At 51.7% G+C, this 57,287-nt stretch carries 62 protein-coding genes and 1 tRNA gene (2 of these 63 cut by a window edge); 4 read left to right on the top strand and 59 right to left on the bottom strand.

Going from position 1 to position 57,287, the window contains the following annotated elements:
- Window positions 1-462, bottom strand: partial view of an FkbM family methyltransferase gene (locus AC0YOA_RS10890; RefSeq protein WP_475786551.1) — the 5' portion only. It extends 795 nt beyond the left edge of the window; 462 of the gene's 1,257 nt are visible here — the first part of the coding sequence; it begins with the start codon at window positions 460-462; its stop codon lies beyond the left edge, outside the window.
- 291 nt (window positions 463-753) lie between these two features.
- Here AC0YOA_RS10890 and AC0YOA_RS10885 point away from each other — a divergent pair, with 291 nt between their 5' ends.
- The 3 genes from AC0YOA_RS10885 to AC0YOA_RS10875 are packed head-to-tail and all read left to right on the top strand — an operon-like array spanning window position 754 to window position 4,166.
- A complete protein-coding gene (locus AC0YOA_RS10885; protein ID WP_475786550.1) occupies window positions 754-2,424 on the top strand; it encodes a glycosyltransferase in 1,671 nt (556 codons plus the stop codon).
- On the top strand, window positions 2,417-3,580 hold the full coding sequence (locus AC0YOA_RS10880; RefSeq protein WP_475786549.1) for a DegT/DnrJ/EryC1/StrS family aminotransferase: 1,164 nt from the start codon (window positions 2,417-2,419) through the stop codon (window positions 3,578-3,580). The genes AC0YOA_RS10885 and AC0YOA_RS10880 overlap by 8 nt, the downstream gene beginning before the upstream one ends.
- Window positions 3,525-4,166 (top strand): acetyltransferase, encoded by a 642-nt coding sequence (locus AC0YOA_RS10875; RefSeq protein WP_475786548.1) that lies wholly within the window; start codon window positions 3,525-3,527, stop codon window positions 4,164-4,166. The genes AC0YOA_RS10880 and AC0YOA_RS10875 overlap by 56 nt, the downstream gene beginning before the upstream one ends.
- A gap of 78 nt (window positions 4,167-4,244) precedes the next feature.
- On the opposite strand, the gene AC0YOA_RS10870 is transcribed toward AC0YOA_RS10875, so the two are convergent.
- From AC0YOA_RS10870 to AC0YOA_RS10765, 22 genes are all read right to left on the bottom strand, one after another.
- Entirely contained in the window at window positions 4,245-4,931 is a 687-nt protein-coding gene (locus AC0YOA_RS10870) for a DnaD domain protein (RefSeq protein WP_210041327.1), read from the bottom strand.
- Between the two features lie 63 nt (window positions 4,932-4,994).
- Window positions 4,995-6,290, bottom strand: a complete 1,296-nt coding sequence (gene asnS, locus AC0YOA_RS10865; RefSeq protein WP_475786547.1) for an asparagine--tRNA ligase — start codon at window positions 6,288-6,290, stop codon at window positions 4,995-4,997.
- Window positions 6,291-6,327: 37 nt separating this feature from the next.
- The gene (locus AC0YOA_RS10860; protein WP_475786546.1) at window positions 6,328-7,533 is read right to left on the bottom strand and encodes an acetate kinase; all 1,206 of its coding nucleotides are present in this window, start codon (window positions 7,531-7,533) and stop codon (window positions 6,328-6,330) included.
- Complete coding sequence (locus tag AC0YOA_RS10855) at window positions 7,530-8,396, bottom strand: 3-hydroxyacyl-CoA dehydrogenase family protein (RefSeq protein ID WP_379114595.1); 867 nt, start codon at window positions 8,394-8,396, stop codon at window positions 7,530-7,532. The genes AC0YOA_RS10860 and AC0YOA_RS10855 overlap by 4 nt, the downstream gene beginning before the upstream one ends.
- Before the next feature lie 137 nt (window positions 8,397-8,533).
- Window positions 8,534-10,060, bottom strand: a complete 1,527-nt coding sequence (locus tag AC0YOA_RS10850) for an AAA family ATPase (protein WP_475786545.1) — start codon at window positions 10,058-10,060, stop codon at window positions 8,534-8,536.
- Complete coding sequence (locus AC0YOA_RS10845) at window positions 10,053-10,589, bottom strand: hypothetical protein (RefSeq protein ID WP_475786544.1); 537 nt, start codon at window positions 10,587-10,589, stop codon at window positions 10,053-10,055. The genes AC0YOA_RS10850 and AC0YOA_RS10845 overlap by 8 nt, the downstream gene beginning before the upstream one ends.
- Window positions 10,590-10,739: 150 nt before the next feature.
- The gene (locus AC0YOA_RS10840; RefSeq protein WP_475786543.1) at window positions 10,740-11,225 is read right to left on the bottom strand and encodes a cell wall elongation regulator TseB-like domain-containing protein; all 486 of its coding nucleotides are present in this window, start codon (window positions 11,223-11,225) and stop codon (window positions 10,740-10,742) included.
- Between the two features lie 32 nt (window positions 11,226-11,257).
- Window positions 11,258-12,559, bottom strand: a complete 1,302-nt coding sequence (locus AC0YOA_RS10835; RefSeq protein WP_475786542.1) for an amidohydrolase — start codon at window positions 12,557-12,559, stop codon at window positions 11,258-11,260.
- Window positions 12,540-13,190 (bottom strand): redox-sensing transcriptional repressor Rex, encoded by a 651-nt coding sequence (locus AC0YOA_RS10830; protein WP_379114585.1) that lies wholly within the window; start codon window positions 13,188-13,190, stop codon window positions 12,540-12,542. Before AC0YOA_RS10830 ends, AC0YOA_RS10835 begins: the two co-directional genes overlap by 20 nt.
- The gene (dinG, locus tag AC0YOA_RS10825) at window positions 13,187-16,090 is read right to left on the bottom strand and encodes an ATP-dependent DNA helicase DinG (protein WP_475786541.1); all 2,904 of its coding nucleotides are present in this window, start codon (window positions 16,088-16,090) and stop codon (window positions 13,187-13,189) included. Before dinG ends, AC0YOA_RS10830 begins: the two co-directional genes overlap by 4 nt.
- 26 nt (window positions 16,091-16,116) lie before the next feature.
- Window positions 16,117-16,878: a tetratricopeptide repeat protein gene (locus AC0YOA_RS10820; protein ID WP_475786540.1), complete on the bottom strand. Its 762-nt coding sequence runs from the start codon at window positions 16,876-16,878 to the stop codon at window positions 16,117-16,119.
- Between the two features lie 128 nt (window positions 16,879-17,006).
- Window positions 17,007-17,390, bottom strand: coding sequence for an aspartate 1-decarboxylase (panD, locus tag AC0YOA_RS10815; RefSeq protein WP_475786539.1), 384 nt, complete (start codon window positions 17,388-17,390; stop codon window positions 17,007-17,009).
- 4 nt (window positions 17,391-17,394) lie between these two features.
- On the bottom strand, window positions 17,395-18,276 hold the full coding sequence (gene panC, locus AC0YOA_RS10810) for a pantoate--beta-alanine ligase (RefSeq protein ID WP_475786538.1): 882 nt from the start codon (window positions 18,274-18,276) through the stop codon (window positions 17,395-17,397).
- Window positions 18,273-19,172 (bottom strand): 3-methyl-2-oxobutanoate hydroxymethyltransferase, encoded by a 900-nt coding sequence (gene panB, locus AC0YOA_RS10805; RefSeq protein ID WP_475786537.1) that lies wholly within the window; start codon window positions 19,170-19,172, stop codon window positions 18,273-18,275. The genes panC and panB overlap by 4 nt, the downstream gene beginning before the upstream one ends.
- A 295-nt stretch (window positions 19,173-19,467) precedes the next feature.
- On the bottom strand, window positions 19,468-20,448 hold the full coding sequence (locus AC0YOA_RS10800; RefSeq protein WP_475786536.1) for a biotin--[acetyl-CoA-carboxylase] ligase: 981 nt from the start codon (window positions 20,446-20,448) through the stop codon (window positions 19,468-19,470).
- Between the two features lie 23 nt (window positions 20,449-20,471).
- Window positions 20,472-21,842, bottom strand: coding sequence for a CCA tRNA nucleotidyltransferase (locus AC0YOA_RS10795; protein ID WP_475786535.1), 1,371 nt, complete (start codon window positions 21,840-21,842; stop codon window positions 20,472-20,474).
- Between the two features lie 2 nt (window positions 21,843-21,844).
- Window positions 21,845-23,005, bottom strand: coding sequence for an N-acetyl-alpha-D-glucosaminyl L-malate synthase BshA (bshA, locus tag AC0YOA_RS10790; protein WP_475786534.1), 1,161 nt, complete (start codon window positions 23,003-23,005; stop codon window positions 21,845-21,847).
- A gap of 85 nt (window positions 23,006-23,090) precedes the next feature.
- Window positions 23,091-23,786, bottom strand: coding sequence for a bacillithiol biosynthesis deacetylase BshB1 (gene bshB1, locus AC0YOA_RS10785; protein WP_475786533.1), 696 nt, complete (start codon window positions 23,784-23,786; stop codon window positions 23,091-23,093).
- Complete coding sequence (locus AC0YOA_RS10780) at window positions 23,786-24,205, bottom strand: methylglyoxal synthase (RefSeq protein ID WP_210041363.1); 420 nt, start codon at window positions 24,203-24,205, stop codon at window positions 23,786-23,788. The genes bshB1 and AC0YOA_RS10780 overlap by 1 nt, the downstream gene beginning before the upstream one ends.
- A gap of 196 nt (window positions 24,206-24,401) precedes the next feature.
- Complete coding sequence (dapB, locus tag AC0YOA_RS10775) at window positions 24,402-25,205, bottom strand: 4-hydroxy-tetrahydrodipicolinate reductase (RefSeq protein ID WP_475786532.1); 804 nt, start codon at window positions 25,203-25,205, stop codon at window positions 24,402-24,404.
- Window positions 25,206-25,212: 7 nt separating this feature from the next.
- The gene (locus AC0YOA_RS10770) at window positions 25,213-25,755 is read right to left on the bottom strand and encodes a tetratricopeptide repeat protein (RefSeq protein ID WP_475786531.1); all 543 of its coding nucleotides are present in this window, start codon (window positions 25,753-25,755) and stop codon (window positions 25,213-25,215) included.
- A gap of 53 nt (window positions 25,756-25,808) precedes the next feature.
- On the bottom strand, window positions 25,809-26,144 hold the full coding sequence (locus AC0YOA_RS10765; RefSeq protein ID WP_475768406.1) for a nucleotide pyrophosphohydrolase: 336 nt from the start codon (window positions 26,142-26,144) through the stop codon (window positions 25,809-25,811).
- 230 nt (window positions 26,145-26,374) lie between these two features.
- Here AC0YOA_RS10765 and AC0YOA_RS10760 point away from each other — a divergent pair, with 230 nt between their 5' ends.
- A complete protein-coding gene (locus AC0YOA_RS10760; RefSeq protein WP_210041370.1) occupies window positions 26,375-27,241 on the top strand; it encodes a YitT family protein in 867 nt (288 codons plus the stop codon).
- Between the two features lie 71 nt (window positions 27,242-27,312).
- Here AC0YOA_RS10760 and AC0YOA_RS10755 read toward each other — a convergent pair whose 3' ends face one another.
- The 36 genes from AC0YOA_RS10755 to AC0YOA_RS10580 all read right to left on the bottom strand — a co-directional run.
- On the bottom strand, window positions 27,313-28,221 hold the full coding sequence (locus tag AC0YOA_RS10755; protein ID WP_475786530.1) for a sporulation protein YpjB: 909 nt from the start codon (window positions 28,219-28,221) through the stop codon (window positions 27,313-27,315).
- Between the two features lie 42 nt (window positions 28,222-28,263).
- Complete coding sequence (locus AC0YOA_RS10750; protein ID WP_475786651.1) at window positions 28,264-28,848, bottom strand: DUF1405 domain-containing protein; 585 nt, start codon at window positions 28,846-28,848, stop codon at window positions 28,264-28,266.
- 139 nt (window positions 28,849-28,987) lie between these two features.
- Window positions 28,988-29,869: a c-type cytochrome gene (locus tag AC0YOA_RS10745; RefSeq protein ID WP_475786529.1), complete on the bottom strand. Its 882-nt coding sequence runs from the start codon at window positions 29,867-29,869 to the stop codon at window positions 28,988-28,990.
- 22 nt (window positions 29,870-29,891) lie between these two features.
- Complete coding sequence (gene qcrB / locus AC0YOA_RS10740; protein ID WP_090976689.1) at window positions 29,892-30,563, bottom strand: menaquinol-cytochrome c reductase cytochrome b subunit; 672 nt, start codon at window positions 30,561-30,563, stop codon at window positions 29,892-29,894.
- Between the two features lie 16 nt (window positions 30,564-30,579).
- The gene (locus AC0YOA_RS10735; RefSeq protein ID WP_210041377.1) at window positions 30,580-31,113 is read right to left on the bottom strand and encodes a Rieske (2Fe-2S) protein; all 534 of its coding nucleotides are present in this window, start codon (window positions 31,111-31,113) and stop codon (window positions 30,580-30,582) included.
- Window positions 31,114-31,353: 240 nt separating this feature from the next.
- Complete coding sequence (locus tag AC0YOA_RS10730; protein ID WP_475786528.1) at window positions 31,354-31,785, bottom strand: DUF2487 family protein; 432 nt, start codon at window positions 31,783-31,785, stop codon at window positions 31,354-31,356.
- Between the two features lie 170 nt (window positions 31,786-31,955).
- Window positions 31,956-32,138 (bottom strand): IDEAL domain-containing protein, encoded by a 183-nt coding sequence (locus tag AC0YOA_RS10725; RefSeq protein WP_210041380.1) that lies wholly within the window; start codon window positions 32,136-32,138, stop codon window positions 31,956-31,958.
- 283 nt (window positions 32,139-32,421) lie between these two features.
- Window positions 32,422-33,630, bottom strand: coding sequence for a hypothetical protein (locus tag AC0YOA_RS10720; protein WP_210042257.1), 1,209 nt, complete (start codon window positions 33,628-33,630; stop codon window positions 32,422-32,424).
- Between the two features lie 142 nt (window positions 33,631-33,772).
- Window positions 33,773-34,369: a histidine phosphatase family protein gene (locus AC0YOA_RS10715; RefSeq protein ID WP_475786527.1), complete on the bottom strand. Its 597-nt coding sequence runs from the start codon at window positions 34,367-34,369 to the stop codon at window positions 33,773-33,775.
- A 31-nt stretch (window positions 34,370-34,400) separates the two neighbouring features.
- The gene (locus tag AC0YOA_RS10710) at window positions 34,401-35,003 is read right to left on the bottom strand and encodes an anti-sigma factor family protein (protein ID WP_210041384.1); all 603 of its coding nucleotides are present in this window, start codon (window positions 35,001-35,003) and stop codon (window positions 34,401-34,403) included.
- A complete protein-coding gene (locus AC0YOA_RS10705) occupies window positions 35,003-35,596 on the bottom strand; it encodes an RNA polymerase sigma factor (protein WP_210041386.1) in 594 nt (197 codons plus the stop codon). Before AC0YOA_RS10705 ends, AC0YOA_RS10710 begins: the two co-directional genes overlap by 1 nt.
- A gap of 643 nt (window positions 35,597-36,239) precedes the next feature.
- Entirely contained in the window at window positions 36,240-37,331 is a 1,092-nt protein-coding gene (locus AC0YOA_RS10700) for a prephenate dehydrogenase (protein ID WP_475786526.1), read from the bottom strand.
- 4 nt (window positions 37,332-37,335) lie between these two features.
- The gene (gene hisC, locus AC0YOA_RS10695; RefSeq protein ID WP_475786525.1) at window positions 37,336-38,433 is read right to left on the bottom strand and encodes a histidinol-phosphate transaminase; all 1,098 of its coding nucleotides are present in this window, start codon (window positions 38,431-38,433) and stop codon (window positions 37,336-37,338) included.
- A 307-nt stretch (window positions 38,434-38,740) separates the two neighbouring features.
- Window positions 38,741-39,550, bottom strand: a complete 810-nt coding sequence (gene trpA / locus AC0YOA_RS10690; protein WP_475786650.1) for a tryptophan synthase subunit alpha — start codon at window positions 39,548-39,550, stop codon at window positions 38,741-38,743.
- Window positions 39,551-39,555: 5 nt separating this feature from the next.
- Window positions 39,556-40,752 (bottom strand): tryptophan synthase subunit beta, encoded by a 1,197-nt coding sequence (gene trpB / locus AC0YOA_RS10685; protein ID WP_475786524.1) that lies wholly within the window; start codon window positions 40,750-40,752, stop codon window positions 39,556-39,558.
- Complete coding sequence (locus AC0YOA_RS10680; RefSeq protein WP_475786523.1) at window positions 40,749-41,486, bottom strand: phosphoribosylanthranilate isomerase; 738 nt, start codon at window positions 41,484-41,486, stop codon at window positions 40,749-40,751. Before AC0YOA_RS10680 ends, trpB begins: the two co-directional genes overlap by 4 nt.
- Window positions 41,486-42,280 (bottom strand): indole-3-glycerol phosphate synthase TrpC, encoded by a 795-nt coding sequence (gene trpC / locus AC0YOA_RS10675; protein ID WP_475786522.1) that lies wholly within the window; start codon window positions 42,278-42,280, stop codon window positions 41,486-41,488. The genes AC0YOA_RS10680 and trpC overlap by 1 nt, the downstream gene beginning before the upstream one ends.
- Window positions 42,267-43,316 carry an anthranilate phosphoribosyltransferase gene (gene trpD, locus AC0YOA_RS10670; protein WP_475786521.1) on the bottom strand — a complete coding sequence of 350 codons (1,050 nt, stop codon included), beginning with the start codon at window positions 43,314-43,316 and terminating at the stop codon, window positions 42,267-42,269. The genes trpC and trpD overlap by 14 nt, the downstream gene beginning before the upstream one ends.
- A 7-nt stretch (window positions 43,317-43,323) precedes the next feature.
- On the bottom strand, window positions 43,324-44,874 hold the full coding sequence (gene trpE, locus AC0YOA_RS10665) for an anthranilate synthase component I (RefSeq protein WP_210041401.1): 1,551 nt from the start codon (window positions 44,872-44,874) through the stop codon (window positions 43,324-43,326).
- Window positions 44,875-45,232: 358 nt separating this feature from the next.
- Window positions 45,233-45,601, bottom strand: coding sequence for a chorismate mutase (gene aroH / locus AC0YOA_RS10660; protein WP_210041403.1), 369 nt, complete (start codon window positions 45,599-45,601; stop codon window positions 45,233-45,235).
- Window positions 45,598-46,701 carry a 3-dehydroquinate synthase gene (gene aroB / locus AC0YOA_RS10655; RefSeq protein ID WP_475786649.1) on the bottom strand — a complete coding sequence of 368 codons (1,104 nt, stop codon included), beginning with the start codon at window positions 46,699-46,701 and terminating at the stop codon, window positions 45,598-45,600. Before aroB ends, aroH begins: the two co-directional genes overlap by 4 nt.
- A gap of 8 nt (window positions 46,702-46,709) precedes the next feature.
- Complete coding sequence (aroC, locus tag AC0YOA_RS10650) at window positions 46,710-47,879, bottom strand: chorismate synthase (RefSeq protein WP_475786520.1); 1,170 nt, start codon at window positions 47,877-47,879, stop codon at window positions 46,710-46,712.
- A 194-nt stretch (window positions 47,880-48,073) separates the two neighbouring features.
- Complete coding sequence (locus AC0YOA_RS10645) at window positions 48,074-48,241, bottom strand: hypothetical protein (RefSeq protein ID WP_210041407.1); 168 nt, start codon at window positions 48,239-48,241, stop codon at window positions 48,074-48,076.
- A 69-nt stretch (window positions 48,242-48,310) separates the two neighbouring features.
- On the bottom strand, window positions 48,311-49,093 hold the full coding sequence (locus AC0YOA_RS10640) for a CheR family methyltransferase (protein ID WP_475786519.1): 783 nt from the start codon (window positions 49,091-49,093) through the stop codon (window positions 48,311-48,313).
- Between the two features lie 31 nt (window positions 49,094-49,124).
- Window positions 49,125-49,568 carry a nucleoside-diphosphate kinase gene (gene ndk / locus AC0YOA_RS10635; RefSeq protein ID WP_210042265.1) on the bottom strand — a complete coding sequence of 148 codons (444 nt, stop codon included), beginning with the start codon at window positions 49,566-49,568 and terminating at the stop codon, window positions 49,125-49,127.
- 22 nt (window positions 49,569-49,590) lie between these two features.
- Entirely contained in the window at window positions 49,591-50,562 is a 972-nt protein-coding gene (locus AC0YOA_RS10630; RefSeq protein ID WP_475786518.1) for a polyprenyl synthetase family protein, read from the bottom strand.
- Window positions 50,559-51,419, bottom strand: a complete 861-nt coding sequence (locus AC0YOA_RS10625) for a menaquinone biosynthesis protein (RefSeq protein ID WP_475786517.1) — start codon at window positions 51,417-51,419, stop codon at window positions 50,559-50,561. Before AC0YOA_RS10625 ends, AC0YOA_RS10630 begins: the two co-directional genes overlap by 4 nt.
- A gap of 1 nt (window position 51,420) precedes the next feature.
- On the bottom strand, window positions 51,421-52,044 hold the full coding sequence (locus AC0YOA_RS10620; protein WP_475786516.1) for a UbiX family flavin prenyltransferase: 624 nt from the start codon (window positions 52,042-52,044) through the stop codon (window positions 51,421-51,423).
- Complete coding sequence (locus AC0YOA_RS10615; RefSeq protein ID WP_210041434.1) at window positions 52,038-52,913, bottom strand: UbiA-like polyprenyltransferase; 876 nt, start codon at window positions 52,911-52,913, stop codon at window positions 52,038-52,040. The genes AC0YOA_RS10620 and AC0YOA_RS10615 overlap by 7 nt, the downstream gene beginning before the upstream one ends.
- The gene (locus AC0YOA_RS10610; RefSeq protein WP_210041436.1) at window positions 52,910-53,629 is read right to left on the bottom strand and encodes a demethylmenaquinone methyltransferase; all 720 of its coding nucleotides are present in this window, start codon (window positions 53,627-53,629) and stop codon (window positions 52,910-52,912) included. Before AC0YOA_RS10610 ends, AC0YOA_RS10615 begins: the two co-directional genes overlap by 4 nt.
- 9 nt (window positions 53,630-53,638) lie before the next feature.
- A complete protein-coding gene (locus AC0YOA_RS10605; protein WP_475786515.1) occupies window positions 53,639-54,508 on the bottom strand; it encodes a heptaprenyl diphosphate synthase component 1 in 870 nt (289 codons plus the stop codon).
- A gap of 135 nt (window positions 54,509-54,643) precedes the next feature.
- Complete coding sequence (locus tag AC0YOA_RS10600; RefSeq protein WP_475786514.1) at window positions 54,644-55,201, bottom strand: hypothetical protein; 558 nt, start codon at window positions 55,199-55,201, stop codon at window positions 54,644-54,646.
- A gap of 81 nt (window positions 55,202-55,282) precedes the next feature.
- The gene (gene mtrB / locus AC0YOA_RS10595) at window positions 55,283-55,504 is read right to left on the bottom strand and encodes a trp RNA-binding attenuation protein MtrB (RefSeq protein WP_210041449.1); all 222 of its coding nucleotides are present in this window, start codon (window positions 55,502-55,504) and stop codon (window positions 55,283-55,285) included.
- Between the two features lie 82 nt (window positions 55,505-55,586).
- Window positions 55,587-55,663, bottom strand: a tRNA-Pro gene (locus AC0YOA_RS10590).
- 168 nt (window positions 55,664-55,831) lie between these two features.
- Entirely contained in the window at window positions 55,832-56,107 is a 276-nt protein-coding gene (locus AC0YOA_RS10585; protein ID WP_210041451.1) for an HU family DNA-binding protein, read from the bottom strand.
- A 267-nt stretch (window positions 56,108-56,374) separates the two neighbouring features.
- Window positions 56,375-57,287, bottom strand: the 3' portion of a protein-coding gene (locus AC0YOA_RS10580) for an ABC transporter permease (protein ID WP_475786513.1). The gene runs 74 nt beyond the window's last position; 913 of the gene's 987 nt are visible here — the last part of the coding sequence; its start codon lies off the right edge, out of view; it ends in the stop codon at window positions 56,375-56,377.

Raw genomic sequence — 57,287 nt, 5'->3', positions numbered from 1 at the left:
CGAGTTTAAAGGCAGCTTTACTTTTTTATTGCCCAATATGCGGAATGCCATCAGCTTGACGAGCAGATCACGCGAGGGCTGGTCGGCCAGAAGAGCATAGAGTCTGGAAATCCCGGTCAAATGCTTCAAGATGCCTGTCTGTTCCTGAACCGTATTGACAACGATCGCATCCGACGGAGGAACGTGCATCAATTCAAACAGTTCGATATCGATATTATAGAAATGCTCGTTGGCCGAATTTTCCAGCAGCTCTATGACCAGCGAGTCCAAAAAATCTGCGGGTTTGCAGGCTCCCTTCCCTGCATCGTACTGAACCGAACGCTCTGCCTCGAGCAGCTCCTGAGTCCACTTTCTCCTGAGGTCCGGATCGGGAGATACTTCAACCGCTTTTGCATAATAGTACACAGCCTCCTGGAAACGTCCAAGATAATAGCAGAGAACGCCGAGTTTATACAAATGCATTCCGTTTCTGCTGTCTGCAATAAGCCCTTCTTTTAAAACTCTTTCCACTGACTCGGCATTATCCGTCATCGCTTCAAGCTCACAACCTTTCAAATGATAGGCTTACCCGTACGCGTTAGTCCCCCTGAATCAGAGTATGACAGGCAATGTTCCGCGGAAACGGTATGCACCTATCGGCAATCCCCTGCTATCGCCAATTTTTACATAAATGAGTTTCCATTCAAGCCGCTCACGCATACACTTTTTTAACAGAAGAATGTCCAAAAAATTATGCAAAGGAGCTTCAAATGGATGATCCATAAGGAGAAAGAGATGCCTGCTACAGGTTTGCCGCTTGTCAGTATCTTGATTCCTGCTTATAACAGGCCGCATCTCCTGGAGCTTGCGCTGCGGAGCGCGCTGAATCAAACCTATCCATATACGGAAATCATCATTTGCGACGACAGCTCTCATAACGGAGTTCAGGATATGATCAAGCCGTATTTATCCAAGCACCCCAAAATCCGATACTTCCGCAACGAAAAAAATTTAAGAGAAGACAATTTCCTGCGGTGTCTGGAGCTGGCATCCGGAGAATACATCAATTTTCTGAACGATGACGATTTGTTTCATCCTGAAAAAATAGAGAAAATGGCTCGTTGGCTTATCAGCAAACCGGATGTGACGCTCGTTACTTCTTACAGAAAAAGAATAGACGAACACGGAGAAACGCTGCCGGACATCGTCAGTACGGCTCGAATCTCGCAAGCGGACATTCTTATGAGCGGCAAGGAGCTTGGCAATTATTGCTTGCTGAACGGCCTGAACATTATCGGCGAGCCGACAACAGTACTATTCCGAAAACATGATTTAACTGAAAAGTTCGGACACTATCAGGGCTATAAATATGTATGCATTAACGACCTGGCTTCCTGGCTGCATCTTCTGGGCAAAGGAAACGCCGTATACCTCGCCGAGCCTTTAAGCTGCTTTCGTCAGCATTCCTCGCAAAATCAGAACGATCTTGGGATGATCCTTCCCTCTGTGGAGCAGTGGTTTCAGCTTATTCAAGATACCCGGACAAATGGTTTTATACCTTCCGAGCGGGATTACAAGAGCGCGCTGCTATCCTATTTGCGGAATTCCACCTATATTTTGCAATCAGTAATCGATGCCGGCCGTGAGGAGATGCTGCAGAGCCATCCCATTGAATCCACGATCGCGTCTTGTATGGGGGCAATCGTCCGGCCTCTTGGCTCAAAGCATGCCTGTGCATTCTGCCGGCAGAAGTTCGATGCTTTTCTTCCATGGCCGGATCACTTTGATTCTCCCGGCATCGCGTATGAAATGTGGAATAAAGAAACAGCTCTCTGTCCGGTATGCCATGCTTTGGACCGTGAGCGGCTGTTTCGGGAGTATATCGAGAGGGAAACCGAACTCCTGCTTCGTCCCCATAAATTGCTGCACATCGCTCCGGAGCCCAATTTACGCCGCTGGCTCAAGCAGTACCCGCATATCGAAAGCACATACGGCCAATTGGAGCCAACCGACGAGGAAATAGAGGATATGGACATTACGTCCATACCCTACCCTGATAACTGCTTCGACGCCATTATATGCAGCCACGTTCTTGAGCATATTCCCAGCGATACACTCGCGATGCAGGAGCTTCACCGGGTGCTTAAGCCTGGAGGCTGGGGACTTGTTCAGGTACCGATAGCTTTGAGTCAGGAGCAGACTTTGGAGGATGAAACCGTTACGACACCCGAAGGCAGACGTGCTTTATTCGGACAGGACGATCACGTTCGGCTTTATGCAAAGGAAGATTATATGGAACGGCTGATGGGAGCCGGGTTTGACGTTAGCCTCTTCAACTTGTCTGCCGCCTATGGGATCGAGGAAGCGAAAAAGGTTGGATTATCGGAGTCGGATAACTTGTACGTCGTGAAAAAAAACTTGGAAAGGATCTTCAGACATGACTGAAATCCCCTTTTTAAAACCCAACCTGGTCAAAAAAGAAGATTATCTGGATTTGCTCGCTGAAATGGACCTCTCCCGGATCTACAGCAATTATGGCCCGCTGAACGAACGATTCGAGAATCGGCTATTATCCGAGCTGTTTGATGATGCTGGTAAGCTGACTACCGTCAATAATGCCACAACAGGGCTCATGCTGGCCATTTCGCGCTGCAAGCGCTCCGGGGCGAAATTCGCCCTGATGCCCAGCTTCACGTTTCCGGCGGCTCCGCTTGCCGCCATGTGGTGCGGGCTGGAGCCTTATTTTGTGGATATCAGGCCCGGCGACTGGTGTATGGATGAGAATCGGCTCGAGGAAGCAATCAACAGACTTTCCAACCAGGTTGCCGTTATCGTCCCCTATGCCGCGTTCGGCACCTGCATGGATTTGTCCGTATACGATTACTGGCAGCAAAAAGGAATTCCCGTAGTCGTCGATGCGGCTGCAAGCATGGGCTCCACCTGCCCTGATGGTCATTTCGGCAGAGGTTTCACGGGTGCTGTGATATACAGCTTTCACGCCACCAAAACATTTGGCATCGGAGAGGGAGGCCTCGTATACAGTGCCGATGCGGAGCTGGTCGCCGACATACGGAAGGCGGCGAACTTCGGATTTTCCGATAACCGGGAATCGACTATGCCGGGAATGAACGGCAAGCTGCCCGAATTCGCTGCAGCAGTCGGAATATCCACATTGGACAGGTTTGCAAGCAAAACCATGGAAAGACGCAGGGTATATAATCTTTATCTGGAGCAAATGGACCAAAAAGGGTTAATGAACAGAGGCTGGCGCACTCAGCAAGTAAAGGGGGGGATCGGATCCTCCTTTCTGCCTGTGCTTTGTCCCGAAAACCAACGCAATACGGATTATGTCCAGGGACTTGCCGGTCAAGGGGTGCAATCCCGGACTTATTTCTCCCCCGCCTGCCATCGTCAGACCATGTTTGCACATTGCCCTTCAGGGCCGCTCGATATGACAGAACAAGTTGCCGGCCGCATCCTGAGCCTGCCCCTATGGGAGGAAATGGACGCCGGGCATGTGGAAAGGATCGTTCGGGAGGTCGATAATGTTGAAAGAGCTGGTTATATGGGGATGCGGGGGCCAAGCGAGGGAAGTTCTTGATTTATGCGACCAGCTTGGGCTTCCTGTTATGGGTTTCCTCGACGAACGTCCGGAAATGAGAGGGATCGTTGTGGACGATCACCCTGTACTCGGCGATCTTGGCGACATCGGTCATCTTAAGGAGCGCATCCAAATTGTCATTGCAGGCGTAGGAAGTCCGGCGTTAAAACGAAGGCTCGCAGACAAAACAATCGCGGCCGGCTTTGATCCTGCACCTCCGCTTATCCATCCCGCAGTGCGAATTTCCAAGAGGAATCGTATCGGAACCGGCAGCATCCTGTGCGAAGGCTCAGTCTTGACCGTGAACATTGAGATCGGGAGCTATGTTATTGTAAACCGCTGCAGCACAATCGGGCATGATTCATCTCTGGGAAATTATGCGACCGTAGCTCCCGGTGTCAATATCAGCGGCAATGTCACCGTTGGAGAAGGCGTCTATATCGGTACCGGCGCTTCAATCCGCGAGAAGATCAGGATCGGAGCATGGTCCGTTATCGGCGGAGGCGCTTTTGTTAAAGACGATTGCCGGGAATTGGCCCTATATGCCGGTGTGCCGGCTGTATGGAAGAAAGATGTGTCAACTTGACAGGACTCCCGGATAAAAAGAAAACGGCATGAACGAACGTCGTTCATGCCGCCAACTCTGAATATGAGCGGCCCGCGGTTACGATGAACCGCGGCCGCCGCGAAATTTTGCGGTGTGGGCTTTTGCCTCATCCGTGTTGGTCACCCGGTTGCGGCTCCATTCGATCAGGATGCGGTCAATATAGCGGAAATGAAGCTTGCCCGCAAACACAGCTTCCTTCAAGGCGAAAAGAATCAGCTCTTCTGCATAATGATCCTGATCCAGCCAGGCGCTGATCGTCTCGCATTCCATGGGAGACAGCGGACGACCGAATTCCTGCTCGAACACCGAGAACAAATCTGCTGATTTCGCTGCGGCCGAACGCCGCTTTCCGCGGTCCGACTGAATGGCCTGCTTGGCTTCCTCAGCAAGCCATTCGGCACAGCGGATTATAAGTCCGTTCCAATTGTAGCGCTCTGACGGAATACCACTGATGGGGTCCATATCCTCATCAATCATCAGCAGCCCCTCTTTCATCAATCTTCCAAGCTGCTGTCCCACTGCCTTGGAGCTTGTCCCGAGCCGCTCGGCCAGCTGCTCCGGGGTGGGAAAATCAATCTGCTCCAGCTGCCTGAAGCTCATCAATTGTATAAACAGCAGCATATCGCCATCGGAAATGCCGATGGCCTTATAAGAGCGCAATAACGCGGCAGGGACAACAACGCCGCCGCTGTTCATAGCGGCGGCCATTCCCCGGGCGTATGCTTTCCACATTTCATTTTTCAAAGGTCGCCCTCCAGCCCTGCAACCTGTCATTCCGCCTGCTGGAACCGGTCGTCAGCAATATAGTTAAGGATATAATCGGTAAAGGGTGCGCGGGAACGCGATCGTCTCGCGGACATGCTCCAGCCCGCAGATCCAGGCTACCGTCCGTTCCAGCCCGAGCCCGAAGCCCGAATGGGGTACCGTCCCATATTTTCTAAGATCCAAGTACCATTGGTAGGCCTCCGTTGACAGCTCATGCTCGGCAAAGCGCTCCGCCAGCAGCTGCGGATCATCAATCCGCTGCGAGCCGCCGATAATTTCCCCATATCCTTCAGGAGCAATCATATCGGCGCATAACACAACCTCCGGCCGGTTCGGATCCGGCTTCATGTAGAAAGCCTTGAAGGATGTCGGATAATGTGTGATGAATACCGGACGATCGAAACTTGCGGCAATAGCCGTCTCATGCGGGGCGCCGAAATCCTCGCCCCAGGGAATCTCGAAGCCTTGATCGTTCAGCATCTTAATGGCCTCGTCATACGTAATGCGCGGGAAAGGCGCCTGAATGGCTTCCAGCTTCGAGACGTCGCGTCCCACCGTCTCAAGCTCCCGGCGGCAGTTCGCCAGAACCGACTGCACGACATAAGCAATAAACTGCTCCTGGACGCGCAGATTCTCCTCATGGTCGACAAATGCCATCTCCGGCTCAATCATCCAGAACTCGATCAGATGACGGCGCGTTTTGGATTTCTCCGCCCGGAAGGTCGGACCAAAGGAATACACTTTGCCGAGTGCCATAGCCGCCGCTTCCATATATAACTGGCCGCTCTGCGTCAAATAAGCGTCTTCATCAAAATATTTGGTATGAAACAGATTCGTCGTACCCTCGCATGACGACGGCGTCAGCACCGGCGGATCCACCAGAGTAAAGCCGCGCTCATCGAAGAACTGCTGAATGGCCCGGATGATCTGGGCACGGATAACCAGAATCGCCCGCTGCTTGGTGGAGCGCAGCCACAGATGACGGCGGTCCATCAGAAAGTCAACCCCATGCTCCTTCGGGGTAATCGGATAATCCTGCGTGAGCTGGATGATCTCGATTTCCCGCACAGTCAGCTCATAGCCGGACGGACTGCGCGGCTCCGCACGCACTTCTCCCTTTACATACAGCGAGCTCTCCTGGGTCAGCTGCTGGGCTGCTGTCCACACTTCTTCCGGTACCTCGCTTTTGACTACAACGCCCTGCACATATCCTGTTCCGTCGCGAAGCTGCAAAAACTGGATTTTGCCGCTGGAGCGTTTGCCGCCGAGCCAGCAGCCGATCCATGCCGATTCGCCGGTATGCTGCGCCAATTGTCCAATCGTCGTTAATGCTCTCATCTATTTATCCCGTCCTTTGTAGCGGAAGCGGCCTCTCTCAAGCAAGCGGCTTCGCCAATTGATAGGTATCCCGTGCGATCAGAAGCTCCTCATTCGTGGGAACAACGAGTACGCTCACTCGCGAATTCTCTGCCGATATATAGCGGGCTTCCCTGCTCCGCTCTGTATTCCGCCCGTCATCGAGCTCAATCCCCAGGAAAGTCAGATTATCGCACACCGCTTTCCTCACAGCAACCGAGTTCTCTCCGATCCCTGCAGTAAATACGAGGACATCCAATCCGTTCATCCCCGCCGCATAGGCCCCGATATATTTGCGAAGCCTGTAGGTAAACATGTCAAAAGCCAGCTTCGCCTGCTTGTCGCCTTCATTCATCGCTTCCGTGATTTCCCGCATGTCACTGCTGATGCCGCTGATCGCCTGGAGTCCGCTATGCTTGTTGAGCATGGAATTCACTTCGTTCAAGGTCAGCTCTTCCTTATTCATCGTAAACGGCACAATAGCCGGGTCCAGATCTCCGCTTCGCGTCCCCATCATCAAACCTTCAAGCGGCGTCAGCCCCATACTGGTATCATAAGAGCGTCCATTCATAATAGCGGCGCAGCTGGCTCCGTTTCCAATATGGCAGGTGATCATTTTCAAGGATTCCAGAGGCTTGCCAAGCTTCACAGCCGCCTGCTGGCTGACATAGTTATGGGACGTCCCGTGAAACCCGTAACGGCGGATCTTATGGCGGCGGTACAGCACCATCGGGATGGGGTACAGGAAGGTTTCCTGCGGCATTGTCTGATGAAAAGCGGTATCGAAAACGACGACCTGCGCCACTTGCGGCATATTCGTCTCCACCGCTGTAATGCCCATCATGGCTGGCGGATTATGTAAGGGTGCCAGATCAAACAGCCGCCGGATTTCCTGCTTGACCTCCTGCGTAACCAGGGTCGATTGTTTGAAGCTCTCACCGCCATGCACGACCCGGTGGCCTACGGCTTTGATCTCGTCCAGGGAGCGGATCACCCCATGCTCAGGATGAGTCAGCATTTCGCTGACCTTCCTCACAGCCGCATTATGATCGAGAATCTCGCTGACGTCCCGCGTCTCCGGCTTGCCGGCCGTTTCATGGGTGATGATCGACGAATCCATTCCGATGCGCTCCACGCTGCCGTGAGCAAGCACCGCTTCATTGACCATATTATACAATTGATATTTCAGCGAGGAGCTGCCTGCGTTCATAACAAGTATAATCACTGCCTGACCCCATCCTTATCATAGTTGAAAAACCCTGCGCCGCTTTTTACACCGAGCTGGCCTCCGCGCACCATTTTCTTGAGTACGATGGAAGGGCGGTATTTCAGCTCGCCATATTCGCGGAACATCCGTTCAAGCGCCGCCAGCACGGCATCAAGGCCAAAGCGGTCAGCCATCTCGAAAGGGCCATTCTGGAAGGCATAGCCGATCCTCATGGCGCTGTCGATATCTTCGGCCGAGGCGACGCCTTCTTCCAGTACATGAAGCGCCTCATTGATAAACAGGCAGATCAGCCTGGTGGTAACGAACCCCGGTGATTCGAATACCATGATGCCCTTCTTTTGAATGACATGCTCAACAAAATCCTTGGTCTGCGTGAAGGTTTCATCCGAGGTTTTCAACCCGCGCACGATTTCCACCAGATCCGTCCGGTTAACCGGATAGACAAAATGCATGCCTATGACGCGCTGCTGATATCGGGTCACACTGGCCAGCTCCGTCAAGCTCAGCGTTGACGTATTGCTGGCCAAAATAACCTCAGGTCCGCAGAGCTGATCAAGCCGCTCGAAAATCATTTTCTTGCTTTCCAGATCCTCGGTGATCGTCTCGATGATAAGCTCGCATCCCGCCAGCTCGGCCAGCTCACCGGTAGGATGAATCCGGTTCAGCGCCAGCTTCTTCTCCGCCTGGGTCAGCGCCCATTTCTCAATTTGACGATCAAGATTCTGCTCAATCTGAAGCAGCGCCTGCGACAGTTTCTCTTCCGAATGCTCAGTCAGATAAACTTCAAGGCCATGGAAGGCCAGCATTTCGGCAATGCCTTGACCCATGGTACCGGCGCCTACAACACCTATTTTACGCATAATCAATTATGTCATCCTCCAGCAATGCTTCTTTTTCAGGAGCAATTTGTGAGCGTGCCAATCGGTATCATCTTAATTATAACGTTTTTGCGCAAAAAAAGAAGGCGGACCCTAAGTCCGTCTTCTCAATATGAATTTTAGGCCATACTCATCTGGTCCTGTTCATCCGATGCTGCTTCGTTATTCTGAAGCAGGGAGCGGAAGCGATCCCCGCCCAGCGTTTCCTCGGCAACAAGAACATCAAGCGAATGCAGGAAAACCTTCTTATGTTCAGCAAGCATCTGTTTGATCCTGTCCATCTGCTCGTCGAGTATCGATCGGGTAATGGTCGCCCAGCGGTCAGGCGTCATCATGGACCCGTCTATGATGCCAAGCTCCGTCAGACCGGATTCCACCATCGACCGGACAATGCTCATCGCCTGATCAAAGTCGCCCCGCGAGCCGGTGCTGCGGCCGCCATAGAATAACTCTTCCGCCGCAGCCCCGCCCAGCGCGATCATAATTTGACCTTCAAGGAACTCCTGGGTATAGAGGTAATGGTCCTGCTGCGGATTGTGGCGCACATAACCGAGTGCTTGCCCCCTTGGGGACAGCGCTACCTGCGATACACTTCCCGGTCGTACCAGCTCTGCGGCGATGGCATGCCCAAGCTCATGAAGCGCGACGCGTTCCCGCTCCTCCTTGGTCGACTCGCGGTCCGTTTTCTCGCCCATCATCACTTTATCGATCGCCATCGACAGATGGCGCTGAGAGATAGCTTCGCTCTCCTCTCGCATCGCATAGATGGCCGATTCATTCATAACACTCTCGAGCTGGGCGCCGGAGAAACCAAATGATTCCTCCGCAATCCTCCCCAGATTCACTTCGTCATGCAGCGGTTTGTTGCGGGCATGAATCCGCAGAATATGATCACGGCCCTTCTTGTCGGGCAGATCGACGGTGATATGCCGGTCGAACCGTCCGGGACGAAGCAGGGCGCTGTCCAGCGTTTCCTTGCGGTTCGTCGCTCCGATCAACAGAATACGCGGCTTGTCGGCCGTATGAATGCCATCCATCTCCGTCAGCAGCTGATTCAGCGTCTGGTCGTATTCCTTATGCTGACCTCCGTCGCGTTTGCCGCCGATTACATCAATCTCGTCGATAAAAATAACTGCGCTTCCCTTATCGGCTTTGGCCGCCTTCTGCCTTGCTTCCTTGAACAAATCGCGGATCCGGCTGGCGCCGACACCCACATACATCTCCACGAATTCGGAGCCCGAAGCTGCAACATAGACAGAATCGGTGTAGGTTGCAGCCGCTTTGGCAAGCAGCGTTTTGCCTGTACCGGGAGGCCCTGCAAGCAGGATACCCTTGAGCGGTCTAATTCCGAACTTGGATATCCGCTCTTCCTGCACGAGAAAATCAAGCGCCTCGACGAGCTCCTGCTTGGCCCTTTCCTGACCTCCGATTTCGTCAAAAGAAAGGGGCGCAGCCGCTCTTGGCTTGCCTTTGCGCTCGCCGCCAATCGTTGCCAAATTGCCGCGGGAACGCGCGACATACAACAAACCGATGACCAAAGCCATAAAAAACACAAGAGGAATCATATTCAGACCAACAATAAACTGCAAAAATAAAATCAGAACCGGGAAAAAACCAAGCGCTATTTCCTTGATATAATTACGCATTCGGCCACGCTCCCAACTGCTCCGGCGCTCTCGGCAGGACAACATGCTTGACGGAATCGCCGTCTTTCAACGTGATATATACATTCTCGTTATCCATTTCCGAAGCAGCCTGAATGCCGTCGAACTGCTGCTCCGCCTGTTTTAGCGTCTGCGGAATATCCGCATAGTTGCGGTGATCCATCGCCTGGGCAATTCCGAAGAGCATAGAGGACCATACATCATTTAACTTGTCCTGATTGGTGCCCTCCTTAATTTGAAGACGAAGCTCGCGGCTGCCAATAACGGATTTCCCTTCACTGGTGATCTTGTCATATACCTCTCTGACATCGGCATTCTTGTCCAGCGTCAGTTCAACGGTTACGCTATTTTGATTAATGTCCGGCTTTGCTTCCGTTACGCCGGGGATTTGCGATAGAATCTGCTCAAATGGTTTGACAGTTGCCATATTTCTGTACATATACCAGCCGCCGACAAGCAGGCATGCTGATAATACAGCAGTAATTAAAGTGGGGATCCATTTAATTTTCATGGCATGAAGCCTCCTTTGCCGAACGATATGATATATTTGTATCTATCATCTTTGCTATACGATAGTATATCATATTTTCAACCCGATAGGCAGGAGAAAAAACAGGGAATGCTTGGCCCGATTGCGGCTGCATTCCCTGTTACGAGGTGTTTATCCAGAAGACAATGTGTAAGTGATGATGAATGAACCATCTCTGAATTTATAAAAATCATAATAATTATATTGCACGGAGGCTTCATTGCCGGAATAAAACACTTCCCAAACCGGCTCTCCACCCAGCATTCCGAGCTTAATATGATAGAGCTCCGCCGACGGTTTATTTTGCAGAAAACGGGATTTGATCTCCGACTCGGACACGCCTTCTTTGGCTTTGAGCTTGAGCGGCTCCTTCGTCATCCATACATAAGCGTCATCGCCGTCCTGATCCTTTCCTTGCACAACCCAAACAGGCTGATCCCAGACAAACTTGTGTGAATCGGTCGCTTCCTTAAGCTCACCGGCTTTTACCGCCGATGCTTCTATGCTGCGTTCTTCCTCCCAGAGCGAGGATTGCACAGAGCGGTAGTACATGTTCAATCCGACAAGGACCAGAATGACGATTACGACACCAGACAGGAACCACTTGCCCTTGCTCATGACGGACGGGCGCCGTTGACGGTTCCTCCGCATTACCGATGGAGCAGCCTTTCAAAGCTTTGCTGTGCTTCCGCCCGTATTTTAGCCTCATCCATGAGCAGACAAACACCGCCGGAAACCACCTGTCTGCCATTAATCCACACATGCTTCACATCGCGGCCCGATGCGGCATACACGAGATGGGAAACCATATCGGTCTGCGGATAAAAATGCGGCTGCTCCGCGTCAAGCGCGATAAAATCCGCTTTCTTGCCAACCTCGAGCGTGCCCAGCTCCTTCTCCTGCCATACGGTCTTCGCCCCGTTCACAGTTCCCAGCTTCAATGCCTCATACGCCGGTATAACGGTGGGATCGCCGGAGATGCCTTTATGAATCAAAGCGGCCAACCGGATTTCGTCGAACAGATCCAGATTATTATTGCTGGCTGCGCTATCGGTCCCCAAGGAAACCGTAACACCTGCCTGAATCAATTCCGGTACGCGTGCTACACCGCTAGCGAGCTTCAGATTGCTGGCCGGATTATGCGATACACCGACTTTTTTCGCGGCAAGCAGGGAAATTTCCTCATCCGTCAAATGTACGGCATGCGCAACGAACGACGGACGCGAGAAGAATCCGAGCTTATCCAGATGCTCGACAGGGCGGCAGCCGTAGTCATTGACATTCTGCTGCACCTCTGCAGCCGTCTCGGACATATGGGTATGTAACGGGACATCGAGCTCATGCGCCGCAGCTATAATGCGTTCAATATAATCGGGAGGACAAGTATAGGGTGCATGCGGGGACATCATCGTGGTGATCCGTCCATCCGCTTTGCCGTTCCAGTCTCTGGCGAAGCTCTTGGCTTCCTCCAGCTTGGCCGTCTGCACATCCGGCGGGCATAAGCCGATAACGCCGCGCGTCAACACCCCTCTGATACCCGACTGCTCCACAACCTCAGCCACGATATTCATCCGGTCGTACATATCCACAAAGGTTGTGGTGCCGGATTTCAACATCTCGATCACGGCAAGCGAAGTACCCCACCGAGTATCCTCATCGATATACTTGCCCTCCATTGGCCACATCTTCTGCTCCAGCCATACCTGGAGATTCTGATCATCCGAGTAGCCGCGCAGCAGCGACATTGCCGCATGACCATGCGTATTTATCAGGCCTGGCATGAAGATAAGGCCGCTTCCGTCCATACGCAGCGCGCCTTCCGGCAGCGGGCTTGGCGGCTGTTCGCCCAGATAAGTGATGCGGTCATTTTCAACCACCATATGCCCCTTCAACACGGGAGCCTTATCGTTCATTGTCACAAAGGTGCCGTTCTCAATCCATAACCGGTTCATCCGTTTCGTCCCCTTCTTTTTCCAGGTAATAGGCCAAGCTGAGCAGCTCCGTCGTAAAATCGGCATAATGGATACGAACATGCTCCGGGACGCGAAGAATCGTGGGGGCAAAATTCAAGATGCCCTCCACACCGGCTTCCACAAATCCGTCTGCTACATTCTGCGCTTCTGCAGCAGGTACTGTAATGATGCCGATGCGGATATTGCGGGCAACGACGATATCCTTCAACTGATCCATGGGCATGACGACCAGACTGTTGATCGCTACCCCGATCATGGCCGGATTAGCGTCAAAAACAGCGGTAATTTTCATATTATCTTTTAAATACGTATTGTAATTGCACAAAGCCCGGCCCAGGTTGCCGGCACCGACAAGCCCGACATTCAGACCTTGGTCCAGCTTGAGGATTTGGCGGATTTTCTCTATCAGATAGGATACATCATAACCGATCCCCTTTCGTCCGAATTCACCGAAGTAGGCGAGATCCTTGCGGATTTGGGCCGGATTCAGATCCAGTTTGTTCCCAAGCTCCTGGGAGGAAACCGTCTGCACATCCCTCTTGCTCAAATCGCTGAGAACCTGCAAATAAACCGGGAGCCTGCGGACGACTGCTTCGGATATTTTCTTCATGACTTCACCCCTTCTTGACCTACGGACAACCATTCCCCGATTCGCGGAACGATCTGTTCCAAGTGCATATGCTCAATCTTCGGCCCTGGAAGCGAGTAAAGAAAATATTTGCCATAATACGTATCGATGACCCGTGTATCATAAATCAGGACAATCCCCCGGTCCCGGTTGGTGCGGACCAACCGTCCGAATCCCTGCTTGAAACGGATAACCGCCTGGGGAATGGACAATTTCATGAACGGATTCTGCTTCTGCTCCTGCAGCAGCTCCGATTTGGCTTCAACGAGCGGATGATTGGGAGGTTGAAAAGGCAGCCTCACAATAGCCAGGCAGGTGAGCGCATCGCCGGGAATATCGACCCCTTCCCAGAAGCTGCTCGTTCCCAGCAGCACCGATGCCGCCTGCTGCTGAAATCTGCGCGTAAGCTTGCTGCGGTTCCCGCTGTCAATCCCCTGGCCGAGCAGTTGAATTCCGCTTGGAGCCAGCAATTCCTTGAGCGGATCATAGACCTGGCGCAGCATGCGGTAGGAGGTAAACAGAACCAGCATTCTCCCCTTTGTCTGGATAGCGGCTTCGGCCAGTGATTTAATCAGCATTTCATTAAATAGCGGATCGCCCGCCGCTCCCTTCAATACGGGAAAATTGCGCGGAATGATGACCAGCGCCTGATCCCGGTAATTAAATGGAGATGGCAGCTGAACCGTTTTAAGCCGTCCGCTTTGTTCATCCTGGTTCAGGCCCAGCTGCTCACAGGCATATTGGAAGGACTTCTGCACCGACAATGTCGCCGAGGTCAGCACAACACTCCGTTTCAAATCAAAAAAATAATTGCGCAGCTGCTCGCTGACATTGGCAGGCACGGCGTACAAATGAATGGACTTGGCCCGATAGTTATTATTCGCTTCGATCCAGTAAACCATTTCTTTCTTGTCGGCCTTCATAAACTGGCGAAGATCATCCCTTGCTCTAGCCAGATCCTTGACCGTGCCGCTCAAATCCGTAACAAGCGCGGCAATCCCTGAATCATCCAGCTCTTCTTTGATCTCGGTGAAGAGCTTATCCAATGGCCGGATAATTTGGCTCAGATAACCATGGACAACCTCTTCCACAGCCTGTGCTTCCGACCATTGAGCCGGCAGTTGGCTGCTGCGCAGACGCAGTACCAGCTGGCCGGATTCGCCTGAAGCCTCCTGAGCCAATGCGCTTCCCGGCTTGCCGCCTGCCGCACTGAAGCCCAGAAAGGTGAACAGCATATCAAACAAGCGGTCCCATTCATCGCGGAGTTCCCCAAATACGGGCACGACTTCGTCGATTTGCTCCCGCCATTTGGCCGTACGTTCCATATCTTCATTGGACAGCTTGTGCCTAAGCTGAATAAGCTGGCCATTACGCGCATCTTTGCATAAGCGGCCAATGGGATGCTGAACGGTATGATAGGAAACCTGGGTTCCCAGATGCTTGCCCGCCACTTCCTCCAAATGATGCGCCTCGTCCACAATCAGATGATCGTAACCGGGAAGCAGGCGGTGATCGGCGCGGATATCCGTAAACAGCATGGAGTGGTTCGTGATCACGACATCCGCGATGTTGGCCTCCTGCTTGGCCCGGTGGTAATAACAGCGCTTGAACCATGGACAGCTTCGGTTAAGGCAGGAGTCGGCATCGCTTGATACCGTGCTCCAGAAATCGCTGCCCCTGTTGCCGAAATTAAGCTCCTCCTGGTCGCCATGCTCCGTCTCGCTCAGCCATACCACCATCTGAGCCGCCGTGATCCTGTCTTCGTTGCGCGAAACAAAATCCTGCGTCTGTACCTTGGCTTCATATTTTCGCAGGCAAAGATAATTCCCGCGGCCTTTAAAAACAGCCGCCCTGAAAGGATAAGGCATAACGGATTGCAGCAGCGGCAGATCGCGCTGGCGGAGCTGTTCCTGAAGATTAATGGTATGTGTGCTGACGACTATCTTTTTGCCCTGCTGGACACCATAGTATAGAGCCGGTATCAAATAACCCAGCGATTTCCCCGTGCCTGTGCCTGCTTCTATCATCAAATGATGGTCGTGCTCGAAGGCATCGATCACTTCCTGAAACATCATATTCTGGGGCTCCCGCTCCTCGTAACCGGGATTCAGAGCGCGAATTCCATCTTTTATATGCGTCAAAAAGTCATCGAACGACCAATCATGAACCGACTCCGCCTCACCCGCCTCGCTTCGTGGAGGCTGCTCCTCCGTCCAGTCACCCGCCTTCATGGCAAATTGGCGAAAGTACGTATAAGCATCAAGATCAACGGAAGCCTGCATTTCCTTAAGCGTTACCATTTGCCCGATAAACCAGGCCATATCGTCAATATCGTCATCAAATAAGCTGACTAGCCGCTCAAGCGTCATAAGCGGAAGCTGTTCCAGCTTCTTGTAGCACTCAATGAACAGCTCAGCCGTCGCCATTGCATCGCTGTCAGCCCGATGATGCTGATCATGATCAATACCGAATAATTCCGTAACCGCACCCAGCTGATACGTGGTAAGTGTCGGATACAGGACACGCAGCAAGTCGATGGTATCCAGTCTTCTTCCGGCAAAAGGCATATAGCCGCTGCGATCGAGCGCCGAGCTCAGAAAACCGGCGTCAAAGCCGACATTATGCGCGACCAGAACAGCGTCATCCAGCAGAGGAATGAGCTCCAGGAGCACATCCTCCACCGATGGCGCATTTTGAACCATGGATTCATCGATTCCGGTTAATTGGGTAATAAATGGCGGGATCGCAATGGTGGGCTTGACGAATGAATTATAAGAACGGGATATTTGCATCGATTCATCTATAATAACAAGTCCAACCTGTATAATCTCATCGCCGGCACTATGTCCGGTCGTTTCCAAATCCAGTACCGCATAATTCATCCGGCTATTACGTCCTTTCGCAAAAACTAAAGCTGCCCGCTCCCGAAATATAACGACAAGTGGCCGGCCGAATGCTGCTGGCAGGACTTGATATTGGAGATGGGATCGGGAAATTCGGGATCGGATTCATGCGCTTTTACAAAATAACGCTCAGCCTGCTCCAAATTCATCCTGACAGCCTGTATGCATCCCAGCGCATTGAGCCCGAGAGCCCGCCATTTGGGATTATCCGTTATTTCAACAAGCAGTTGAAAATGCCGCTGGGCCTCGTGCCATTCCTGAAGATGCATAAAGGACATTCCCAGAAAAAGCTTTGCCTCATTATGCTCGGGTGAATAATGCAGGGCTTCCGTAAAATGCTCGGCAGCTTCTTTGAACATAAACAGTTTAAAGTATCCTTCGCCCCTGGTCATCGCCTGCTCAGACGCTGTCTCGCCATTCTCTCCGGCCGCATCCTGTGCAGCAGGACACACAACCGCTTCAGAAGGAGCAAACGGATGCTGCTGCAGCTGAAGGTACTTCTCGGCTTCCTGAAGGCTTGCAAGCTCCTCTGAAGGCGCTGTGGCAGCCGTCATAGCCGGAGCTTGAAGCTGAGCGGACTGCAGCTCGCGGAAATCAGCCATTTTCTCTTCAAACTGCAGCCAATGCTCAATGAAGCAGTCGCTGAATTCCTTCAGGAAAGCAAGCTTTTCATCCAATTGTTTTTTTTGCTCGGCATTTGCATGAGGATAATGAATCATAATTTCGTCCAACGTTTCATGCAGCGTTCCAAACACCTGTTTAATCATCGCCTGCATCCCACCTTCACTTGATATCGTGAATTTGTTATGCTCATTCTTTGCCCCGGCCCCTGTTTTCATACCCCATCCCAGAGGTTACACAGGCTTGGCATTGCATGCGGCGAGGATTGGACAGCTTACAAAATTGTGGCGTGAATTTCTTCCGTCATGGTCTGCACAGGGCGGTTGGCCTCATCGACGATGACGACTTTAGGTTTGTAGGTTTTTGCTTCTTCTTCACTCATCATAGCATAACAGATAATGATCACATTATCTCCGGGATGCACAAGTCTTGCCGCTGCTCCGTTCAAACAGATCACACCGGAGCCGCGCGGCCCGGGAATCACATACGTTTCCAGACGGGCGCCGTTATTATTATTGACGATCTGCACCTTTTCATTGGCCCAGATATCGGACAGCTTCATCAAATCTTCATCAATGGTGATGCTGCCTACATAATGCAGATTAGCTTCCGTGACGGTTGCCCGGTGTATTTTTGATTTCATCATTGTCCTGAACATTGTTTTAAGCACCTCCATACGGTTCCACGATACGATTGTCAATCAGCCGGGTTTTCCCGAATTTGACAGCCAGCGCAATAATAAGCGCATGGGGATAATTTTTGAGCTCCATATCCGCACCCGGCTCGCTCAAATCAGGATATTCCAACAGCTCGGCGTAGTCGATTTCGGCAAGCGGCGCCTGCCCGATAAAAGCGCTTAGGCGCTTCTTAAGCCCGGGAGCCGTCATGCCGGGCTCAGCTATCCAGCCCTCTGCCTGCTCCAGCGCCTTGAACAAAATGACAGCCTGGGCACGCTCCTCCTCATTCAGAAACACATTGCGCGAGCTCATGGCCAGCCCGTCGGATTCGCGCAGCGTTTGGCAGCGGACAATCTCCACGGGAATGTTCAGGTCGAATACCATCCGCTCCACAACCGCCACCTGCTGCGCATCCTTCATTCCAAAGTATGCCCGATCCGGGCTTATCAAATTGAACAGCTTGCTGACCACGGTTCCCACTCCGTCAAAATGGCCCGGCCTTGAGGCGCCGCACAGCCGCTCCGTTACCTCGCTGATCAAAACCTTGGTCAGCGGTTTCTTCGGATACATCTCTTCCAAACTTGGCATAAACAATAAATCAATTCCGTTGTTTTCCGCAATCGCAGTATCCCGTTCCCGGTCGCGGGGGTAACGGTCGAAATCCTCATTTGGACCGAACTGGAGCGGATTAACGAAGACGGATAAGACGACATAGCCGCATTCCTCTTTGGCCCGTTTCATCAGGCTTGCATGTCCGTCATGAAGAAAGCCCATCGTGGGCACAAGTCCGATCTTTTCATCAGGAAACTGGCGTCTTCGCTGCTTGAGCTGCTGATTTAGTTCATTCAGGGTTGTGGATACGATCATGGGACCTTCGTCTCCTTCGTCTCCTTCTTCCCGGTTGATTCCGAATTGGACGAATTGCTTCCGTATAAGTGCTTAAGCGGCTCCTGCTCCGATAAAAAAACATGCTCCTGCTGGGGGAACGCCCTGGATTTCACATCCGCAACATACGCTCCGATCGCATTGCGCACAGTCGTACCCAAATCCGCGTAAGTTTTGACAAAGCGTTTCTCCCTGTAGGGTGAGGCATACTGCAGAATATCATGGTAGACCAACACCTGCCCGTCACAGCCGCGCCCGGCGCCGATTCCAATGGTCGGAATGGTCAGAGCTTCCGAGATGGCTTCCGCCAGTTGCTCGGTTACAAGCTCCAGCACAATAGCAAACGCGCCTGCTGCTTCAAGTGCCTTGGCATCATCGATCAGCTGCTGGGCTTCCTTCGGAAGCTTGCCCTGAACCTTGTAGCCTCCGAGCTGATGGACCGATTGCGGCGTCAAACCGATATGGCCCATAACCGGTATGCCGGCCCGTACGCAGGCGGCAACCTCCTCGGCGATGTCAGCGCCGCCTTCCATCTTGATGGCGTGCGCATAGCCTTCCTGCAGCAGTCTGGCCGCATTGCGCAGCGTCGTCTCGCTGCCCAGCCGATAAGTCATGAACGGAAGATCCGTTACAATAAAGGTATTCTGCGCACCGCGGGCCACCGCCCTGGAATGGTACACCATATCATCCAGTGTTACAGGTATTGTCGTATCGTAGCCAAGTACAACGTTGCCCAGGGAATCGCCGACGAGAATAACGTCGATGCCGGCTTCCTCGGCCAGCTTGGCGGATGGATAATCATAGGCAGTCAGCACTGAAATTGGCTCGCCGCTTTGCTTCATTTTTTTCAACTTCGTAATAGTCAACGGTTGTTTCATGAGCTTTCTTCCTCCTTCTTGGTAGTATGCTTATAAACGCAAAAAAACCTTTCAGCTGCCGCTAAAAAGGTCCCCATCCAAAAAGGAACGTCTTGATTGCCACAAGCGGCTTCCTTCTGTCTCGGTCCCTAACGGCTCAGAGCAGAGTACGCACTGCCATGCAAAAGACATCAAACAACCACTATGATTGCCATGAGTTGATTCCATCGGTGCGGTTCTTTTCAAGAATGATACCGCCCTGAAATCAAGCTTTGATGAATACCTTGAGTATAGCAAATAAACGTCTTCCCGTCCATCAACGGTTCGCGGACGGGAAGCCTATATCTGCCGAGAATACGGGAACTACCGAACCATCGCTGCACTGCACAAGCAGCGCCCCGCGGTCGTCAAGACCAATCGGCATTCCTTCGACAACGCCTGAGGGCGTGGTCAATCTGGCCGGCTTATGAAGGGTAATGGCGAGCGCTTCCCACAAAGTGCGTATCGGCGTGAAGCCCTCCTTCTGGTAGACCGTGTAGATCTGCTCGAATTGCACAATGAATGCGGCGATAACCTCTGATCTCTCTACTGGCCGGCCGAGTACAATCCGCAGGGAGGTAGCAATCTCCAGCAGCTCCTGCGGATAATCCGCTTCCTCCAGATTCACGCTGATCCCGATTCCAGCCACCACATAGCGCAGCCGTTCATCCTCCGCTGTTGACTCCAGCAAAATGCCGCTGATTTTCTTGCCTCCAATAAGCAGATCATTGGGCCACTTGATGCCGATATCCAGCGGTGCGATGGACTTGAGCGCGCGGCAGAGCGCCACCGCTGCAAGCAGTGTGAGCTGCGGCGCAAACTGCAGCGGGATGCCTGGACGCAGCACCATGCTCATCCAGACTCCCTTGCCTGAAGGCGACACCCAATTGCGTCCCATCCGGCCGCGGCCGCTGGTTTGCTGCTCTGCAATAACCAGCGTCCCTTCAGGCGCGCCCTCCTCAGCCAGCCGCTGTGCAACATTTTGCGTGGAATCCACTGAATCCAGCAGCTTGATGGAGGGGACGAAAGAGGTATCCCGCAGCTTGTCCAGAAGTTCAGGCATCGTCAGCTTCGAAGGTTTGCCGAGCAACCGGTACCCCAGTCTGCGCGAAGCTTCGATCTGATAACCCATCGCTTCCAGCTTTTTGATATGCTTCCATACCGCTGTGCGGCTTATATTCAAATCCTGGCTCAACACTTCGCCGGATAAATAACGGCCTTCCTGCTGCTCCAATAGCTCAATAATCCGATTATCCATAACTGCTCCTTGCCGGCGTTTGATCAGCCTTCCGGTGAATTAAACCTGTATAGTCGCTCCGCATATTGCAGCAGCTGTTCCTTTTCGTTGGCCACTTCTGCGAAAGCCGCAGCCTGGAGAAGCCTGTTTAACAGCAGTCCCAGCCAGGGCCCGGCAGGCTTCCGGAGCCGCTGAAGAACTTCCGAACCGTCCACAGCAAGCTCAGACAGCACAGCTGCCGGCATAGCAGAGAGTTCATGGGCCAAATGAACAAGCAGAGCTTCATTTTGGGCTGTCAACGTCCTGCCGGAATGATCAGCTGTATCAGAATTCCGCTTCTCAGAGCCATCAATTCCTCCTGCTATGAGCATAGGAAGCATTCCTGAAATCCGCAGCCATGCGCTGCATGCAGGCTTGCCCTGCTGCAGAATCAACAGCTTCCACTTGCGGTCCAGCTCGTCCCGCTTTATGTCCTCCCGCAGCAGGCAGGCTTCAATTGCTTCAATCATCGAAGCCTGAACAGCAATAACGGACGACAAATGCGCCGTTCGTTTGACAGAGAATCGGAAGGCCTGGAACAACTGCAGCGCGTCCTGCCTGGACAAAGCCATTGATATGCAAACAGCTGCCCAGCGGTCATCAAGGTCTACGATTTGTGGAAGATCAGCGAAGATTTCTCCGGGCGTTCTAGTCCATCGTCGATCCTTCATAGCAGCAGGCAAAGGAGCTTTTGTATAATCCATCAGGCCGCTTGATATCAGCCAAGCCCCTGCCCTGTCCGGATGCGCACCGCCAACCATTTTGTCGCATTCTGCGCCAATCCGCTCCATTGCAATATGGACCAGCAATCCACGGTGCCTTTTCATTGCCCGCCAGGTTCCCAAAGCAATCCGCAGCTTGAATTCTGCAGCAAATCTTACCGCACGAATCATTCGCAGCGCATCCTCCTGAAATCTTGTATCGGGATCGCCGACACAGCGCAGAACACCGCGTCTGATATCTTCCATGCCGTTCATAGGATCCACAAGTTCTCCATTTGAACGCAAAGCCATGGCATTGATTGTAAAATCACGCCTCTGCAAATCCGCTTCCAGCTCGCTGACGAACTGCACGGAGGCAGGTCTGCGAAAGCCCTCATAATCCGATTCTGTCCGGAAGGTTGTCACTTCATACAACTCATCGTTCAGGATCACGGAGACCGTTCCATGTTGAAGCCCGGTAGGGATCGTCCTGCCAAACAGCTCCATAACCTGATCCGGCGTTGCTGCCGTGGCGATGTCAACATCCTTCAAGGGACGCCCAAGCAACGAGTCGCGTACGCAGCCGCCGACAAATACAGCTTCAAATCCATGGGATTCCAAGGTTTGCAGAACAGGGAGCGCAGCAGTAAGGGACTCGTTCCATATGCTCCTCACAATTAATCGCACACCGGAACCGGAATTTCGGCTTCAATGCCAAGCACCCGGTAATAGATCCGCTCATATTCCGCCGTGATCAGATCATTGCAGAATTGGGTGCGCGCTCTATGGAGGCATGCTTCGCGGAACTGCTGGTACATGGTTTCATCCTGCAGCAGCATAATGGCATGGTGCGCCATATCTTCCGTATCCCCGATCGGGGAGAGAAAACCGGTTTCTCCGTGTGTAACAAGCTCAGGTATTCCCCCTGCAAATGAACCGATCGTTGGCACACCGCACGCCATGGCTTCAAGCGCGACAAGACCGAAGCTTTCTTTCTCCGAAGGCAGCAGCATAATATCGGCAATGGAAATCACATGCGCCACATCATCCTGCTTGCCAAGAAAATGGACCTTGTTCTCGAGCCCAAGACTACGGATTTTATGCTGGACCTTGGGCAGATCCGGTCCTTCTCCCACCAGCAGCAGACGGCTGGGTACATGCTCCGATACCTTTGCAAATATATCCACCACATCACTAACCCTTTTCACCGGCCGGAAATTGGATATATGCATGAGAATTTTTTCGTTCTTGCCGACAAAATCACTGCGCAGCGAAGAACATTCCCGAGGGTAATACACCCGTTTGTCGACAAAATTATAGGTCAGATCAATCGGTTTATTTATATCCAGCAGATCACGGGTCTCCTGAATAAGATCATTGGAGACCGCAGTGACGGCATCGCTTTTATTAATAGCCAGGCGGATCAAATCCTTCAGCGATTCATCCTGTGCAAGCACGGTAATATCGGTGCCGTGAAGCGTTGTAACGGTCTTTAGACCTTCTCCCACCATTTCTTTGGCCAAATAAGCGCAAATGGCATGGGGAACGGCATAATGGACATGGAGCAGATCCAGATTTTGCATTTTGGCTACTTGAGCCATTTTGCTGGCCAGGGACAAATCATAAGGCGGATAACGGAAAACATAATAATCGTTGACTTCAACCTCATGATAAAAAATATTTTTCTGAAAATGGCCAAGCCGGAATGGGACACTATGCGTAATGAAATGAATTTCATGTCCTCTTTCAGCAAGCAATTTGCCAAGCTCCGTTGCCACAACCCCGGATCCGCCCAATGTCGGATAACAGGTAATTCCGATTTTCAAACGTCTTTCCACCTTTGACACCCCCGCTGTACGCTGATGTTTGAATCTATGTAACCATATGACCTTGAATAAGAAACGGCTGCAGTACTTCTTCGGATTAAAATAAGGTGACCCGATGTGGGGTCTTGATTGCAAAGCCCTCGGCGTAAGCATAGCCGCGTGTCTGGCCGAGCAGCAAGTCCCGCGCCTCCACCCGCTGTGTATAGCGGTCCGTGAGCGGTGTGCTCACCCGGTCTTCTCCCTCTCCGGGAGGGGCGAATTGGGAACGGTAGCAGCGAAGCGCCTGCTGCTTCTGCTCCTGAAACTCGCTGATATCCACAATCAATGAAACTTCACTGCTGTCATTAATATAATAAAAGTACAATTGCTCCACCTGAACGGGCGGCAGCTCCGGAAGGTAATTGCGAAGCTTCGCATTGAATACCGCCGCCTCCACCAACCTGCTGCAGTCCGTATGGTCGGGATGACGATCCACCCAATAAGGGGCAAATACAATTCGCGGCCGCAACCGGCGGATTTCTGTCACAACCGCTTCCAGCTGATCCTGTGAGCCGGTTATCCCCCGGTCGGGAATTCCCAGACACGAGCGGGAGGATAGACCAAGCACCGCGGATGCCTCGGTAGCTTCCTGCCGCCTTGTTTCCACGGTGCCATTAGAGGACATTTCCGCCTGGGTCAGGTCGCAGATGGCGACCTTGATGCCCGCATGCGCGTGCTTGGCAAGCGTTCCGCCCATCCCGATCTCCACATCGTCCGGATGCGCGCCAAAGGCCAGAATATCTACGGTTTCCATTATATAGGGTCTCCCGGTTTATATTTGTGAACCAATTCGCGCCATCCGAATTCACCCCGCTCTAGCGAGTGAACCAGCAATTCTCCTGTCGCGATATTGGTCGCCACGGGAATTCCTTGAACGTCGCATAAGCGAAGCAGGGCGATAATATCGGGCTCATGCGGCTGAGCCATGAGAGGATCGCGCAGAAAAATAATCAAATCCATCTCATTTTGCGCGACCATCGCCCCAATTTGCTGGTCTCCGCCGAGCGGACCGGACATAAAACGATGAATCGATAATCCCGTCTGCTCCATAATGCGTGTTCCGGTTGTACCGGTGGAGTAAAGTGTATGGTCTTTAAATACATACTCATAGGCAATGACGAAATTGACCATTTCTTCTTTTTTTCTATCGTGTGCGATAAACGCGATATTCATCCTGAACGTTCTCCTCTCGCGATTCAAGAAGAAACGGCTCTCGCCTATTGTGCAGGACCGTGGACAAGCAATATATCCTACCAACGGTTCTGCGCCAGCTTTGGCGGCGGTGGGCGATGCAAGTTTCTTCCCTCTGTAATATCAGAATTTGTACAGGCACAGCCTAAGCTTTCTGATATTCCAAAGAAGGTTGTTGTTAATCCATAATGTGCTCAAATCCATATATAAGTCCCGTATAGGTCATGACTTTCTTAACCGCAACACTCACGCCCGGCATATAACCGGCTCTGTCATAGGAATCATGACGAATTTTGAGCGTTTGGCCAAACCCTCCAAAAATAACCTCTTGCTGTGCAAATACGCCTGGCAGGCGTACGCTATGTATGCGGAACCCGTTGTAGTAGCCGCCGCGCGAGCTCTCAATGGTTTCTTTCTCCTGAGGGTTGCCCTGGCGCAGCTCCTCGCGCACCTCGGATATCAGCTCCGCTGTTTTGACCGCCGTTCCTGAAGGAGCGTCGAGCTTTTGGTCCCCATGGTATTCAATAATTTCGACATGAGGCAGATATTTGGACGCCTGCGCGGCAAATTTCATCATCAGTATGGCGCCAATCGAAAAATTCGGGGCAATGAGTCCCCCTATCCCCCGGCTTTGGCATTGCCCATCCAGCTCTTCAATTTGTTCCGGCGTGAAGCCCGTCGTCCCAATGATCGGCCGTACGCCGTACTCGATAGCAGTGCGCGTATTATGATAAGCCACATGCGGCACCGTGAAATCAACCAGCACATCGGCAGCGGATTCTCTCAATGCCGTATCCAGATCCGCCGAGACCACTACCCCGCAAGGCCCAAGTCCCACGAGGGTTCCGGCATCGACCGGACCTGCGGACGGTGCGACGGCAGCGACCAACGCAAGCTGCTCATCCTCAAGCACCATTTTTACAACTTCCCTGCCCATACGGCCGCTTGCGCCTGTTACGGCTACTTTGATTAACTGCGTCATAGCTGCATCACCTGTTCCTTTTTCGTTTTCTTCGCTGTTCTCGAGTCAGTGCCTGCCGGTTCCGCTTTATATTTGCAAACAGCCGCTTGGCGGCTGAATGCTCGGGATCAAGACGCAGCGCCACGCGCGCATATATGAGAGCTTCATCATAACGATTGAGTGACACATATGCGGCTCCCAGCAGCAGGAGCGCCTCCATATTAAGCGGATCGAGGCGCGAGGCCTCCAGCAGCATATTCAGGGCATATTCGGTGTCCTGAGGAGTATGCGCAAGCAATTCCTCTGCGTCGCTCACAAGCTGCTTGGCCTGGACCGTGCGCAGATGGAAGCGATATTCTTCCAGTTCCGGCGCAAGCTTGACGGCTTCCTCGGCATATTGCAGCGCTTTGGGCCATTTGCCGCTTCGTGCGCAGGTTATCGAGCATCTGTAGTATGCCGCCGCATTGGTTGGCTCCAGAGCAATCGCCTCTTCGAAGCGAGCGATCGCAAGCTCAAAGTCACCGCCGAGGATGGCTTCATATGCTTTTTTAATACTTTCAGCTCCGTCCATCCGCCCATCCTCCTGTACATAGAGTGATGGTACAGCATATGTCCGGAATCTGTTTACGGTTCGACGTTTTTTCGTGTCCACCTGTCAGCATCGCGCGTATTAAACTTGTTCAGCACACGGTCATGCGCCTCCGCAAGGTCGATGCCAAGCGAGTTTGCAAAGCATATGACTATAAATAAAACGTCGCCAAGCTCCATCTCAATGGAGTTGTCGGCTTCATCCGCTTTTTTCGGTTTCTCCCCAAAGCGATGATTAACCTCGCGGGCAAGCTCCCCTACTTCCTCGCTCATTCGGGCCAGCATCGAGAGTGGACTGAAATAACCTTCCTTGAATTGCGAAATGTATCTGTCAACCTCGCGCTGCATTTCGGCAAGTGATTTCTCCGTCATCGCTATCTTTCCTTTCGCCCCTCATGGTTCACTCCATATGTTATCGCAAAGCGGGATTGAAAACAACGTTTTTGATTGTTCCCAAATTAGCCATACTAGCAAGTACAGGCTCGATGACCGCCATTCTAACACAACTTTGGATTGAAGCTGCGGACCCCCTTCTCTTTGCGGAGAGTATACGATATGGTTAGTGAAGCAAGCATGATTACATATGAAAGGAGCTTTAGTCGATGACCCTCCGTACGTCAACGCTGCTGCGGACGCTGCCGGTTATTATGCTGGGCACCGCCATTTATGCCTTTGGACTTCACTATTTTATCCTTCCCAACGAATTGATGGAGGGCGGAGTTACCGGGATAGCGATACTGCTTCATTATGCCTTCAACTGGCCCTTGTCGGTCTCAACCCTGGTTTTGAACATTCCTTTATTTGCAGCAGGCTGGCGCTTCCTTGGACGGTCGCAGCTGGGTTATTCCCTGTTCGGGACCCTCTCGCTGACATTTTTTCTCGCTTTGCTCGAGAAGCTGATCGCCATCGGCTGGATCGTCCCCTTCCGCACTTCAAACGACTATATTCTTGCAGCGCTCTACGCTGGAGTAACATTGGGACTTGGTCTCGGGCTTGTATTCCGGTTCGGCGCCACAACCGGCGGGGCCGATATCATTGCCCGGATTGCATCCAAGCACAGGGGCTGGAGCATGGGACAAATCATCTTATTTCTTGATGCGGCCATTATCGGCTCCTCCCTGTTGTATATCTCGAAGGAGAAGGTACTGTATACCCTGGTTGCTGTCTTTATCGGTTCCCGGGTGATTGATTTCATACAGGAAGGGGCTTATGCAGCCAAAGCTTTCTCTATTTTCACGGAGGATGGTGAACATCTGGCCAGACTGATTACGCAGGAAATGGATCGGGGAGTGACGCTTTTTCCGGCAAGAGGAGCATTTTCCGGGAATCAGAAGGAAGTTGTCTACTGCGTAGTTGCCCGCCATGAGATAAGACAGCTGAAAACGCTCATACACAGTCTGGACCCGCTGGCATTTATCGTTGTAACGGATGTGCATGATGTACTCGGAGAAGGATTTCAGCAGAAATGAAGCAAACAGGGCTGTCACGGGCACCTTATCTTAGAAGGTGTCCGTGACAGCCCTGCTGCCGGATGGTTTGGTCAGCGCCGCTTTTTAGCTGGAATGGCGGTACCGTGTTTTTGTTCAAAAGCATATCTGCGCCATCCGGCAAATGCCAGAATTCCCATCACAATTGCAGAAATATAGAGCACTGCCAGCTGCTCGCTAACCGGAGCTCTTCCCACATCGTCAGGCATAAGCGGAAGATGCTGGTTTATGGCTGCTTCCTCTTCATCGATGCCAAATAATGAGCTTGCCGCTTCTTCAAGCGAAGCAAGCGCTGTCGAAACAGCAGGAGTGCTTCCGCTTCCCTGCCGGCTGGCTTCGAGCATATGCCGGATGTAATCCAAACTGCTCTGCAGATGCGTATTCAATAATTCAGGCCGCTGCATCAGCGCAGCCATTTCGATACTATCTATATGCCGGCTGTAGGTTTCAAGCTGCTGCAGTGCTGCCAATGCATGATCGTTGCCTTGCGACTTCCAGGCGAGATGAACCCGGCGCAGGTCATCCTGCAGCACATCCTCATACTGCAGCCAAAGCGGAGCTTTTGGATTAATCAGCGCATCAACAGCAAGCTTCATTCTCGCAGCCTCATTTATCCATTCCGGGCTGGTCCGGTTATATGTCAGGTCTTCCATGACCTTGTTCACACTTTGATCCCATGATTTCCAACCAGTCTGACTGCCCAGCTGACGAATCTCCGAAGATTTTGCGGCCTGCCGGATCCTGCTCAACAGCGTATAGGAAAGCTGCCGGTTGCCATTATTCGCAGCCGTGTAGAACGCCTCCGAGAGCATCTCCAGAGATTCCAGCGAGGCGGGAAGACTTCCGGCAAGTCCAGTCATAGCTTGTACATGCTGGACTTGGTTTGGCCCTTTATCGCTGCATCCAACAACCATGAGCATCGCCGCGATGCCGACTATTAACCCTGACAACGATAATTTCACGCTCATCCCCTCCAATATTACTTTATGGAGGGCTGTCCCATTTTAGACCTTGCGAAATTTGAGCGTCAGGTTCGTCACCAGCAAAGTCAGGATCGATAATCCGATTGTGAAATTGCGAATCGCATCCAGATCATCTTCGAGCACGTTCGGCAGCCAAGGGAAGATATCACTGCTGTAATCCAGAATATCGTTCAATAGCATCCACATGAGCGCAATCACAGCGGCAGTTCGTCCGAAAATCATAAATCTTACGAACAATAGACCTTCGAGCGCCATCCCCAGATGAGAAACAACAAGCATATAGTCCTGCCACACGAGCGCATCACCTTGTGCGGCTCCGGCAGCAATCATCGTAACCGCCCATATTCCATATTTAAATGAAGTCAGAACCGCAAGCGCCTCGATGATGGAGCGCAGTCCGATATAAGCTGAAGAAGGACTTCCTGCTTTGGGGAAAAGCAAGAATAAGAGCGCCAACGTAAAAAACAGGCTTCCAGTCGGACTGTCCGGCACGAAAACCACCTGCCAGAGCGGATTATTCTCGATGGTATACTCGATTTGATTCCCGTACCATATATAGCCATAAACCGTTCCTGCCGCATTCACGACAAACAGCAGCCACAGCATGACCCGGTTGGTCAAAAACGATCTGCTCCAGAAAAAAGAGAGAGAAGACAAGCAAGCCACCCTTTCATTGGTGAGGTCGGATTAATTTACAAAAAAAACCTGATCGAGTCTTCCGATCAGGTTTTTCATCCAAGCTGTATTACTCAGGTTTCTTCTGCTTCGCAAGCCAGGTTGTTAATTGATCGATCTCTTCCGCACTCAAAGTGTCCTTGAAGGCAGGCATTTTTCCTCCGCCTTTACCATTGGTGACCGTATCAACCAATTCTTCTTTGGTCAGTATGTCGCCAACGCCGTGAAGCGATGGTACCTGGGAACTTTCATTACCTTTGAGATCTGCGCCATGGCAGGCAATACATTGAGCTTTCTTCGTAATTTCTACTGCCGGATCATCTGCGTCCACCAGCGGAATGCTTGCCGCTTCCTGTTCAGCCTGTCCCGGCTCCTGGCCTTTGGAGGCAGCCTCGCGGGCCTTCTCTTCACGAACGATATGCTCAGGAACCGTATTGGTCAGAGCCAGCTCATGCTGATAATGATCCCAGGATGTTTTCGTCAAATAAAAAACCGAGATCAGCGATAAAATCATCAGGATCGAAGTTATTGGACGTCTGTAGAAACGGCGTTCTTTGCCGGTATCGAGGAACGGCGCAAGCAGCAGCGCCCCGAATGCGACACCAGGTACGCCTACAGTTCCCAGTACAACATACCCTCCGGAAACGTAAGGAAGCTTCAGAAATTGATACAGGAACAGGAAGTACCAGTCCGGCATCGGAATAAACGCCGCGTTCGTCGGATCTGCCGGATAACCGAGCGGTGCCGGTTCCGCAATCGTCAGGACGAGGAAACCCACGAGTACAACAACCCCGACCATCCATTCTTTAAGCAGGAAGTTCGGAATGAAAGCTTCCGATTTCCCCGGATAGGCGGAATAGTCAGGTGGTACAGCCGGAGTCCGAACGCGCTGTCGAACACGCGAATCGCCAACGAAGACGACCTTTTCCCCAGTTTTCTTTTCATGTGCCATTCGCAAATTGCCTCCCTTCGACTTATAGTGGTCCCGAAATACCTTGCTTCCGGATCATAAAGAAGTGAGCCGCGAGAAGCGCAAGCAATGCGCCTGGTAAGAAAAAGACATGGATGGCGAAAAAGCGTGTTAACGTTTCGGCACCGACAATTTCTCCGCCCTGCATCAGTTCTTTAATATATGTACCTATGTAAGGTACCGATTCAGCGATCTGGATACCAACCTTTGTTGCAAAATACGCTTTGTTATCCCAAGGAAGCAGGTAACCTGTGAAACCGAGACCCAGCATAATGAAGAAAATAAGCATGCCGACAACCCAGTTCATTTCACGAGGCGCCTTGTATGAGCCTGTAAAAAATACCCGCAGCGTATGCAGGAACATCATAACGATAACAAGGCTCGCTCCCCAGTGATGCATCCCCCGCACAATACCGCCAAAAGCGACCTTATGCTGCAGATAGTCAACACTTTTGTATGCATTGATAATATCCGGCACGAAATACATCGTGAGGAACATACCCGACAAAATTTGGATAACCGTGATGAAAAACGTCAGTCCGCCGAAGCAATACACGAATGCGGAGAAATGATGAGCAGGGTTAACGTGCTCCGGCACCTCATGGTCGGCGACGTCCCTCCACATCGGCGTAATATCAAGACGTTCATCAATCCAGTTGTATACACCTTTTAACATCTGAGCTTACGCCTCCTTATTTGAACCGTGTATTCGGCATAACCGGGCCGAGATAGATCCATTCATTCTCAACCTTCAATTCATACTCATCAAGCGGTTTTGGCGCAACGACGAGATTCTTGCCCTCCTGTGTATAGTGGGCGCCATGGCAAGGACACACATATTGATTGTTTTTTTCCGTGTTCCAGCCGATCGTACAGCCCAGATGCTTACACACTGGCGACAAAGCAAACATTTTACCCTGTGAATCTTTTGAAATCCACGCGGTCAATTCAGGGTCACTGATATACCAGCCGTCAACCTGATGGATTTTGAATTTAAATTCCTGCGGTTCATTGGTTATTTTGGATGCTTCAACTACTTTAACGAAGGTACCGGTTTCTTTTTTCTGCAAAATCGGATCAACCGCAAACCGCACCATCGGGAGTATCATTCCTGCGCCCATGAATGCGCCTGCGCCTCCGAGCGTATACGACAGAAATTGACGCCGGGACATTCCGTTTCGTTTTACCGGACGGTGTGCGGTTTCTTGATGTTCGTGATTACTCATCTACTGTTCTACCCCCTTTGCGAGCCATATCTTGTGTTCTGCCGGAGAAGGCAAAACGTATTACGAACTAGGACATTACCTATAATAGCCTAGGTGGTTTGGAGCGTCAAGAATGAGGTGGGCAAATTGCAGATCGTACGAAAATCGTTCTTAAATTTGTTATCATTTTGTCACAATTGACCTTGTCTGGCATTTGTTTTTCCCCATCATGCCCTACCTTATGCAAGCAAACATGAAAGTTTATGAAGTTGTCTGGCCCAGCCACAAATGTCGAATCGACTCGCTTACAGCTTCTGAACTTGGCAAAGCACCCGACAAATCCAATCCGATGAACAGGTCCGCTTCCTCAGCCTTCATGAAGGCGGGTTCGGCAAAAGCAGCCGCGACAATCACATATTTAAATCCGGCCGAACGTTTTAAATTCAGACATGCGCCGGCGACTTGCCTCATGGTTTCCTTGTTCCATTCTCCATAATGGCAGGCTGGATATGTAACGGTACGGCCCTTGAACGGCTTTTCGATCAGATCAAGCACATCCCTCAGCTTCTCAAGCGCTGCCGTAGCCTGATACGGCGCCTCAGCGCCGGAAAGACCGGTTACCGGCAGGATTGCCGTATCCAGATAAGGCTGAAGCTCCGCCCATTGCTCAGGGGTAAGATCGCTGAATTTCATCGTAATTCATTCACCTTTCCTTGTTCCATTCTGTTTATAATGTCGCTTCACTTAACTTATCCTATTATCCTATCACATAATGATGGACAAACAAATGGCCCGCAACCGCTTTCGGATCTTCATCCGGCGGTGCAGGCCATATTGGCTGTATGGAGCAGTATATCGCCCACTTATACGTGCAGCAGCTTCAGTTCTTCTGTCAAACGCTGGAACGTATCCCTGTCTCCAGAGATAAGCGCCTCATCGATCGCCTGGTACAGACGGTCTTTGCGGAACTTAAGCACAACCTCGTCCAGCATCATTTCCGCAGCAAGTCCCAGCATTGCTTCATACGTCACTTTCATTTTGTCCATAGGATACACCTCCAACACCGCGCCTAAGAGATCCTATATTCATTCCTTTCGCCATGAAGGCTTCCATCGTCCGTGTCTCATACGTTGCAATCGTCTTTTTTGTCCGGTTATCGACGATTAAAGCAGGCGATTCAAGTGAAGACATATAGGTTGAACTTTTCTTCTAAACTAACCGACGAGCGAACCGGCTCTTACTTTACTATATTCAGGGCAGCCAGCGTCGCTAAGGACGTTGGCCCTTACGAGCAACGAATGTGCGTTTGCCCGTCTGTGTCAGGGTTCTTCAGTTCAAAACAATAGCGTCATTCTCGATGCTTAATCCCGCTACGATGGAACGTCCAATCGGTGTCATGCGGACAACCTGCCCGCTTGCCGGATCATCTCCGATCCTGAGCAGCCCCAGATGCATCATCATCCCAAGCAAGCGCTGTTCCAGTATCGTTTCCGGTTGATCGTAGTAGAAAGGTTTTATATACGGGGTCAGCACCGTTTGCAATGAGGCAAGCTTCACCCATTTGTGCGACAGCTGGTCAATCCAGTGTACGATAGCCCTGATGTTGGGAATAGCGCCTTTATACAGACGCAGCCAGAACACATAAAGCTTGTCCGACGGCTCGGGGATCCGCTTCAGCTGGCGCTCCTTCCCGGCAGATGTCAAAGTCAGCAGCGAATCAGCCTCGGATAACCATCCGTTATAGTAACAGTAGTCGTAAATCAGGGACAGCCGGTTCGGGTAATCTTTAATCCGCCGCCCATAACCAAAACGCCATTCGCCTCTTGCAGGAAATGCCTCCTTCACGCCAAAGCGGTCCATGATTTGCATCATACTGCGCTTATACATGACACTATCTGAAGTCAGAGGGATTTCGTTGTGGTAAACAAAATCCAGGAAATGCATGACATCTTCACCTAAAATAAGCTGCTCATCCCGGTAAGCGTGAGGTTCTTCCTCTACATAGACCGCTTGGGCAAGAAACTGTTTACCAAGCGTTTCCTTGAAACGTTCTTTCAGATCGCTGGGAACTTGAAACAAATACCGGTTGGGGCCTTCATAGCCGTTGAACAGCCATCCATACTGCTTGAATCGGGATATCGTCTCGCGCGGCCCGCTTTCCACAGCGGGTACTGGTGACTTTTTTGAACGCTTGGCAGGTTTTTTCGTTTCCTTGGCTGTGGGCTGCGGCAGAACACTGGGTGTTACAGCCGCTGGCTCTGCAGAAGTCTGACCGAACTTGCTTTGCTGCACACGTGCGATCAGTTCTTCCAGGCTGAACGAATCTCTGGAGTCAAAGAGCAGCGAGTTGATAAAACGCAAATCTTCCATTTTCATTGAGCCGATTTGAGTCTCAAACACTTCCCTGCGGTTTACCGTTGATAAAATAGACTGGATCAACTCATTCTTTGAATTACCGCTGCACTCGCATCGGTAGGTTGTCGCAATACGGCTTAATTGACCGATGTCCGCGTAACTGAGCATATCCGCCAATTTCAACTTGTCCGCCCCCATTCCCGGTTTCTCTTGCAGGTTTACTACCATTATGGGAACTTTAACGGATTTTATAACCTCGGAACATAAAAAAAAGCCGCCTGACCGTCAGGACGGTCAAGCAGCTTAGGCAGATAATGGTCGAGACTTAATGACGCTCGGCATGGATCTGTTCCAGATGTATAGCGCAATTATGGAGCAATGGTATCCACTGTTTATCCGAACGCTCCATAATGGAAAAAGACATATTTACAATGGGTTTATCCTCCAGATCACCGCACATCGCCTGCATTAATTGAGCCAGCAAACTTCCGTGTGTGACAGCAAGAATATTGCCTTTGGAGTTGCTCTCCGCTGCCTCTTCAACAAAAGAAAGTGCGCGGATGCGAAGCTCTTCATCCGTTTCCTGACCGCTGTCGCTTTTCCGCCAATCCGGGCCCCATCTTTCTATACGCTCTGATTCCGTTGTGCCCTCGATAGCGCCGTAATACCGCTCTCTCAGACGCTCGTCTGCCGGCAATAGCGGGATGCCAAGCTTCTCTGCTATAATCCGTCCTGTTTCGCGGGCACGGCTCAGATCGCTTGTTACTACCCCGTCCCAGCACATCTCTTCACCGCTAAGTCTCGCCGCAAGGGCATGAGCCTGCCTGATCCCTTCCGCATTAAGCGGCGTATCCGTTTGACCCTGGATTTTACCAAGCGCGTTCCAATCGGTTTTGCCGTGACGGATAAGTCCGAGTCGCAATCAAAGCCCTTCTTTCTTATTGGACATATGCTTAATTTCGCGTTCGCGAAAACCAATTCAGGATAAGCAGCGTCATAATCATCCCAAGCAGGGAAAAAGCAACCCAGTACTGCGGGATGGTCGGTACAACATTAAGTATTATGGGATCACTGATGCTGGCCACTGGAACATCCGCATAAAAAGCGGCGCTGATGACCGAGCTGTCGTTGGATGCGTCAGCTGTATCCAGCATCCCTGTCATTTTGGCAACATCGGCAGTAGAAGAGCCATCATAGCCAATCATAAGGTAAAATAAACCGCAAACGAATATTGCCATACAGCATGCAATGACCGCTGTCATGTTTCGGCGGAATGTCCGGGTGAATTGATAGCTGCGGGTAGGAATCGGCATCAGCCAGCTTTGCTCGCTGTAAATCCGTTCCATCACATCGCGGTTCACATGATCAATGGGGGCCATTTCGTCCTCATTGTCGGAGAAATCACGAATCAATTCTTCACTTTCCTGCCATATGCGAAAATCCTCCCTGCATGCTTCACAGGTTAGAAGATGCTCATCTACCATTATACGTTCTTTATCATTCTCGGGCAAATCCCAATAGATGCCAAGCGACTCTTGAACTTGGAGGCACTTCATCACGTTTTCATCCCCTCGTATTCCTCCAGCAATGGCGAATCGCCGAAATACGGTTCGAGCTGTACTTTAACGCTGCTGCGTGCACGAAACAATAAGGATTTGACCGAGCTTACCGTCTGTCCGAGGATACTGGCAATCTCCTGATAATCCAGTTGATCGTATTCCCGTAGAATAAGCGCGGAGCGTTGTTTCTCGGGCAGACTGTTGATCGCTTCCCTTACCATCGACATCCGCTCATTTTGCAGCAAACGATGCTCAGGCACCGTATCGAGAGCTGCTGTGGGCATAAAGCCGATTTCATCAAGCGACACATTGCCCGTCTTCTGCTTTCGCAGCTCGCTTAATACCGTATTTCTTGCAATGGTGTACAGCCATGTGGAAAAGGAAGCATCAACTTCCCTGAACGAATGCAGGCTGCGGTACGCTTTGTAAAAGGATTCCGAGCATAGATCCTCAGCCAGAAGCTCAAGCTTTGCGCTCTTGAGCATGTGATAGATGAAAGCAAGGATTTTACGTTGGTAGCGCCGCATCAGTTCCGAATAGAGCTGTACGTTACCGTCTTTGATTTCGCGTATTAACTGGGAATCGGTCATTCGCGGGCGACCCTCCTTGGCCATAGGAGTACTCCGCTTCGGTATAATATTGTACCGAAACAGGAGGAAAAAGTTGCGCGGCTAAGGCAAAATAATGAATTTTTTTATAGAAGGCAGAAACGGCTGACGTCTTTCTTGGGCAGTACGGCAAATTTCTTCGCCATGGAAATATGCAGAGTATAGACAAAAGTTTATACATTTTTATATTTTAACGAATAGAATTCGGGGAATGAGACCAAATTCCTGCTTCTTTCGACATGTTTTATCATCCCACATTTTTACAGACGATACGTTCATTGTAACATAGAGGTCCATATTGAAAGATAAATTTTTCTCAAAATTATCGGGTCGAACGGATAAACACGAGTATGTAAAAACCCCGAGCATATGTCTGCCATAAGATTAGACGGAAGAAGTACGGTTAAAGTTTCACTTTAGAAGGAAGCGGATCAGGAAAAAAATACACAGGACTTGAAACGGCTCCCTTTATAGAAGAAAGCATAAAAAAAAGGCCGCCTCTAGAGGCGGCCTCGCACATAGTGCGAAGGATTGGATAGGAGTGGAGAGAAACCATACTGTACTTTTATTATATGTATACGTTTTCATTTTGTCAATAAGCGTTTTCATAAATAACAGATTTATTTTAAAAATGGACAGGGAATCCAATTTCATCCAGTTTGGCCACGGCCTGATCCAGATCCTCCTGAGTACGAAAAGACAACCGAAGCACGCCGGGTACATCTTCCCTGCTCTCGATAATATGGATATTGCTCAAATTGATTCTGCTGTTGCCGAGCTCAGTCGCCACTTTGCCGATAATTCCCGGGTGGTCGGGCACATCGACATAGCATTCATAGATCGAATGAATCATGCCTTTGCGTCGTTCAGGCAGCTGGCTGCGAAAAATACCCGCTTCCTGAAAGGCTCGCTCTATCCCCTCGCCATCCTCTGCTTCAAGCATGTGAATGAATGTCTGAATTTCAAGATTCCAATCCTTGAGCAGCTTGAGCAGCACACCGCTGTTATTGATCAGAATATCGCGCCATACAACAGGGTCGCTGGACGCAATACGGGTAATATCGCGGAAACCGCCTGCGGCAAGCACGCTGTTCAGTGGATTTTTCTCATTATAGCCGCGCACCTGATTGACGAGCGCCACAGCAATGATATGCGGAAGATGGCTGATAGCCCCGACAATCTCATCATGCTCCTCGGGGTTCACGTGGACGATATGCGCCTTGGTCAGCTTGATCAGCCCGGTCAGCTTGTCCACATCGCTGCTCGGCGTACCCGCTGCGGGGGTCAAAACATAAAACGCATTCTCAAACAAATATGACGAGGCTGCTTCAACGCCTGAGCGCTCCGATCCTGCCATGGGATGTCCGCCTATAAAGGTGACGTCCTTGCCGAATAATCTGCTGGCCGTCAAAGCAACAGATGCCTTGGTGCTCCCGACATCCGTAATAATGCAGCCGGGCTTCAACTTCATGGCGCTAAGCTCGCGCACATATTGCTCCAGGTTTCCAACAGGTACGCACAGAAAAATAAAATCCGCACCCTCAGCAGCATCATGCATGGACGTTGTCGCATAATCGACAACGCCTCTCTCCATGTACTTGGTTGCGGATGATTCGCGTACAGAATGACCGACGACGGTGAGCCCTGGCTTGCCCTTGAAGCACAAAGCCAGCGACCCGCCCATCAGTCCGACGCCGAATATTGCAATTTTAGTCATAATATTAACCCAGCACCGCCGCTTCTTGAAGCACTTCTTCCAGAGCCCGGATAAACGATTGATTCTGTTCCTGACTGCCCACCGTTATGCGGATATAAGTCGGGTAATACGTCCAGCGGGCACGGGAGATGATCCCTCTGCGCAGCAAACCGTCAAATACCTGCTGAGATGGCAGCTTGGCATCGAACATCACAAAATTGCCTTGCGATTCGAAATAGCTCAGACCCAGGCGGTCAAATTCCTGGTACAGATAGCGCCGTCCCTCTTCATTGCGTTCCCTGCAATTGTTCAGGAAATCAAGATCGGCCAGGGAAGCGACGGCAGCAGCCTGAGCGAACCGCGTAGTATTGAAGGGCTCACGCACCTGGTTCACGTGGCGGATCAGGCCGGAATGCGCAACTCCGTAGCCGATACGAAGCGAAGCCAGGCCGTATACTTTGGAGAATGTCCGCAAAATAATAATGTTCTCATGCCCGCGCAGCAGCTCGAGGCTGTTCGGATAATCAGCATTTGTCACATATTCGAAATAAGCCTCATCCAAGGCAATAATGATATTCTTCGGCACCTGGCTTACGAAATGGGCCAGTTCGTCTTCATTGTTGATCGTTCCGGTTGGATTGTTGGGATTGCAAATCCAGATGATTTTGGTGCGGTCCGTGATCTTCGCCAGCATCGCCGGCAGATCATGCGTACCGTCCTTGAGCGGCACCTCAATCGCAGTCCCTCCCTCAATGACGGTATTATGCTTGTACTGCGGGAAGGTCTCATCTGCCATGATGGTTTCGTCTCCAGGAGACAAATATGCGCGGGCCAGCATCAGGATGACCTCATCAGAGCCGGCACCGAAAATAAGCTGATTGCGTTCTACCTGCAGATAATCGGCAACAGCGCTGGTTAATGCCGTACTGAAGCTATCGGGATAAATGGAGATGTTCGCAAGCTCATCCTGGATTGCAGCTTTCGCATGCTCCGAGCATCCGAATGGATTTTCATTGGATGCAAGCTTAATGACTTCAGTAAGTCCAAGCTCACGTTTAACCTCTTCAATCGGTTTGCCGGGTTGATACACAGGTAAATTTACGATACTTTGTTTAGGCTGCACCAATAGTCACCTCTTTGATTAATGAATTTAACATTCAAGCTTCATTGTCTCATAAGTCGCTTTCATTTTAAAGGAAAAGATAAAACAGCTCCATTTTCCAAAAATGACCTTGAAATGTCGGGAACTATTATTGCTATAGACAAGCCGGACCGTTACACCGCTTCGGATGCCTATTTATAGCTTATGAATTGAACATTAGCCAACAACCATCGAAAAAAGCTCTGCAGGAGCGGCCCGAAGGCATCGCTTGCAGAGCTTTTTCTACTTATCGGCGGCCTCATGGAAAGAGCAATCCGGCAATTCGCCTCTAACCTTTGAGGGCGCTGACGAATGCGCGGATCTGCTCCAGACCTTCGGCCTTTGTTTGCGGCTCGTGAAGCAGAGGCAGCACCTCTTCGATTTTACGGACAATAGCGCTTCCGACAATCACACCGTCCGCCTGCTTCCCAAAGCGTTCAACCTGCTCGCGGCTGGAAATCCCGAAGCCGACCGCGATAGGCACCGACGAGTTATTCCTGACCGTGGCCAGAAATTCGTCGATTCCCTGATGAAAATCGGCACGGACCCCGGTGACACCAAGAGAGGATACACAGTAGACAAATCCGCGCGCTTTGCTGGCAATCCGTGCGACGCGGTCGTGAGAGGTTGGAGCGACGAGCGGGATCAGATGTATATTCGCCTGCTCTGCCATGGAACGGACTTCCCCGTCCTCTTCGATCGGAAGATCGGGAATAATAAGACCGCTGATGCCCTTGTCCACAATAAAGCGGAAGAATGGCTCAAGGCCGAACTGGAGAATCGGATTAAAGTAGGAAAATAGAATAAATGGAATCTGAACGCCCGCCTGCCGCGCGGTTTCAGCTACCTGTACGCAGTCCGCAAGCGTGACTTTGCCATTCTTCAAGGCGCGCTCGGAAGCGCGCTGAATGACCGGTCCATCGGCCAGGGGATCGGAATACGGCACGCCAAGCTCAATCATATCCGCTCCCGCAGCCTCAAGCGATTGGATAATTTCAATCGAGGTCTCAATATCCGGATCGCCAATCGTGAGGAACGGGATCAGAGCGGTCCCGCCCTCCTTGCGAAGAGCCTCGAAGGCTCCGTCTATACGATTCAAGCTGCTCATCCCTGCTCGCCTCCCAGATAGCCCATGATGGCCTGAACGTCCTTGTCGCCACGCCCCGAAAGGTTGACGACGATCATTTGATCCGGGCTCAGCCTGGGAGCCAGCTTCGTGACTTCGGCGATGGCATGGGCCGATTCAAGCGCCGGGATAATACCTTCAGTGCGGCACAGCAGCTGCAGCGCATCCAGCGCTTCTGCATCCGTAATCGGCACATATTGGGCGCGTCCGGTATCTTTGAGATGGGCATGCTCCGGTCCGATACCGGGATAGTCCAAGCCTGCGGAGATGGAATGCGCCGGCTGTACCTGTCCATATTCATCCTGCAGCACGTAGCTGAGCGATCCCTGGAATACCCCATGCCTGCCTTTCGTCATGGTAGCCGCATGCTCCTCAGTGTCCACGCCTTTGCCTGCGGCTTCGACGCCGATTAGCCTGACCGATTCATCGCCAATGAACGGATAGAACATCCCGATCGCGTTGCTGCCGCCGCCAACAGCTGCGACGATATAGTCGGGCAGCCGGCCGACTTCTTTTTGAATCTGCTCCCTGGTCTCATCGCCAATAATGCGCTGGAAGTCGCGTACGATCATGGGATACGGATGCGGACCTGTAACAGAACCCAAAATATAATAAGTGTCATCAACATGGCTGACCCAGTAACGCAGCGTCTCATTACAGGCGTCCTTAAGTGTGCGGGTGCCGGACATGACCGGAATAACCTCAGCGCCCAGCAGCTTCATCCGGAACACATTCAACTCCTGCCGCTTGGTGTCCTCTTCCCCCATGAATACCTTGCATTCCAGCCCCAGAAGAGCGGCCACCGTCGCCGATGCGACACCATGCTGGCCTGCTCCGGTCTCGGCGATAATCTTGGTCTTGCCCATTCGTTTGGCAAGCACGCCTTGTCCGATGGTGTTATTGATTTTATGCGCCCCTGTATGATTCAAATCCTCACGTTTCAAATAAATCCTGGCTCCGCCAAGATGTTTGGTCAGCCGCTCCGCATAAAATAACGATGTCGGACGGCCTGAATACTGGTTCAGCAAATACCGGACCTCCGCAATGAAATCCGGATCCTTGGAGTAATGTTTGTATGCTTCTTCCAATTCGAGAAGCGCGTTCATCAATGTTTCCGGCACGTAACGTCCGCCGAATTTGCCAAAACGCCCGTTTGCATCCGGGACCTGGTTCATACGCCTTTCACCCTTTCCACAAATAGCCTGATTTTCTCTATGTCTTTCATTCCATCCGTTTCCACTCCGCTTGACACATCTACGCCATCCGGCGAATACCGCTCAAGCAGTCCGGCGACATTATCCGGATTGAGTCCTCCCGCCACATAAAGCGGAACACCGATCCCCCGTGCCGCCTCACGATAGCGGTCTATCACCTGCCAGGCAAATGAACGGCCCGTACCGCCGCCTGCCGTGTCGATCAAGATAGCGTCAACAGCGCCCCGGTAAGCCGCCAAACGGTCAGGTCCGGAAAATTGACCGTCTGCAGCCTCACCATTGCCAACCTCCCCTGAAGGAGAATTCCCCGCCTGATCGTCTTCGGTCATGCTAAGCACCTTCCATACTTCTACACCCAGTTCCGTCTTGATTGCAGCACACAACTCCGGAGATTCTCCGCCATGGAGCTGGACAATGTCCAGCGGCGCAATGGCAAGCAGATCGCGGAGTGTCATCAGGTCGGCATTGACAAAGACTCCTGCTGTCCTGGGAGCTTTACCCGCAGGCGTGCGCAGCTGGCGCACCTCATCAATAAGTACGGCAGCCAGCTCCGGCGCAACCTGACGCCGGCTGCTGGCAAACACAAAACCGATTTCATCGACGGGTAGACGATTCATGAGTCGAATGGTTGCCGCATCGCGCAATCCGCAAATTTTCACCCGTGTACGTCTGGCCTGATTCTCTTCACCGTTCATTAACGATTCACCGGTCCCATAAGCTGCCCTACAGCAACGCCGACATCAGGCTGACGCATGAAATATTCGCCGACCAGAACGCCTTTGGCTCCTACAGTTTGCAGATAGGAAATATCCTGCGGGGATGATATGGCGCTTTCGCTGATAACGGTGACACCAGGAGGAACAAATCCAATAAGCTGCTCCGTCGTTTTCAAATCAGTGGCAAAGGTTTGCAGGTTGCGGTTGTTGATTCCGATCAGCGTCGCCTTGCCAAGTCCAAGCACCGACTCCATTTCTTCCTGATCGTGGACCTCAAAGAGGACATCAAGGCCAATCGACTTGGCCAGATCATGCAGCTCCGACAATAAGGTGGGACGCAAAATAGCGGCAATCAGCAGGATGGCATCCGCGCCAATGGCACGGGTCTCATACACCTGACGGTAATCAACGATGAAATCCTTGCGCAGCAGCGGCAGCTTCACAGCGGCTCTGACCTCCGTCAGAAACTCATTGCGTCCTTGAAAATAATCCGCATCCGTGAGTACAGAAATACAATCGGCCCCCGCTTCTTCGTAGGTCCGCGCCAATTCAACGGGATGAAAATCAGGCCGGATCACCCCTTTGGAGGGCGATGCCTTCTTCACCTCCGCAATCAGACCAAGGGAACGTTTGGTTCCTGCGGCGAGCGTGCGCTCGAACCCTTTGCAGGCAGGCAGCTCGGCAATGATGCGCTCATATTCATTTATTGAAAAATGCTCGGCCAGATCATCGACTTCTTTGCGTTTGGAAGCTACGATTTTATCCAGAAACATAGGCAAGCTCTCCTGTCATTTCAATTAATTGCTGCAGCTTGGCCGCTGCCTTGCCAGAGTCAATGATGCTCTTGGCCGCCTCAACACCCGTCCGCAGCGAATCCGCAGCACCGCCCATAAACATACAGGCTCCGGCATTGGCCAGCACAATATCACGATAGGCGCCGCGCTCTTCTCCGTTAAAGATCCTTCTGATGATCGACGCGTTAACATCCGCCTCGCCGCCGACGATTTCACTCAGCTCATGCCTTGGCAAACCAAGCTCCTCCGGCGTAATCGCATAGGTATGGACGACGCCACCCTCAAGCTCCGAAATTTGGGTGGGCGCGGAAATGCTGATTTCGTCCAGCCCGTCAAAGCTGCTGACAACCATGGCTCGTTTGAGCCCCAGCTCGCCCAATACCTGAGCTACAGTTGCTGTCCGCGCCATATCGTAAAGCCCTAGCAGCTGACGGTCGGCTCCGGCCGGATTGGTCAGAGGTCCCAGCATATTGAATATGGTGCGGAACCCAAGCTCCTTCCGCGCTGCTGCCGCATGCTTCAAAGAGGGATGGTACAGTTGGGCGAACATGAAGCATATCCCGATCTCCTCCAGGCATCTTGCCGCCTGGTCTGCGGACAGATTGATCTGAACGCCAAGGGCCTCCAGCACGTCCGCGCTGCCTGCTTTGCCAGACATCGCGCGGTTGCCGTGCTTGGCCACCCGAACGCCCGCAGCTGATGCGATCATCGCCGAGGCTGTGGAGATGTTGAATTTATGAATGCCGGAGCCGCCTGTTCCGCAGGTATCCAGCAGTCCCTCCTGCAGGGTTTCCACCCGGTTGGAGTGGGTACGCATGACCTCGGCGAAGCCGGTGATTTCTTCCTTGGTCTCGCCTTTCATCCGCAAAGCGGTGACGATTGCGCCAATCTGCGGTCCTGTAGCCTCACCCTTCATAATAATGCTCATAACCGATCTCGCATCTTCACGGGACAAATCATTACCGGCAATTACCGCCGCCAGCGCGCGCTGCATCGATATCGTTTCGGTTTCCATGCTCCGCTCACCCTTTCGCATTGGCGTAATAGTCCGTATTGATCATGTTGACGCCCCGCTCCGGAGCGGAGAATACCGCTTCGGCTGCGCGAACGGCCTTCAGCATCGCTTTAGCCTTGTTAATCGTCTCCACATATTCATTCTCCGGCACCGAATCCCATACAATTCCGGCCCCTGCCTGCACGTAGGCCTTGCCATTCTTGAAAATAAGCGTACGAATGGTTATACAGGTATTCAGACTGCCGCCAAAACCGAGATACCCGATGGCCCCGGCATAAGCGCCGCGCGCCTCGTTCTCCAGCTCTGCTATGATCTCCATAGCGCGCAGCTTCGGTGCGCCGGAAACAGTGCCGGCCGGCATACAGGAGACGAATGCATCGAAGAAATCTTTATCCGGGCGCAGCTTGCCCGATACGTTCGAAACAATATGCATCACATGGGAATAGCGTTCAATATCCATATAGGCATCGCAGTGGACGCTGCCGAATTGGGATACGCGGCCGATATCGTTGCGGCCTAGATCAACAAGCATCAGATGCTCGGCCCTCTCCTTCTCATCGGCAAGAAGCTCCTGCTCAAGCAGCAGATCCTCCTCTTCCGTCTTGCCCCGCGGACGCGTACCGGCGATGGGCCTGGTCTCCACCCGATCGCCGTCCACTTTGACAAGGGCTTCGGGGGAAGTGCCAACGATGACCTCATCATCCATTTTTAAATAGTACATGTAAGGAGACGGATTCATATTACGGAGTATTCTGTATACATGCAGCGGCTCGACATCCGTTTCGATGCTGAAGCGCTGGGACAACACCACCTGGAACACATCGCCTGCGCGGATATACTCCTTGGCCTGATCCACATTTGCGATGAATTGCTCCTTCGTCAGATTGGATTCAACTTCGCCCAGATCCGGATCAGCCGGTATGGTTCCTCCTGCCATCAATGGCGCAGGCAGTGGCTGCTGAATGCGTTCAATAGCGGCCTGAATCTTCGCCAGCGTCTCTTCATAAGCCTGGGCAATGACGCTGTCTGTCGCGGCATTCGGGATATGGACATTGCCAATAACCTGAATCTGCTGCTTGAAGTGATCAAAAACGATGACCTGGTCGCAGAACATAAACTGCAGGTCGTTCATATTCATGTCATCAATACGGTGAGGCGGCAGCTTCTCATAATACTGCAGCAAGTCATAACCGAAAAATCCGATCGCTCCGCCGGTGAACGGAGGCAGCTCTGCGATTGACGGACTTCTGAACGAACGCAAATGCGCCTTCAGCAGCTCGATCGGTTTATCGCGGAGAATCTGCTCCTCGCCTCTTTGCTCCACAACCATCTCGCCATTCTTGCCGCGGATGAGCATAAAGGGATCCGTGCCGATAAAGGAATATCGTGCCCACTTCACTCCGCCTTCTACACTTTCAAGCAGGAAAGCGCGGGGTTCCCGGTAAAAATGCTGAAACAGCCTGATCGGTGTCTCGGTGTCCGCCATAACATGGCGTACGATCGGGATCAAATTGTAGGTCCCGGCAAGTCGAATAACCTGCTGCAGCTCCTGATTCATGTCAATCTCTCCTCTTTTTATGAAAATAAAAAAACTCCCGCCGTAGCAGGAGTGTTCATGTCAGAAGATGGAACATGAGTGCTGGAACGCGAATTAGAGGGCGTCGTCTATTCATTACGGCCTTAAGCGGCACAGCAAATGAACGACTCATCCTGCTTGAAATCGTGTTGGTACCTCAACTACTCTCAGCTCTACTCATCTCATCTGACAACATAAACGCTGCCTTTGCTCAGCTCTGCTCTAACTATTGCATCATTCGTATTTCCACACTATACACCAGGGGCTATAAATCGTCAATATGAGTTGGGTTCAATTGTAAAGAACCGGGCCCTATCTGGTATTCTTGACTCTTTGCCGATTATTTATTAGTTAAATCCGGCCGGAGCGCCTGGGCGCCTCCATAATAGACATGCTCGATCTGTTTCTGCGTTTTGTCCGTATTGACCAAGACCATCAGCCTGATGCATTTTTCCAGACTTCCCTTGACCGGTACTTCAAGCGCGCACATCAGAGGAACAAGCTCCCAGCCGGCCATCTGACGGATGGCGCTCGCCGGGAAGGTTGCGTCAAGATCATGAGTGACGGTTATGAAAACATTGCATATATCATCCGGAACCAGCGCATTGGCATTCACAATACCCTTCAGCAGCTCCAGGGTTGCTGTTAAGATAGGTCCTTCTTCATTAACATCGACTGTAATGGCACCGCGTATTCCTCGAACACTCATGCTTGAACGGCCTCCTGTTTCAATTGCTCCACGATTTCTCTTACAAGAGCCGTGGAGACGGATTTGTTGATTTCCACATGACCAATTGCAGTCGGGACAATAAAGACCATCGTTCCTTCGAGAAATTTCTTGTCATGGCTCATCGCTTCCATGATCCGATCGGTATCCAGATGCTCCGGCAGACGAACAGGCAGTCCAACCCGCGCCAACACGCGCTTCGTAACCGTCAGCACCTGTTCTGGGGCACCCAGCTTGACTGCCAGACGGGCAGAGCCTACCATACCGATGGAAATCGCTTCGCCATGAAGCAGCTCGTTATAGCCCGCCACAGCTTCCAGCGCATGTCCGATCGTATGGCCCAGATTCAGAATCATGCGCAGATCGTTTTCCTTCTCGTCCCGGGAGACGACAGCCGCTTTCACACCGCATCCTTTGTAAAGGGCATAGCCCAGCGACTCAGGATCCAGAGCGAGCAGACGCTCCGCATGATCATCGCACCATTGAACAAATTCCGCGTCCCAGATCAAGCCGTGCTTGACGACTTCAGACAGACCCGCACTAACCTCGCGCGGAGGCAAGGTTTGCAGCGTATTTAAATCATAGAGGACAAGTTCTGGCTGATGAAATGCACCGATGATATTTTTGGCCAGCGGATGGTTGACCGCAACCTTCCCGCCGACGCTGCTGTCGTGTGCAAGTATCGTTGTTGGCACCTGTACAAATTTGACCCCTCTCATATAGGAGGCAGCCACGAAACCGGCAAGGTCCCCTACAACGCCGCCCCCAAGCGCAACAACCGTCGACTTCCGGTCAAGACCCGCCTGCAGTGCTTTGGTCATCAGCGACTCGAAAACAGAGAGTGACTTTGAACTTTCTCCTGGAGGAACAACGGCGGATGTAACCTGATAGCCGGCTTCTTGCAGAACCGCCGCAAGCTTGGCCAAATGCCGCTCCGCCACGTGTTCGTCAGTCACAATCAGCATTGGCGATTTCTTGCCGATTCCCTGCTTCGCAAACAGCTCTCCTGCCTGATCAAGCAGCCCTTCCCCGATATAGATCGGGTAGGATCGCTCTCCCAGTTCAACAGTGAGCTCACGCAACGCGCTCATTAGTAGCGCCCTACTTGAGCAAGATAGTTGTCATAATTGGCGCGAATCTCTTCCATCGAATCGCCTCCGAATTTTTCAAGGAATGCCTTGGCCACTTCCCAGGCGACAACATGCTCCATGACCACGCTGGCAGCCGGAACCGCACAGCTGTCCGAACGCTCCACCTGGGCTGTAAAAGGCTCCTTCGTATCGATATCAACACTTTGAAGAGGCTTGTAGAGCGTCGGAATAGGCTTCATAACGCCGCGCACTACTATCTGCTCGCCGCTGGTCATTCCGCCCTCGAAACCTCCCAGACGGTTGGATGCGCGGTGGTAGCCCCTCTCCTCCGAATACATGATTTCATCATGAACCTTAGAACCTTTCATCAGCCCCGCTTCAAAGCCGATCCCGATCTCGCAGCCCTTGAAAGCATTAATCGATACAACCGCCTGGGCAATCCGTCCGTCCAGCTTGCGGTCATATTGAACATAGCTGCCCAGTCCCACAGGGACCCCTTCGACGATGCACTCGACGATACCGCCGATCGAATCGCCTTCCAGCTTGATTTGATCAATGTAGGCTGTCATCTTCGCTTCCGTTTCCTTATCCACCACACGAACCGGCGATTCCTCTGTGAGTGCAATCAGCTCATCAACCGGCAAATTGTTGGCCGGGGCTTCAATTTCTCCGATCCGGATAACCTGGCCTGCAACCTTGATGCCGAAAGCAGCCAGAAACTGCCGCGCCACCGCTCCAACCGCTACACGTGCAGCCGTCTCGCGGGCGCTTGACCGCTCCAGCACATTGCGAAGATCCTTCAGATTGTATTTTAGTCCCCCGTTCAAATCGGCATGACCCGGGCGAGGACGATGAACTCTGCGCTTCTCCTCATCTCCCCCTTCGATGGGCTCGATGTTCATCACGCTTGTCCAATGCTTCCAGTCCTTGTTCTCCACGACAAGCGCAACCGGCGCTCCGGTTGTTTTGCCGTGGCGCACACCACCTACTATGTTCGCCGTATCCTTCTCGATCTGCATGCGGCGTCCGCGGCCATGGCCCTTCTGCCTGCGATGCAGCTGAAAATTCAATTCTTCAAAATCCAATTGCAGGTTGCTTGGCAGCCCTTCAATAATGGCCGTCAGCTGCGGACCATGGGTCTCTCCTGCTGTCAAATAACGTAAACTCACGTTAGTGCTCCTCCTTCAAACCGAACAACGAAAATCGTCACCAGGCTTCTCTTGTTTTACGCCCAAATATCTTTGCTCATTATAGTATAGCCTTGCCGGTTTGACAAGGAATTGGAGGCTCCTGCCCGAAATACAAAAAAGCCGTCTATCGCGCTTTTGACCAAGCGTGACAGACAGCTTCTCCAACCTTTTCCCTAACTGTTAACGGATTGCTTGTCCAGCCTGACTTTCGGATCCGCCGACAAGTAAGGATCAGTCATCAATCCTGAAAGCTGGGCCATATCAATGCCAAGAATCTGTGCGCACTCCTGGACATTGATAAATCCCCGTTTGTAAGCTGCTATGACTTTCCGTTTATCCATTATGAAACCTCCAACGCCGTTTGTTTCTAATTGTTAGTATTGGAGAAATTGGAAAACGATATACCCTGCTCACAGCTTGCGGCGGTAAAAGAATGTTTCCTCGGTTTCGAGATCATACTGCGAAGGATTGAAGATCTGTTCTGTGCTGCCGACAAACAGCAGTCCTCCGGGACGGAGCGCCTGCGAGAACTTGTGATAGAGCAGCTGCTTGGCTTCCTCGGTAAAATAGATCATAACATTGCGGCAAACGATAATATCAAAATGACGCTCGAAGGGATCATTCAGCAGGTTCTGTTGTTTGAATGTGATGGCTTTCTTCAACTGGTCAGTTATGCTATAATGATCCGTCCCCTGCCTGGTCATATATTTTTGCAGGTAGTTCTTCGGCACATCACGGACAGCCCGCTCATGATATACGCCCGCTGCCGCCTTATCCAGAACAATCTGGTCCAGATCGGTAGCCAGAATGGAGGACCTGTCCAGCGCTCCCAGTTCGGCCGTGATCATCGAGAGCGTATAAGGCTCCTCGCCGGTGGAGCAGGCAGCGCTCCACATCTTGATGCGCCCCCCGCCTTTGAGCATCTCCGGAATAAAGCGTTTCTCCATCGCTTCCCATCTGCCGGGATTCCGCCAGAACTCGGAAACATTGATGGTCATGCGATCAAGGAATTCATTCATCAGTTTAGCATCATGCTCGATTGCCTTCCAATAGGAGGCGAAGGAATCAAAGCCGTACTTCTGCCGCAGCGTTGTCAGCCGCCGCTTCATCTGCGCTTCCTTATACTGCGTCAGGTCGATATCTGTCTTGTCTTTTATTCGCTTTGAAAAAAGAACGAAATCCATGTCCTCCAACCGTCATACCTCCGCTGCCTGCCATGCTCCATTAAATCCAGTTCTGAATGGTCTGCTCATACTCAATCAGCTCATCTTGTCTGAAGAAGATGCCGATCTCCCGTTCAGCACTTTCCGGTGAATCCGATCCATGAATAAGATTGAAATTCGTATGTACGGCATAGTCGGAACGAATGGTTCCGGGAGCTGCTGCGATGGAATCCGTCTTGCCGATCAGCGCACGGGCAAGAGCGATGACATTATCCCCCTGCCAAACCATAGCAAATACAGGACTGGACGTAATAAAATCAACAAGCGGCGGATAAAACGGCTTGCCGATATGCTCTGCGTAATGACGCTCGGCAAGCTCCGGAGTAATGCTCATGAATTTTGCTGCGACGAGTTTCAGTCCCTTGCGCTCAAAACGGGAAACGATTTCTCCGATTAATCCCCGCTGAACGCCGTCTGGTTTGACCATCAAAAATGTCTTTTCCATCATAAATTCCTCCTCGCTGATGCTAATAATTCCGTTTGGCTACAAAATGCGCGATATCCGTCAGGTTTTTCTTTGCAGGTATATCCGGCAAATCGGCAAGAGCCTGGGTCGCTTTGTTGATATAGCGGGCTGCCAGTTCCTCAGATACCCGGATTCCTGCGCTCTTACGTATAATGTTCAACGCTTTTTTCGTATCCCCTGCTCCGTCGGACTCGCGAATTTTATTTAATTCGTGAAGCAGCTGCTCCCGCCCCTGTTCCTGCAGCGCAAGCAGAACAGGCAATGTGATATTTCCCTGTCTGATATCCGAACCGGGCGGCTTGCCAATCTGCTTCTCTGTTCCAAGCAGATCCAGAAGATCGTCCCCGATTTGAAATGCCATTCCCACATTATAGCCAAAGCGGTACAGCCTATTGGAGACCCACCATTCCGCTCCCGCTGCAATAGCGCCAAGCTGGCAGCTGGTGGCGATAAGCAGCGCCGTTTTGCGGCGTATCCGCAATAAGTAATCGCGGATCGACTGTTCCGTATTGAAGAAATCGCGAATCTGCTCCATTTCACCGATACACATCTGAACCATCGCATTGGACAAAATCTGATGGATAAGCGGATTTTTGAGCTCAGTCACAATAGTGAGCGCTTTACCAAAAATATAATCGCCCGTGTACATGGCGATCCGGTTATCCCATTTGCTTTTGACCGTCAGCTGTCCGCGGCGTGTGTCAGCATTGTCAATCACATCGTCATGAACAAGTGAAGACATGTGAATCAGTTCAAGCGAAACCGCGATTTTTTCCAGCGTTTCCAGCCGGTATTCACCGAATTTGCCGGATAGCAGCACGAATACGGGCCGGATGCGCTTGCCGCCGGCTTTCAGCAGATGGGTGGAGGTTTCGCTTAGAAGGGAGTGATCCGATGTGACGCTTTGCGCCAGCTTCCCTTCGAGAATATCAAGATCGGATTTCATTTTGGCATAGATATCAAGTAGTTTCATTCGTTCACCTGTAGGGCAGTATGATCTGCAAAAAACTCCATCCGGACATGATGGTCAAGCAGGCCAAGTGATCGGGCATATTCAAAATACAGCGACAGCCCCTTCTGCTCCTTCGTTCCAAAGTTATAGGTCAATTCCCGAAAATAGCGCTGCCAGTATTTCTCAGTTCCGCCCAACTGGGCCCTGGCTTTGCTGACTAAAGGCGCAGTATCCGCAAGGCTGCGGCGCTTGCTGTCCGTTAATGCCTGCAGCACCTGAGATACCGCCTTCGGATATGCTGCTGCCGCAGCCTTATGCACCGCGAACAAGGCAAAGGTCATGCCAAGGCCAGTCCAGCTGCGCCATAGTTCACCAAGATCAATGACTGTAAATCCCTCACTGCGCCATGATGCCTGAATCGCCGGGTCACCGATGAGAAGAGCGGCATCCGCACTGCCCAGCATCTCGTCAAGCGAAGGGTCCATGGTAATATAGTCCGGTGAAGCCTTGTAGTACAAGGACATCAGGATTTTGAGCAAATTGACCGAAGTCGCCGAAGTGGATGTCAGAGCGATCGTCCCCTTCAGCACTTTCTCCAGCGGCTCTTTTGTAATCAGCAGTATCGAATTGACCCGTCCTGCCGCGCTGACTGATAAATCAGGCAGCAGCAGAAAGCTGTCCGAATACTGCGCATAGGCGAAGGATGACATCGAGGTGATATCGATTTCTCCCCGCTGCATGGCCGTATTAAGCGCAGAGGGCACTCTCCTGTCGATAATAAAATGGGCAGCCGGCAGCTGCTCCTCGGCATAGTGAAAAATCGGCCAGACGTTCGTATAGTCAATGCGTCCGATGGTGATCGGGCGGTTCAGCCCCATGCTACTCATCTCCCCATCTTCTGTACAATTGATGTTCGATCGGCAGCTGGTCCAGTACTTTTCCCACGAGAAAGTTGACCATATCCGCGACCGTTTGCGGTCCGTTATAAAAGGCGGGCATCGCCGGAATTATTTTGACGCCAAGTCTGGCCAGGGTCAGCATATTCTCCAAATGTATCGCATGAAGCGGAGTTTCCCGCGGAACCAGCAGCAGCTTGCGCCCTTCTTTCATCATGACATCCGCCGCGCGCGACATTAAATTATTCGAGCTTCCATGCGCGATTGAAGCAAGTGTACCCATTGAGCAGGGCATCACGATCATTCCCTCGACCCGGTAAGATCCGCTGGCGATCGTGGCGCCTATATTGGCATTAGGATGAAAAACAAGCCTGCCCTCATCAAGCTCCGCTTTGAATTTGTCTTCGAGCGCCGCTTGCCTGCGGGTAGTGTCCCATCCCAATTCTTCCTTCAGAACACGCCAGCCGGATTCCGTGACAACCAGATGAACCTCCACATCAGATGCAAGCAGAACTTCAATCAGGCGTATGCCATATACAGAGCCGCTTGCTCCCGTGATTCCGACAACCCAACGCTTGCGCACCTCCGAGGTGCCTGCGCCTACCATTGGTGAAGCACCATCAGATCGATTAGTGTAAAACCGAATAATGTGATGCTGAGCGCCCCGTTCATTGTGAAGAACGCGGTTTGGACGCGGCTTAGATCGGCAGGCTTTACAATCAGATGCTCGTAGAACAGGATGCCCAGTGCGATGACCACCCCAAGCAAATAACCCCAGCTTAAGTTTGTCATCCAGAATAAGGTAAGGAAGCCCGCAGCCGTAATCAGGTGAAAGAGACGCGCAAGCCAGAGAGCGCCTGATAGACCAAAGCGCGCTGGAATGGAATGAACGCCTTCCTTGCGGTCGAAATCGAAATCCTGGCAGGCATAGATAATATCAAATCCCGCCAGCCAGAAGGTTACCGTTCCGAAGAGAATCCATGCCGGCCACGCGAACTCTCCCGTTACCGCCACCCAGGCGCCAAGAGGGGCGAGACCGATGGTCAGTCCAAGCACCAGATGACAAAGCCATGTGAAGCGTTTGGTGTATGAATAAAAGACCAGCATGAGAACCGCAATCGGCATCAGCTTGATGCATAAAGGATTGAGCTTGGCTGCTGCAAAAAACAAGACAATAAATGATATCGCGATAAACAGGATAACTTCTGAGGTTTTCAACAAACCTGCGGGTATGGCACGTTTCTCCGTACGCGGGTTCTTCTTGTCAATCACTCTGTCAATCACCCTGTTGAGTCCCATTGCGGCGCTTCTCGCGCCGACCATGGCAAGAAGCACCCAACCGATCTCACTCCACTGCGGAAGCCGGTTTTCCATAACGACTGCTCCAAGCAATGCGCCAATAAAAGCAAATGGCAGGGCAAACACCGTATGCTCCACCTTGATCATTTCCAAAAAAATTCTGAATTTGCGAATCATGCTTCCTCTGTTCCCTTCGTTCCGATATGCAGCGCGGCAATACCACCAGTCAGCGGGTACGCGCGAACGTCTCGAAGACCAATCTCCCGGTATACAGCCGCCAGCTGATTTTGGTCCGGGAAAGCCTTAAGCGATTCCGGAAGCCATTTGTATTGCTCATAACGCTTGGCAAAAAGTTTGCCCAGATTCGGTAAAATACGTTCGAAATAAAAATAATAAATCGACTTGAAAGGCTGCCATACAGGTTTGGACAGCTCGAGACAGACCACTTGGCCGCCCGGCTTGACGACGCGCTGCATTTCTTTGAGCACCTGCACAAGATCCGGCACGTTGCGAAGCCCGAATCCGATGGTTGCATAATCAAACCGGTTGTCCTCGAACGGCAGTTCCATAGCGTTTCCCTGCACAAGCGAGATCTGGTTGTCCAGACTCTCCCGGTCGACTTTCTGCTGACCGACATCAAGCATATTGCGGCTGAAATCCAGCCCGAACATCTTGCCTGTCCCGCTTGCGCGCGCGAGCGCAATCGTCCAGTCGCATGTGCCGCAGCACAAGTCGACGGCCGTTGCGCCCGGTTTGACGTTCATTTTGCGCATGGTGAAGGAGCGCCATGCCTTATGTCTGCGAAAACTGAGCAGATCGTTCATCAGATCGTATTTGGGAGCGATGCTCTCGAATACAGCATGAACATGCGTCTCTTTGGAATTGGATTGCATTATCTTTGATCACCTTCTCTCGCCGTGGACGGAAGCTGCAGGCATCAGCGGACGCCGGAATGATTCTCCGATCTGCAGCAGCTCGCGTACGAGCTTATCGGACTCAAGCCTGGAAGCGGCCGCTTGAACATGCGCCACGGCGTTTTTCAATTTATCAGCCAGTTGGCTGCGTATATCATACTTGGCAAGAAGAGCGTCGACAAAAAAACTGTCGGCGGTCTTGTCGGCAAGTCCCTGCTTCTCTTCTTCGCTTCCCTCATCCAGGACATGCCAATAGCCCCAGCTGCCGCCGAAACGCTCCGGCTTCTCGCTGCGGGCCAGTTCGTCCAGAATGACCTCGCATCGGCCGAAGCCCTGCAGAAGCACCAGCCAGTCACGAACCGCTTTATCATCCAGAATGTCCGTAAAAGCCTGGAACAATTCGGTTTTCAGCTGAATGCATTGGTTCAGATAATCCTCAGCCGTCACCCGAAGCTGCTTCATCTTCACGTACAAATTCATTTTCAGCTTATTGACTTCACAAACTCCTTCGCTGATGCGCCTGATCATATCCACCTGTCCGGCTTGTGCCAGCAGATGATAAAACCGGCTGCTGAAGTAGTCCCCTGCGAGCACCTTAAGCTGGCGCGAGCGCATCTCACGTTCAGGGACATGTCCGGAATCGGAATCAATCATATCGTGGGTATCCATACCAAGCTGTACAAGAGCGGCAACCAGCGAGTAAAGCTCACTGTGCAAAAGAGGCGTGCTTTGGTTGGCCAGAAAAGCGAAAAGCAGCCGAATCCGCGAATCAGGAAACTCCGGCAGCTCCGTGTGTGTCTGAATCATCTCATGATCCGTGTACTTCTTGGCTAGTTCAGGTATTCTGTATGGTTTCATAAGGTCAAGCCTCCGGACAGATCAGCGAAAACAGTGCTGTTCTATAATCTAAATTATTATATCATTTTGTCAAGCGTTGCGCTACAAGCTACCCCCTTGTGAATGGGTTATCCAAAAGAGGGGCATCTGATTCAGTCAGCTGTCCCCCAGACGGATAAGTCCTTCCTGAGATACCGACAAACGCAGCCTCTGTCTCCACTCCGGGCTTGACAGCAAATCCGTCTCTGCGAGGCCGGTCAGCTCGGTAGCCAGCCAATCATCTGTCTTCCTGACGTCGACGGCTGCCAATACCCGCGCGGCTGACCGTGCTGTATCCCCTCCAGAGGGGACCGGCTCGACAAAACGCACCAAAACACGGTTCACGTTATCCGTCCGCACAAAGGCCAGTTCCAGCAGCCTCTGCAGATCAGCCGCCCATTCCCTGTTTTCATTGCCCCGGCCATCCACGACCAAATCTATCGAGAGAGCAGCCTGGTTCCAGGCTACTTTCCTGATCGCAAGCGACAGCTGCAGACCGATCATGGAATCGACCAGATTTCCGCTGGTCAATTGCTTGATGGGCGTCAATCGAAAAACGGCTATATCTCCGCTGCGCTGCGGCATGTCCTGCCGGAAATGAGGAAGTGCGGTTAAAAGAACGGTTATTGCCAGTGTTACTGCTGATGCAAGGATAAGCCTCTTCCATACGGACATGCTTACAACGCCTCCGCAACCAGAATGGTCTTCTCCTTACATTGTACAAACTAAAAAAGCAGGCTATGCCTGCTTTTACAATTAGTCTTCGGTGTCGACGGTTCCGTACTTTGTCAGAACAGTGGCTTTTCCGCGGATTTTGATCGCTGACGTATGATCGGTAAACTGGCAGATGAGCACTTCACCCTTGTCCAGCTTCTCGGTGTGATGAAATTTTGTATCCTGTCCGCGTGTGAGTCCGATTACTTGCACGCCCTGGGCTTTCGCTTTTACGACGATGTAATCCCCATGCAAATCACTCATAGAACCGTCCTCCTTGAATTTAAAAAACCGCCTCCCGAACGAAAGCGCTCAAGGGCAGCAGTTTATGGTTTGTCTTATAAAATGGTCGGGTGTACCGGATTTGAACTGGCGACCTCTACCACCCCAAGGTAGCGCTCTACCAAGCTGAGCTAACACCCGCCATGAATCGGGTCAGTACAAGCATCTTTCAGACACTTTCAAGACTGCACCCGTCAACCGCAAAGCCCAGTTTACTGGAATTAGAAGGGATTGTCAATAGGGATTTCTCCCGAAAAACGCCCGAATGCTAACAAGCATCCGGGCGCCATCAGCGGCAGTGCCGCGCTATTATTTGGAGACTAGGTCTTTAAGCGATTTACCTGCTTTAAAGCTCGGGATTTTGCTGGCCGGGATATCAATCTCCTGACCTGTTTGCGGGTTGCGGCCTTTACGGGCTTCGCGGCTTTTCACCTCGAAGTTTCCGAATCCGACAAGCTGTACTTTATCTCCGCCTTGCAGCGAATCCGAGATGGCATCAAATACAGCGTCAACCGCTTTGGATGCATCCTTCTTGGAAAGCTCAGTCAACTCGGCTACCTTGGCAATCAGTTCCGTTTTGTTCAATTCTTTCACCTCCCCTTAAGTGCAGTTCATAAGCACATCAATATCATTCTGTTTTACCGAAACCTGAGAAATTATACCTGCAGGCTGTAGTAAAGATGAATTTGCTGTCCTTTTCGTAAGATAAGAGCCAGCTTGCCGCACACTTGAAATCAAAATTTGGATAAGTGTGCAACTCCTGCATACTGTACGACGAACAGATTTATAGTAATACAGCGTCTATATAATTTCAAGGGGGAGGGTGGTTTTCCCATGGAAACCATGGGTTTTTTATGTTTTTTTGCGGTTTAAGTGCACAAATGTAACAGCCAGAGCGAGCACAAGCACACAACCTTTCACAATATCATTGGTATAATATTGCAGGTTCATCATGGTCATCCCGTTGAGCAGCACTCCGATCAGCACCGATCCAATGAACGTTCCGATCACATTCGGGCGTCCCGCGCCGAGCACGGAATAACCGACAAAAACCGCCGCCACCGCTTCCATCAAGACGGAGGAACCCGCGTCGATTTGGCCTGTTCCGACCCTGGCCGAGAACAGAATGCCGCCAACAGCCGCGAACAAGCCCGAAGCGACATAAGCCGCGGTGCGGATCCGTTTGACCCGAACGCCTGACAGCCTTGCGGCTTCTTCATTGCCGCCGGTCATTTGCATTTGACGTCCCCATCGCGTATAAGTGAAGAACACATGCACGCCTGCTACGGCGATCACCATGAGGATGACCGGAATCGGGATTCCCAGCCATTTGCCCTGTCCCAGCCACAGGAAATCCTCCCGAAATACGCCGGGAGCCGTCGTTCCATCGGTCATCTGCATATTGTTGTAAATGGAGTAGCCCTTGGTGAACGTTTTATGAACGCCCGCCACAATATACATGATAGCCAGTGTCGCGAGCAGATCCGGAATCCGGATTCTGACGATCAGCAGGGCATTGATCAGCCCTACCACAACACCGATAAGCAAAGGAAATACAATGACCACGATCAACGGCTGCTCATACCAAACCATCAGGGCTGCGGAGACAACCGTCGTAAGCGACACCGTGGAGCCTACCGAAAGGTCAAAGCCGTCCACAGTCAGCGAGAACGTGACGCCGATTGCAACGAAAGTAACGATCGAGATGGAACGTAAAATATCCGTTATGTTGCTGTAGGTAAAAAAGTGCTCATTCCAAAAAGAA

This window comes from Paenibacillus sp. JT22N12 (genome assembly GCF_056269365.1).
This window is presented reverse-complemented; position numbering and strand designations above follow the sequence as displayed.

Coding starts and splice junctions, on each gene's coding strand:
- trpC (WP_475786522.1), bottom strand. CDS start 42,280: ATGTTTCTGGATAAAATCGTAGCTTCCAAACGCAAAGAAGTCGATGAT.
- AC0YOA_RS10875 (WP_475786548.1), top strand. CDS start 3,525: ATGTTGAAAGAGCTGGTTATATGGGGATGCGGGGGCCAAGCGAGGGAA.
- AC0YOA_RS10885 (WP_475786550.1), top strand. CDS start 754: ATGATCCATAAGGAGAAAGAGATGCCTGCTACAGGTTTGCCGCTTGTC.
- AC0YOA_RS10735 (WP_210041377.1), bottom strand. CDS start 31,113: ATGAGTAATCACGAACATCAAGAAACCGCACACCGTCCGGTAAAACGA.
- dinG (WP_475786541.1), bottom strand. CDS start 16,090: ATGAATTATGCGGTACTGGATTTGGAAACGACCGGACATAGTGCCGGC.
- AC0YOA_RS10880 (WP_475786549.1), top strand. CDS start 2,417: ATGACTGAAATCCCCTTTTTAAAACCCAACCTGGTCAAAAAAGAAGAT.
- asnS (WP_475786547.1), bottom strand. CDS start 6,290: ATGAGAGCATTAACGACGATTGGACAATTGGCGCAGCATACCGGCGAA.
- AC0YOA_RS10750 (WP_475786651.1), bottom strand. CDS start 28,848: ATGCTGTGGCTGCTGTTTGTCGTGAATGCGGCAGGAACGGTTTATGGC.
- AC0YOA_RS10800 (WP_475786536.1), bottom strand. CDS start 20,448: ATGGATAATCGGATTATTGAGCTATTGGAGCAGCAGGAAGGCCGTTAT.
- panC (WP_475786538.1), bottom strand. CDS start 18,276: ATGATCGTATCCACAACCCTGAATGAACTAAATCAGCAGCTCAAGCAG.
- AC0YOA_RS10630 (WP_475786518.1), bottom strand. CDS start 50,562: ATGAAACTACTTGATATCTATGCCAAAATGAAATCCGATCTTGATATT.
- AC0YOA_RS10845 (WP_475786544.1), bottom strand. CDS start 10,589: ATGAAAATTAAATGGATCCCCACTTTAATTACTGCTGTATTATCAGCA.
- trpE (WP_210041401.1), bottom strand. CDS start 44,874: ATGAATCAGGAGCTGCAGCAGGTTATTCGACTTGCCGGGACCTACAAT.
- AC0YOA_RS10610 (WP_210041436.1), bottom strand. CDS start 53,629: ATGCAATCCAATTCCAAAGAGACGCATGTTCATGCTGTATTCGAGAGC.
- ndk (WP_210042265.1), bottom strand. CDS start 49,568: ATGGAAAAGACATTTTTGATGGTCAAACCAGACGGCGTTCAGCGGGGA.
- dapB (WP_475786532.1), bottom strand. CDS start 25,205: ATGACGCAGTTAATCAAAGTAGCCGTAACAGGCGCAAGCGGCCGTATG.
- AC0YOA_RS10770 (WP_475786531.1), bottom strand. CDS start 25,755: ATGGACGGAGCTGAAAGTATTAAAAAAGCATATGAAGCCATCCTCGGC.
- mtrB (WP_210041449.1), bottom strand. CDS start 55,504: ATGAGTGATTTGCATGGGGATTACATCGTCGTAAAAGCGAAAGCCCAG.
- AC0YOA_RS10680 (WP_475786523.1), bottom strand. CDS start 41,486: ATGAACGGTGAAGAGAATCAGGCCAGACGTACACGGGTGAAAATTTGC.
- AC0YOA_RS10820 (WP_475786540.1), bottom strand. CDS start 16,878: ATGATTAAACAGGTGTTTGGAACGCTGCATGAAACGTTGGACGAAATT.
- AC0YOA_RS10625 (WP_475786517.1), bottom strand. CDS start 51,419: ATGGGGCTGAACCGCCCGATCACCATCGGACGCATTGACTATACGAAC.
- AC0YOA_RS10765 (WP_475768406.1), bottom strand. CDS start 26,144: ATGACGGAGAAATCACTTGCCGAAATGCAGCGCGAGGTTGACAGATAC.
- AC0YOA_RS10605 (WP_475786515.1), bottom strand. CDS start 54,508: ATGAAACCATACAGAATACCTGAACTAGCCAAGAAGTACACGGATCAT.
- AC0YOA_RS10615 (WP_210041434.1), bottom strand. CDS start 52,913: ATGATTCGCAAATTCAGAATTTTTTTGGAAATGATCAAGGTGGAGCAT.
- panD (WP_475786539.1), bottom strand. CDS start 17,390: ATGTTCAGGACAATGATGAAATCAAAAATACACCGGGCAACCGTCACG.
- AC0YOA_RS10840 (WP_475786543.1), bottom strand. CDS start 11,225: ATGAGCAAGGGCAAGTGGTTCCTGTCTGGTGTCGTAATCGTCATTCTG.
- bshB1 (WP_475786533.1), bottom strand. CDS start 23,786: ATGGAAACCGTAGATATTCTGGCCTTTGGCGCGCATCCGGACGATGTG.
- aroH (WP_210041403.1), bottom strand. CDS start 45,601: ATGAGTGTTCGAGGAATACGCGGTGCCATTACAGTCGATGTTAATGAA.
- AC0YOA_RS10835 (WP_475786542.1), bottom strand. CDS start 12,559: ATGAACCGGTTATGGATTGAGAACGGCACCTTTGTGACAATGAACGAT.
- AC0YOA_RS10645 (WP_210041407.1), bottom strand. CDS start 48,241: ATGGATAAACGGAAAGTCATAGCAGCTTACAAACGGGGATTTATCAAT.
- AC0YOA_RS10830 (WP_379114585.1), bottom strand. CDS start 13,190: ATGAAGAAAATATCCGAAGCAGTCGTCCGCAGGCTCCCGGTTTATTTG.
- AC0YOA_RS10600 (WP_475786514.1), bottom strand. CDS start 55,201: ATGTCCGTATGGAAGAGGCTTATCCTTGCATCAGCAGTAACACTGGCA.
- trpD (WP_475786521.1), bottom strand. CDS start 43,316: ATGGAAACCGAAACGATATCGATGCAGCGCGCGCTGGCGGCGGTAATT.
- AC0YOA_RS10760 (WP_210041370.1), top strand. CDS start 26,375: ATGACCCTCCGTACGTCAACGCTGCTGCGGACGCTGCCGGTTATTATG.
- qcrB (WP_090976689.1), bottom strand. CDS start 30,563: ATGTTAAAAGGTGTATACAACTGGATTGATGAACGTCTTGATATTACG.
- AC0YOA_RS10850 (WP_475786545.1), bottom strand. CDS start 10,060: ATGCGTAATTATATCAAGGAAATAGCGCTTGGTTTTTTCCCGGTTCTG.
- AC0YOA_RS10620 (WP_475786516.1), bottom strand. CDS start 52,044: ATGGTAGGCGCAGGCACCTCGGAGGTGCGCAAGCGTTGGGTTGTCGGA.
- AC0YOA_RS10710 (WP_210041384.1), bottom strand. CDS start 35,003: ATGAAGTGCCTCCAAGTTCAAGAGTCGCTTGGCATCTATTGGGATTTG.
- AC0YOA_RS10745 (WP_475786529.1), bottom strand. CDS start 29,869: ATGGCACATGAAAAGAAAACTGGGGAAAAGGTCGTCTTCGTTGGCGAT.
- AC0YOA_RS10725 (WP_210041380.1), bottom strand. CDS start 32,138: ATGGACAAAATGAAAGTGACGTATGAAGCAATGCTGGGACTTGCTGCG.
- panB (WP_475786537.1), bottom strand. CDS start 19,172: ATGAAACAACCGTTGACTATTACGAAGTTGAAAAAAATGAAGCAAAGC.
- AC0YOA_RS10855 (WP_379114595.1), bottom strand. CDS start 8,396: ATGCGTAAAATAGGTGTTGTAGGCGCCGGTACCATGGGTCAAGGCATT.
- trpB (WP_475786524.1), bottom strand. CDS start 40,752: ATGAACCAGGTCCCGGATGCAAACGGGCGTTTTGGCAAATTCGGCGGA.
- AC0YOA_RS10700 (WP_475786526.1), bottom strand. CDS start 37,331: ATGACTAAAATTGCAATATTCGGCGTCGGACTGATGGGCGGGTCGCTG.
- AC0YOA_RS10780 (WP_210041363.1), bottom strand. CDS start 24,205: ATGAATATCGCGTTTATCGCACACGATAGAAAAAAAGAAGAAATGGTC.
- AC0YOA_RS10705 (WP_210041386.1), bottom strand. CDS start 35,596: ATGACCGATTCCCAGTTAATACGCGAAATCAAAGACGGTAACGTACAG.
- AC0YOA_RS10730 (WP_475786528.1), bottom strand. CDS start 31,785: ATGAAATTCAGCGATCTTACCCCTGAGCAATGGGCGGAGCTTCAGCCT.